We start from the raw sequence: 57,671 nt of genomic DNA, 5'->3' as shown, positions 1-57,671 counted from the left end.
GCCCAGGTACCCCCGGGCGTATCGACGCCGGAACCAGGTGCGTCACCAGAGACGCACCGGAGAGCACATCCCCTGCGCCAGCGGAGGACCAAGTGCCCTATGACGGCCGGTAGGACTTCCGCATCGGTCCTGACCTCGCCTGGGTAGAGGCCGGCGATTCGTTGCATCGTCGGGCCGGATGGGCGGCCGGGCGGCCCGTGCTCCTCGCGGCCGCCCGCGGCGGTGCCTCGACCCGGGGCGGCCGGCCGACGGCCGCCGGGACGATTCCTCGCTCGGCCTGGAGTCTTGCGATCCCTTGCCGACGCCCAGCCCGAGGAGAAGGCGATCCCGCCAGTGCCGACCACGTGCAGGCCCCTCCACGCGGTCCGTAGGAAGGAGAGCTCTTCCAGTTCGGTGAAGCCGGTACTCGAGTCCCGTCATCAACGGCCCGTCGATGCCGTGGACCCGGTGACGCTCCCCGGTCACCAGCAGCAGGAGGGGAAGCCGTGCCGGCCCCGAAGGCCGGAGGCCGTCCACCACAGAGCCACGAAGCGGTGATGGGGGACCAGTGGCGGTCGTCCCGGCGCTCCCGGGACGGCCGCCACCGTTCGTCTGCGCGGCACTACTTTTCGAGCACGGTGGTGCGTGTCAGCGGCAGGTGCCGCGTCTCCCGGAAGGAGAAGAGCACCACCAGCGCGGACACCAGCCCCAGCCCCATCAGGTAGAAGCCGGGCGCCAGGGGAGTGCCGCCGAGGGACACCAGACCGGTTGCGACGAAGGGCGCGGTGCCGCCGAAGAGGACGTACGCGGCTGTGTAGCCGATGGCCGAACCGCTCGCCCGGAGCTGGCCGGGGAACATCTCGACCATCGCGGGCACATTGGAGGTACCGATCACTGCGACCAGCGCGGCCAGCAGCGCCGTGCCGACGATCGCGCCCGCCAGCCCCTCACCGATCAGCCAGAATGCGGGCAAGGTGGCCACGGTGAAGCCGCCGCACGCGATGAGCAGCATCGGCTTGCGGCCGAACCGGTCGCTGGCAGCGGCCATCAGCGGGCATGCCACGCTGTACACGAGCATCGCCACCATGCTGGTCAGCATGGCCTGCGACTTGGTGTACCCGACCTCTTCGGACATGTAGGCGATCATGTAGCTGCTCATCAGGTAATACCCGACGGCGTTGGTGATGCTGTAGCCGAAGAGCGTCATCACCTGGCGTCGGCAGACCCGCCATGCCTCGCGCAGCGGCGCCTTCTGCACCACGTCGTCCTTCTCCAGCGCCCGAAAGACCGGAGTGTCCTGGATACGGCTGCGCAGATACAGGCCGATGAGGCCGAGCGGCCCGGCGAGCAGGAACGGAACGCGCCAGCCCCAGCTGTTCAGCGCCGCTTCGTCGAGCAAGGAGGTGATCAGCAGGCCGGTCGACGCACCGGCGACGGAGGCGAGTCCGACGGTGAGCGGCACCACGCTGGCATAGCGGGCCCTGCGCCCCTCGGGGGCGTACTCCATGATGAACGCCGAGGCCCCCGTGTACTCGCCACCCGTGGAGAAGCCCTGCATGGCCCTCAGCAGGAAGAGCAGGACCGGGGCTGCGATGCCGAGCGTCGCGTAGCTGGGCAGCAGACCGATCAGCAGGGTCGAACCGCTCATGCACAGCACGCTCAGAGCGAGCATGCGGTTGCGCCCGATGCGGTCGCCGTAGCGCCCGAAGAACGCGGCGCCGAGAGGGCGGGCGATGAAGCCGCCGGCGAAGACGGCCCAGGTGGCGAGGAGCGCCGCGGTCTTGTCGTACTGGGGGAAGAAGAGCCCGGCGATGGTCGCGGACATGATGGCGTACGCCCCCGAGTCGAACCACTCCACGAAGTTGCCGATGGCCGTCGCCGTGGCCACCTTGCGGCGTACGCCCGGGGTGACGGCGGTTTCGGGCTCCACGGGTCTCGCCGCCTGGGGTGCGGACACCGCAGCACTGGTGTCGGTCGTCATGTCCGTCCGTCCTTCCGGGATGGTGCCGCGACGTCGGGCCCGGCGGGGCTCAGGTCTCGGGCGCGAAGAGCAGCTCGCTGGATCTTTCCGGTGGCCGATCGAGGCAGTTCTTCGACGAACTCGATCAGGCGCGGATAGGCGAAACGGGAGTGGGCGGCGCGGGCGAAGCGGGTGATGGCCTGTGCCAGGGCCTCGTCCGGCTCGTAGCCGGGGTTGAGCTCGATCCAGGCCTTGACGGCCTGCCCACGAACCGGGTCGGGGACGCCGACCACTCCGGCGTCGGCGACCGCGGGGTGACCGCGCAGCACGGCCTCCACTTCGTACGGCCCCACACGGTAGCCGGACGTCTTGATGACGTCGTCGGTCCGGCCGAGGAACCAGAAGTACCCGTCCTCGTCCATGACGGCCTGGTCCTTCGTGCGGTACCACGTGCCCCCGAACGACTCGGCCGATGCCTCGGGGCGATTCCAGTAGCCCAGCGGGAACTGCGGGTTGGATCCGGCGCGCAAACAGATCTCGCCGGGCTGTCCGACCGGCACCTCGTGGTCGTCGGCGTCCAGCAGCGCCACGTCCCAGCCGGGAAGAGGGCGGCCCATCGAACCGGGCTTGACCGGCACACCGGGGAAATTGCCGAGCAGCGGATACGACTCCGTGGACCCGTAGTAGTCCAGCAGGGTGACGTCGAACTGAGCACGGAACCACTCGATGAGGTCCGGGGTGAGCGGCTCGTTCGAAGAGCACACCACCCGCAGCGACTGGGGATGACGACTGCCCGCATCCGGGACGTCCTGCATCATTTTACGGAGGAATGTTGGGTTGACCAGGGCCGTTGTCACCTTGTTACGGGACATGGCCGCCAGCAGCCCGGCGGGGTCGAAGCCGCCGGCCGGCCGGTACACGAGGTGCACGGCGCCCGCGCGGAGGGGGCCCATCAATTTGGCCATGGACCAGGCCCAGTCACCGGCTCCGTAGAACACGTCGCCCGGTCGCAGATCGTGGCAGTACCGGAATTCGTTGTGCCCGAGCAGGGTGCGGTGGGCATGCACAATGCCCTTGGCGGCACCTGTGGTGCCCGAGGTGTAGAAGATCAGCGCCGGGTCGTCCGGGGCGGTGTCGGCCGTGGTGTACACCGGGGGCATCGCGCTGACGGCCGGGTCGTCGACGTCCACGACTGTGCCACTGAAACCGGCGGCGCGGTCGACGGCGGAGGTCTCGGTGACCAGAACGGTGGCGCCGGAATCGGCCAGCCGGTAGCGAATGGGATCGTCGGCCCACAGCAACGACATCGTCACCAGGACGGCGCCGGTGCGCAGCACGCCGAGGTACGTCGCCGGGGTGTCGGGGCGCTGGGGGAGCAGCACTGCCACCCGGTCGCCCTTGCGTACCCCGAGTGCGTGCAGATGGGCGGCGATCTGCCGGGAGCGGTCCTGGATCTGCTGCCAGACGACCTCTTCGCGGTGACCGGTGTGGTCCTCGAAGACGAGCGCGAGCCGGTCGCCAGGATGGCGGTCGGCGACGTCGGCGGCCATGTTGTAGCGGTCGGGGACGGTCCACCGGTGCTCTTCGATGAGACGGCGGTAGGCACTCTCGCCGTCGAGGGCCGCGCCGGTGTGCGGCGTGACGCTGGTGGTCATTGAGGGTTTCTCTCCTGAGGACGAGGGGGCGGGGCGCGGATGCGGCGGACTCAGCGGCGGCGGCCGGCCAGGAAGCGGGCCATCTCGCGCTGGGGCTCGCCCGTGGCATACGCGGCGGTGTGCACCTTCTTGGCTGTCTCGATCGCGTCGTCGAGGTCCGCGTCGTCCAGTTCGCGCAGCCGCCCCTTCGTGAGCGCGACGGCGCCGGGCGGGAGTTCGGCCAGGCGGGCTGCCTCGGCCAGTGCTTCCGACTTGACCTCGTCCTGTGCGACGAGGCGTGTGAGGAGACCGAGCCGCTCGGCCTCGGTGCCGTCGACGAGGCGGCCACCGAGCGCGAACTCGGCGGTCTTCGCCCGGCCGAGGATGCCCCGCATCGCCCAGATGCCGGTGATGCTGGGGATGCCGGACAGCACTTCCGGCTGCCCCATCCGGACCGCGGCGTGGCCGATGCGGAAGTCGGCGAGCAGCGCGAACTGGAAGCCCGAGCCCGCCGCGACGCCGTTGACGGCGGCGACGACCGGCTTGTCCAGGCTGCGTACGACGCGGAAGAGTCGGCCGAAGTCGTCGATCCATGCCTCGGCGGCCGCGTGGTCGTCGGGATCGATCGCCGCGGTCTCGGCGAGGTCCTGACCGGCGCAGAACGCGCGGCCGGCGCCGGTGAGAACAACCGCGCGGCACCGCTCGTCCGCCCCCAGCGCGTCGAGTGCCGCGACCAGTTGGCTCCGCATCCCGCCGGTCCAGGCGTTGAGCTTGTCGGGGCGGTTGAGGGTGACCTCGGCGACGTAGACATCGGCGGTCGTGGCCGCCACCGGGTGCCGGGTGACGACGACGGTGCTCTTCTCGGTCATGAGGGCATGCCTTTCTCGGGATGGGCAGGGGGAAAGGAGGTGAGGGAGCCGAACGGAAGCGGAGTTACGGGCGGATGTCCGTGAGCGGGCGCTCCGTGAGCAGTCATGCAAACAGGCGGGGATGTGAGCTGGCCAACACCAATCGGGACTGGCCGTGATATCGGAGCGATATGGTCCGCTCATGGAGCTCCGCCACCTGCGCTACTTCGCCGTCCTTGCCGAGGAACTGCATTTCGGCCGTGCGGCGGAACGCCTGCACATGGCCCAGCCGCCTCTGTCGCAGCGCATCCGCGACCTGGAGCGCGAACTCGGGGTACGGCTCTTCGACCGGACGCGGCACCGCGTCCAGCTGACCGAGGCCGGGGCACTGCTCCTCGAGCATGTGCGGCCGGTACTCGCCGGGGTGGACACCGCGCGCGAGGCGATGCGCAGGATCCGGCCCGGCGAGGCAGGCGTGCTGCGGGTCGGCGTGCCGCCGGACACCGGCCCGACGGTGCTGCGGAATCTCACCGTCGGCTTCGCCGACCGGGTGCCCGATGTGCTGCTCGATCTCCACGAGCTCACCACGGACGAGCAGTTGGCCCGGCTGCGCGAGGGCGAACTGGACGCGGGGGTGGTCCGGCACCCGTCGGACACGGTGGGTCTGGAGTCGGGTCCCGTGGTGCGGCGCGAACTGGGCGTCGTGCTGCGGTCGGACCATGCCGCGGCGGCGGGCGGAGGTGCGGTCCGGCTGAGGGACCTCGACGGGACGCCACTGGTGATCTTCCCGCGTGCGATGGCGCCGCGCCTCTACGACCACATGCTCACCATCTGCCGGGACGAGGGATTCCTGCCCGGATCGATCAGACACGCGCGCAACCCTCACTTCGTCCACGGGCTGGTACTCGCGGGTCGTGGCGTCCACCTCAACGAGGCCCCGGTCACCCCGCTCATCGACGGTCTGGTGTGGCGCCCGCTGGAGGGGGCGCCGCTTGCGTGGCTGACCTCGGTGGTCTGGGTGCCGAGCCGGGACAACGAAGCGATCGCGTCGTTCGCCGAAGCGGTCTCGGAAAGCCTTTCCAGAGCCGACGGCTGAGCGGCCCGTCGCGCGGGGACGGGGGGCACCGGCCGCGTCGAGGAGGAAGCCGCCGAGCGTCGCTCCGAGGGAGGAAGCCGTCAGGAGCACGGCGCTGCGCGTCGGGCAGCGGCTTGCGGCCTGGGTGCCGCATCCGGCGTTCCGTGGTCGGCAGCAGCGGATCGATCCGCTCCCACAGGCCGTCCGACACGCACGGACAAGTCATCACGGCCTCGACAACGCCCAACTCGCCCCACTGCTATGGCGACCGGGGAGCGATCAACTCATGGTGCCGGCCGTCGCAAAGCCCGAGGCCGGCAAATTGAGGTTGCGCGGCTGGTGGCAGGGGTCTAGAACGGCCTGGTTGACCAAGACGAATCGTTGGGAGCTTCGCGGTCCGGTCACTCGGGCGACGAGGTGGCCCTCGGGGGAGATGCACCGGATCCATGACCACGCTCTCGCTGCCCTTCAGCACCGAACGGCTCCTTTTGCGCCCGTTCACGCCGGACGACCTCGATGACTTGTACGCGTACCAGGGCCTCCCCGAAGTCGCCCGCTACCTCTACCGGCAGCCGCTCACCCGCGAACAGTGCGCGCAGAGCCTGACGCGGCGCGCGGCCGGCACGGCGTGGGCCGAGGACGGCGACGACCTCGTGGTCGCGGTCTGCCCGGCCGACGAGGCAAAGGTCGTCGGCGAGGTTGTCCTGAAGCTCACGAGCGCTCGGGCGCGCCAGGTCGAGATCGGCTGGATCTTCAACCCGGCGTACGGCGGCCGGGGTTACGCAACTGAGGCGGCGCGTGCGACCGCCGCGCTGGCCTTCGCCGAGTTGGGCGTCCACCGGCTCTTCGCCCGCATCGACGTACTCAACACCGGGTCGGTGCGCGTGTGCGAGCGTCTCGGCATGCGCCAGGAGGCGCACCTCGTCGAGAACGACCTCGACAACGAACGCTGGGGCAGCGAGTACGTCTACGCGATGCTCGCCCGGGAGTGGGAGGCCGATCGGGCTCGATAGGAGGTCCGGGCGGTGCTGCTTCAGGGGCTTGGTCATGGGGCGGCCGTTCCACGCAGCTGGTTCTGGCGGACCACCCGACGGGAGAGCCGAGCCCCGGGCGCGCACATGGTGCAGAGACGAGATCCTTCACGCCCCCGGCCCGTGCGGAAGAGGTTTCACGCCGGGCTGCGGCAGCACGACGGACGCATCCGGCTCAGTGTCCCCGGGCGCCGGGCCCGGAGGTGATCCGGTCCCGGTCCGCGCGGTAGGGCGACCCGAGGGCGGCGCGGGCCGTCGTCGCGCTTCCGCCCAGCCAGGCAAGAAAGGCGACGATGAAGAGGCCCTCGACGGTCAAGGACAGAGCGCCGTACGGCGGCTCCCAGCCGGCCTCGTGGTAGCCGTCCGGCAAGCCGATGGTGCGTGACAGCAGAAAGCCGACGATCATGCCGAGACTCACCGCGGCTCCGGTCAGCCAGGCGAGCACGGGGCGCTTCGAGATCAGTAGTGCCGTCGCCACGACGAGCATGACCGCACTGCCGACGGCGAACAGGACTCCGATGTAGAACTTCTCCTCAAGATGATCAGCGACGAGGAGGCCGTGCAGCACCGTGTTGCCGACGGCGCAGCACGCTCCCAGCCCTCTCAGGGTGGCTTGGGCAGGATAAGCGGAGTTCATCACGACTCCAGCTGTTCACTTGCGCGGGCCGGATGGCCGGGCGCGCCGACAGTTGGGAATCGAACCGAGGCGGAGCGTCGACTCACCGCTCGCAGGCCGTACCTCTGTGTGGACTGTCTCCAGTCGTGTACTCGCCGCGCAGTTCGACGCAGCACGAGCCGGGCCGCGGAGCGAGCACGGCCGTGGTCCTGTCGCTTCCGAGGCCGTGCAGGTAACCGGCCAGGAAAGCCTGATTGACGGCGCAGACCAGGTCGGGAGCCTTGGCCGCCAAGGGGTGGAAGGGGCAGTTGCGCAGCCGTAGCAACGTGGGCGCGGCGCGCTCGGGCTCGAAACCGAAGTCTGCGAGTGTTTCGGCGGCGATACTCAGTCCCCGCTCCGCGCCGAGCCGTCCGGGACGTACCTGCTCGCGTTCGGCCTCGCCCAGGGCCTGTCCGCGCTGGTGCGCCACCCGAAGCGCGGCCTCACGGGCCGACTCGTCTTCTGCCTCGGTCAGGACGGCTTCGGTGAGGACGTCGGCCAGCATGCCGTAGCGCCGTTCGGGGATGGTCACCGCGATCGCCTCGGTCACCAGCTCGTACACCTTGGGCCGACGGCCGACCTTGCGGATCCCCGCGGAGGCTTCATAGCGGGTTTGGAGCAGACCTGCCGCCACCAGCTTGTCGAGGTGGAAGGCGGCCAGCTTGCGCGATATCCCGAGGCTGTTGGCCACCTCCTCGCGGGTGACCGGCAGCCGCGCCTGCCGTATGAGCTCGAACATACGGAGTCGGGTGGCGTCGCCGAGTGCTGCCAGGGCGGACAGCGAGGCGTGGTCGAGTCCCACATGCCGAGGATATCAACCGTCCAATTGGGTGAAAATATCCTTTTGCCTTCTTTTTTGTGATAGATGAGAAATAAAGGAAAGGGGCGTTTGCGGATCGCATGAAGGTGCGGGCCTGAGCCGTCGCGAGACCCGGTGGGCGTCGAGTCGGGCGGGTGTCCGGGCTTCGGTCACGGCTTTCCGCGCGACGCCATGAAGCGGTGGGCGAGGGGCTTGAGCGGCCGACCGCCTCCCGATGCCGGGAGGGTTCCACGGTCGCCCCACGGTCTTCGCGCAGTGCGTGAGGTGACGTCAAGGGCCTGGCCGGAGCACAGGGGGCTTCCTGCAAATGAAATTGCGATGTACGGTTCTGCAATCGCGCTTGCAGCGCGCTGCGTCTCGTACCGGGAGCAAGACCTGTGTCCGCATTGCAGAACCACGACCCCGCCGACCGCGACAGCCAGTGGCTGGGCGACGCCCTGCCCGATGTGCCGCTGTCCAAGGCTCAGGCCCGGGTCGTCGACGTCATCGTCCGCAATCCGCAACTGGCCTCGTACGCGGAGATCGCGGAGATCGCCGAGCGGGCGGACGTGAACAGTTCGACGGTGGTGCGGGCAGCCCAGACGCTGGGCTACCGGGGCTGGCCGGATCTGCAACGCGAGTTGCGGGCCCGCTACCTGGTGCACATCTCCACCGAGGAGACCCTGACCGAACACGGCGAGCACCGCAGCCCGCTGCACGACGCGCTCACGCACGACATCGAGAATCTGCGCCAGACCCTGGAGAGCAACTCCGCCGCCGACGCGGAGGCGGCCATCGCCACACTGGCCTCGGCCCGGTCGATCCTGGTGGTCGGGGTCGGCTCCTTCGCCGGTCCGGCCAGTGTCATGGCGCACCTCGGCTCCACCATGGGCTACCCCATCACGCTGGAGCACCGGGCCGGCGTCCATCTGGCGACCGCCGTCAACTGCCTCGGTCCGGGTGACGTGCTCGTGGTCGTCAACATGTGGCGGTCCACGAAGCAGATCATCGTCGCAGCCGACGCGGCCCGTGCGGCGGGCGCCACGGTGGTGGCGATCACCGACTTGCGGCGCGGCCGGCTCGCCACCTCCATCGCCCACCATCTGCTGATCGTGCCGTCGGAGGGCATCTCCTTCTTCCAGTCCGTCACGGCCGCCACCTCGGTTGTCTACGGGCTCCTCGCCGGCATGCAGACGGCTCACCCCGAGCGCAGCCGCGCCGCCATCCGCCGCACCCAGCAACTCTGGAAGGACCTGGACGTCTATCTCGACTGAACCGCTCGCCCCCGTCGCATCGCGTGGACGTCCGATCCGGTCCGCGCGGTCGGCGACGCCCCACAGCACGGCCCGTATCGGGCGGCGCGCCCCACCGGCTGTCGCCGCCGTACCGCACACGCTCCCTCGCCGCCCGACCGGTGCCGCCTTCGGAGCGCCGGTGGCCTGCGCGCTTGTCACCACACCTCTTCCACCGCCCGCGTGTGAGCGCCGACCGCGCCGACGGGCCAGCCCCGGCCGCCCCTTCCCAAGGCCCGCCGGGCCCACCTGAACACCGTCTTTCCCCCCGGGCCGGCGAGGCCCGTCCCACGGCCTCGCTCGTGTCCGTACGCACGTCCCCTCATGACAGGAGCACTGATGAGCAAGCACATCGCCGTCGTCGGCCTCGGCTCGATGGGCGGTGCCATGGCTACCGCCCTGCTGCGGGCGGGGTGGCGGGTACGCGGATTCGATCCGGCGCCCGCCGCCCGGTCCGCCGCCGCGAAGGCGGGTGTGGAGGCCGTCGAGGACCTCGACCAGTTGGCCGGCACGCCCTATGTGGTCCTGTCGCTGCCTTCGGCCCGCGTGGTCGAGGCGACCGTGCCCGCTCTGCTGGCGCGGCCGGGCACGCTGGCCATCGTCGACACCACGACGTCGGAGCCGGGCACGTCCGCCGAGTGCGCGGCCCTCGCGGCGGACCGGGGCGCGGCCTTCGTGGACGCACCCGTCTCGGGCGGCCGCGACGGCGCGGCCGATGGCCGGCTCTCCGCGTTCGTCGGTGCCGACCCCGACGCGCTCGAGGCGGCCCGGCCCGTCCTGGACGCACTCACCGGCGGCCAGTACCGCCACCTCGGCGCCCCCGGTTCCGGAAACGTGGTCAAGCTCCTCAACAACGCCCTTGCGGCGGTCAACCTGGTCGCGGTCGGCGAGGCCCTCGCCGTGGCGAAGGCGTACGGCGTCGATCCCTCCGCCGCCGCGGCGGGCATCAGCGGCGCGTCCGGCGCCAGCAAGGCGTCGGCGGCCATGTACCCGGACTGGGTGCTCACTGGCACCTTCGACTCCGGTTTCGCCCTGGGACTCATGGCCCGGGACGCCGCACTCGCCGTGGAGACCGCCGGACAGCGCGGTGAGAACCCGCAACTGCTGGCCGCCGCCGGCCGCGTCTGGCAGGAGGCCCTGGCCGCGCTCGGCCCCGGCGCCGACTTCACCGAGATCGCCCGCACCGTAGCCCCCTCCCTCACCTCCGAAGGAGCCACCGCAGCATGAGCACCACCACCTTCCCGACGGACCTGAGCGCGTCCGGCGCCGTCACTGCCCGCGCCGCTCTCGACGCCGCTTTCCCGCAGGGCCTGGGCTCGTTCGTCGACGGCCGGGTCGTCACTGGCCGCGGCGAGACCGTGCACCTCACCGCCGCCGCGACCGGAGAGGGCTTCGCCGACTACGCCGACGCCGGGGCCGAGGGGGCCGACTCCGTGCTGGCCTCCGCCGTCCGCGGGGCCGAGGTCTGGGCCGCGACCGACCCGTTCGAACGGGCCGCGATCCTGCGCGAAGTCGCCCGGACCATCGGCGAGCACACCGAGGAACTCGCCCTCCTCGAATCCGCCACCACCGGCAAGCCCGTCCGCGACACCCGCGTCGAGGCCGCCAAGGTCGCCGAGATGTTCGGCTACTACGCGGGATGGGCGGACAAGCTGCTGGGCCACACGATTCCCGTCCCGGGCAACTGGCACACCTACACCGAGCGGGTTCCCTGGGGCGTCGTGGTGGCCGTCACCCCGTGGAACGCGCCCCTGTTCACGGGCGGCTGGAACTCGGCCGCACCGCTCGCGGCCGGCAACGCCGTCGTCGTCAAGCCCAGCGAGTTCACCCCGGCCTCCACCCTGCGGCTGGCCCAGCTGGCCCACCGGGCGGGACTGCCGGACGGCGTGTTCAACGTCGCCACCGGCCTCGGCGCCACCGTCGGCGCCGCCCTCACCTCCGACTCCCGGGTCGGCAAGGTGTCCTTCATCGGCTCGGTCGCCACCGGCCGCCGGGTGGCGGTCGCCGCGGCGGGCGCCGGTATCCCGACCGTCCTCGAACTCGGCGGCAAGAGCGCCAACATCGTCTTCGCCGACGCCGACCTGGACCGGGCGGCCGACGGCGCCGTGTCGGCCGTCTTCTCCGGAGCGGGCCAGTCGTGCGTGGCCGGATCCAGGCTGCTGGTGGAGCGTTCCGTGCACGCGGAGTTCATCGCACGCGTGGCCGAGCGGGCGTCCCGACTGCGGCTGGGCGACCCCCTCGACCCCACCACCGAGGTCGGCCCCATCATCACCCGGCCCCAGTTCGGCACGGTCACCTCGCTGATCGAGGCCGGGCTCGCGTCCGGCGCCCGCCGGTTGACCGGCACACAGCTGCCCGACCGGCTCACCGACTCGGCGCTGGCGAGCGGACACTGGGTGCTGCCCACCCTGCTGGACGGGGTCACGCCCGCCAACCCGCTGGAGACCACCGAGGTCTTCGGACCTGTGGTCGGCGCCGACGCCTTCGACACCGAGGCGGAGGCCATCGCCCGCGCCAACGCCACGAACTTCGGCCTGGCCGGGGCGGTCTGGACCCAGGACGTCGCCCGCGCCCACCACGTGGCGCGCGCCGTGAAATCCGGCACCTTCTGGATCAACGCCTACAAGACCATCCACGTCGCGGTGCCCTTCGGCGGCTTCGGGGATTCCGGGCACGGCCGCTCCTCCGGCCCCGGAGTGCTGGACGAGTACACGCAGACCAAGGCCGTCTGGACGCCCACCCGGGCGGCCGGCGCCCCGTTCCCCTCACTGAGCTACTAGGAGGCACCCGTGGCCACGAAGAATCCCGCCGGCTCCGGCAGCCGGCTCAAGTCCGACACCTCCGCAGGAGTGTCGCGCTGGCAGGACCGCGTGCTCGAGCTGGCACGCGCCCTGCACGCGCGTCCCGAAATCGCCTTTCAGGAAACCGAGTCCGCCGCGGCGATCACGGAGCTGCTCACCGAGGGCGGGTTCACGGTCGAGCGCGGCACGGGCGGTCTGCCGACCGCGTTCACCGCCACCGCGGGCAGCGGCGAGCTGACGGTCGCGCTCTGTGTCGAGTACGACGCGCTGCCCGAGGTCGGTCATGCCTGCGGCCACAACCTCATCGCCGGCGCCTCGGTGGCCGCCGCGCTGGCCCTGGCCCCGTACGTCGACGAACTCGGCATCACGCTGAAGGCGATAGGCACCCCGGCCGAGGAGCACGGCGGCGGCAAGGCGCTGCTGCTGGAGGCCGGCGCGTTCGACGGGGTGGGCCTGGCCCTGATGGTCCACCCGGTGCAGGACGGGGTCGGCTACAACCCCGCAGGGAGCACCGCGCAGGCGGTCGGCCGGTACCGGGCCGTGTTCCGGGGACGTGCGGCGCACGCCGCGGCCGCACCCCACCAGGGTGTGAACGCCGCCGACGCCGCCACGCTCTCCCAGGTGGCCGTCGGTCTGCTGCGCCAGCAGCTGCCGGGCGACCAGCGGGTGGCGCTGTTCGTCTCCGAAGGCGGCGTCGCCACCAACATCATCCCCGAGCGGGCCGTCGTCGACTTCGAGTGCCGGGCGTTCACCCTGCCCGAGTACGAGGCGCTGCTGGAGCGTGTCCGGCGGTGTTTCGAGGGCGCGGCCCTGGCGACCGGCGCCGAGCTGACCGTCGAGGCCACCGAGCCGCTCTACGAACCCCTCGTGCAGGACGACGCGCTGGCGGGCTTCTGGACGTCGGCCATGGCAGCCTTCGGGCGGGACGTCACCTCCGGCGACCGGCTCGCCGGCGGTTCGACCGACATGGGCAACATCAGCCAGGTCATCCCCAGCCTGCATCCATGGCTGAGCATTCCGGGAGCCGACGCGCCCATCCACTCCCATGCCTTCGCGGCCGTCGCCGACACATCCCTGGCGTACGACATGATGTTCGAGGCGGCCCGTGCGCTCGCCTGGACCGTCGTCGACGCGGCGGGCCATGCCGAGCACCGGCCCCGTTTCGTCGCCGCGGCCTACCGCCGTGACGTCCGCAAGGAGGCGGTGGCGAGATGAATAACCTCACCGCCGCGGCCGAGGACCGCGTCGCCGGGTCGCGTCAGACCCTGCCGATCGCCGCCCTCGCCCTGGTCATCGCCCTGGTCGTGCAGGCCCTCGGGCAGCTCGACATCGACCTCGGCGTCGGCTCCGTCATCGTCTTCCCCATGGTGTGGGGCCTGATCCTGGGCCTGCTGGTGTCGGTCCAGAAGGTCCGCCCCCTCGGCATCCGCCTCCAGAAAGTGGCGTCCGCGCTCGTCGGCGTGGCCGTGATGCTCCTGGTCGCCCGGCTCGCCTTCAACATCGGCCCCAGCCTGCCGACGCTCGTCAAGGCCGGGCCCGCGCTGCTGCTCCAGGAGATCGGCCATCTGCTGGGCACGGTGGCCGTCGCCCTGCCGCTCGCCGTCGCACTGCGCCTGGGCAAGGCCACGGTCGGAGCCACCTTCTCGCTGGACCGCGAGCCGTCTTTCGCGATGGTCTCGGAGAAGTACGGACCGGACTCCGACCAGTACCGCGGTGTCCTCGCCATGTATGTGTTCGGCACGATGTTCGGAGCGGTGTTCATCACGCTCCTGACCTCGCTGGTGGCGAACTGGAACATCTTCGACCCGCTGGCCCTCGCCATGGGCGCCGGCGTCGGCTCGGGATCGATGATGGCCGCGTCCTCGGCCAGCATCGTGGCCGCGTACCCGGGGCACGAGGAGGCCATCCTCGGCATGGCGGCGGTGTCGAACCTCATCACCACCATCCTCGGGGTCTACGTGGGCATCTACGTGGCACTGCCGTTGGCGGACCGGTTCTACCGCTTCCTCACCCGCCGTCAGGACGCCCGCACGCCGGAGACGACGACGCCCGACGTCCTCTCGGCCCCGGACGGCCCGACGGACGAAGCCGCCGCGAACCGCGCCTTCCGGGAGGAAGTCGCCGCCGCCTCGGGCGAGATCAGGATCCCGCTCTGGCTGTCGCTCGGCGTCCTGACGGTGCTCGGCCTCGGTACCGCCTCCGTCGCGGCCGGCGCGATCGGCTGGAACATCGTCGGTGGCTACGCCGTGCTGCTGGGCCTGGTGCTGCTCGGTCTGTTCCTCGCCAAGGTCAGCCGGAAGATCTCCGCGATCGTGTGGATCACCACGGTGGGCGCGTACGTGTCCAGCCCGTGGTTCTTCGCCTCCGGCAGCCTCAACAGTCTGGTCGGCTCGGTGGACTTCCTGTCCATCGCCACGATCATGCTGACCCTCGCGGGCCTGTCGCTGGGCAAGGATCTGCCGTTGCTGCGCCGCATCGGCTGGAAGATCATCCCGGTCGGGCTCGTCGCGATCACCGCTTCGTTCCTGCTCTCGGCAGTGATCGCCGAGTTCACCCTCGGCGCGTGGGGCTGATTCCCCCACCACGCCGCAGGCATGACCGCGCGACGGCTCCTCCATCAGCGTCGGCCCGGCGGAAGAGGGCGGCGATGCCGCCCTCTTCCGCCCCGTCGCTCTTGAACGGTTCCTCGGCCTTCCGGCCGAACTCCTCGACGACAGCGCCGACCGCGCCCCCGTGAGGCCCTGCTGGACTTCTCTTCCGCCACCGGCCTCTGCACCGCATCCCCGGGCTTCATGAGGCCGCTGTCCCGCTTCTTTGGCCCGATACCCTTTCCGAGTGACGCAGCAACCCATGTCGGACGAGCGGCGCCGAGCGAATCAGGGGCCGAAGGCCGCCGCCTGCAACCGGGCCGCCTTGGCCGCCGCTGCCGGGGAGATCTACGCGGAGTTCGGCCTGGACGCCCCCCTGTCCGCGATCGCCCGCCGGGCCGGAGTGGGGCAGGGCGTCCTGTACCGGCACTTTCCCGACCGGGCTGCTGTGGCGTCCGAGGTGCTGGAGGAAAACGTTCGCCAGGTCGAGCAGGCGGTCGCCGCCGAGGAGGCTACTTTCGCCGGAGTCCTGGGGGTGCTGACATGGCACATGACGGAGTCGGCGGCTTTCATCAGTCTCCTGCACCACCAGGACGAGGAAGGTGGGCACTCCAGCCTTCGCGTGCTGTCCGAACGCGTCGAACGTGTCCTGCGGGTGCTCCTGCCGAAGGGCCATCGGCTGGGTGCCGCGAACGATCTCATGCTGGCTGTCGCCATGGTCTCCGGTGCGGCCACCGGCCCGTCTCGGGAGGAGCGGGAGCGCAGGGCGCTCGCTGCTTGGCGGCTGCTCGACATCGAGGTGGGGCCGGTGCGACCGTTCGGCGGGTGAGGGACGGGGGCGTCAGCCGCCGTTGGACTGCCGGATCCCCTTCGCCGGCGCGTCGAAGGTGAACAGATACCCTCCGGCGGGTCCGCTGACGGTCATGTACGCCGTGGTCGTGCCGGGCTTGATCGCCACGTTCGTCGCGGACTTGAGGCCTTTGACGCGGCCCGGAATCTCGACCGTCGCCAAGCGCTCACCGTACTGGTCGTACACAACCATCGCGGGCCGTCCGTGCAGCGCCTGGTAGATGTTGCCGTCGGCGTCCACGGCGATGGAGTCCGTCTGGGCGATCCCGCCGTCGACGCGGACAGCAGTGTGCGGGGAAACCACCGATCCGTGGTCGTCGAGGCTCAGGTAGGAGATGCGGTTCTGCGTGAGTTCGCTGATCCACAGCCCGCGATGGTCCACGTCGAACGAGATCCCGTGCAGCGAGGCCAGTCCGTCGGCCACTGAGGCCCCCGCATGGCACCCCCGCAAGAACCGACCCTCACCGAGCTGAGGCAGCGCTACCGCATCGAGCGTGAACGGCGCGTTCGTCCCGACGGCGCCCGTCAGTACCGCGGCACCGACGCCGAGTTCGGCCACTACGCCGTCGATCCGTACGTGGGAGAGGTGGTCGAGCGCCAACCGGTGCATGACACCGTCGATGTCGCCGTTGTCGGTGGCGGATTCGGTGGCCTCCTCGCCAGGGCGCGTACACGGCAACAGGGCGTGGAACGCGTTCGGATCATCGAGAAGGGCGGCGACTTCGGGGGCACCTGGTACTGGAACCGGTATTCGGCCGGCCGCCCCGTACGGTCACCGGTCTCGTCCCGCCGTCCGCCGACGCGGAGTTCGCGTCCGTGTCACGGCGACCGGAACGCAGGCATCCCGGCCGGCTGGACCGGGAGCACACCCTGCGGCGACATGCCGGCAGCGGGATAGGATGCGGCCGAGAAGTACCCATTCGGCCAGGAGAGGTGTGCCGGGGCCGGACCCGATGGCCGCCCGAGGAGGACCGGATGCTGCAGGCACTGGGACTGGGCCCCGCCGAAGAGGCCGTCTACACGACGCTGCTGGCCTGCCCGGCGGCCTCTGCGCAGGACCTCGCCCGGCAGAGCGGTCTCGACGAGGCCGAGACCGCACGCACCCTGCTCGACCTGACGGCACGCGGTCTGGTGGCGGTCGCCACCGAGTCCGGAGCGGCCGACACCGGCGGTTGCGGTGCCGGTCTCCAGCCCGCCCGTTACCGGCTCACACCGCCCTCGGTGGCCCTGGCCCCGCTCCTTGTCGCGCAGCGCAACGCCTTGTACCAGGCCGAGACCGCGTTCTCGATGCTGACCGAGCAGTACCGCACCACCAACGCCCAGACAGCGGGCGGTGTCATGGAAGTGGTCGTCGGCGTGGAACAGGTCGCCCGCCGATTCCATCAACTGCAGTGCGGCGCCCAGCGGGAACTGCTCGCCTTCCTGGTGGGCACGCCCATCGCGGTGCCGCGCGAGGAAGCCGACGTCTCCGAGAGCGCCGCGCTCGACCGCGGGGTCGACTTCCGGGTGGTGGCCGACAAGAACTATCTGGACGGTCACGACGTGGTGCGGGACGTGCGGGCGGCCATCACGACGGGCGTCGAGCTTCGGCTGGTCGACTCGCTGCCGCTGAAGATGCTCGTATCGGACCGGGAGCGTGCCATGGTGCCGCTGGACATGGCGGACTCCGACGGCGAGCCGAGCGCCATCGTGGTGCACCGCAGCGGTCTGCTGACGGCCCTGGTCCATCTCTTCGAGAAGGAATGGGCCCAAGCCCGGCCGATCTACACCACGGCCACGGGTGTGCGCGAGGAGCCGGCAGCGGATCAGCAGCCGACCGAGGAGGAACGGGAGGTTCTCGCCCTGCTGCTGGCAGGGATCTCCGACCGGCGCGCGGCCTCCCAGCTCGGGCTCTCCATACGGACGGTGGAGCGACGGATGCGCCGTCTGATGGATCTCGCCGGAGTGGATTCGCGCCTGCAGCTCGGGTGGCACGCTGCACGTGCGGGCTGGCTCTGACCTTTTCCCCGGACCGAAGGCCGAGGGCCGAGGTGTCCCTCCGTCCTTCGGCGGCGGCCGTACCGCGCGGACGCTCCGTCAACTACCCCCACACATCTCCCCTTTGCCGCCGCTGATCCCGTGGTCCGGAGAGTGCCGGCACGACCGGAGCAGCGGTACGTAACCCCGCGGTCCCGACCAGGTGCAGCCCCGCGAGGCGGAAGCCTGCACCGAGGTTTCAACGGGATCGATCCGTCCGCCGTCCGCTGCCTCGACGACCCCGATCCGGACGAGCAGCGGATGCGCGGCGAGCCGAGGAACCGGCCGGGGAACCGGTCGAGGTGACCGAGTGGCGGAGACCCGTCACGTGGGAAATCCGTCACGCACGGCACCCCTGAGTGATCCCCATGTCTGCCAGGATGCAGCCGCGGAATGGCATGTTCACGGAATCAAGTAGGGAGACTCATGCGCTCCACAACGCGTATAGCCCTGGGCGCGGCGACCGCCGCCGTCCTGGCAGTCACCGGGGTCACGCCCTCAGGGGCAGCGGACACGCCACCCGACGGCAGCTCGGGGAAACGCCCTGTCATCGGCAGCGGGGCCACGGCAGCGGGCGGAAAGCGGGCGACCGTCACGCTCGTCACCGGCGACAAGGTTCTGGTGACCACGGACCCGACGGGCCGCAGCTCGGCGGCCGTGCTGCCCCGCGAGGACGGCGAACAGCCGATTGTGCAGACCTATCAGATGGGCCGGGACCTCTACGTCTACCCGGAGGACGCCTTGCAGGCGATCTCCGAGGGCAAGGTCGACAAGCAACTGTTCAATGTCACCGGGCTCATCCGTCAGGGATACGACGACACGCGTACCGACACGCTGCCCCTCATCGCCACCTACCGGAACGGTGTGGACGCCGTCGGCGCGCAGCCGGTTCCTCGCGGGGCCGAGCGGGGCCTGAGCCTCCCGGCTGTGGGCGGCGTCGCGCTGAAGGCCGACAAGGACACTGCCGCCACGTTCTGGCAGGACGTCACCAACACCCGCTCGCGTTCCGCCTCCACGCTGAAGAAGCTGTGGCTGGACGGCAGAGTCGAGGCCGCGCTGGACCGGTCCACCGCGCAGGTGCACGCGCCGGAAGCCTGGGCCGCCGGCAAGGACGGGAAGGGCACCAAGGTCGCGGTGCTGGACACGGGCGTGGACGCCGCGCACCCGGACCTGGAGGGCCGGATCGCCACGTCCGAGAACTTCACGGACGCCACCAGTACCAACGACCTGCAGGGTCACGGCACCCACACCGCCTCCACGGTCGGCGGCTCCGGAGCGGCCAGTGACGGACTCAAGAAGGGCGTCGCTCCCGGAACCTCACTGCTCATCGGCAAGGTCCTCAACGACCGGGGCTACGGTCAGACATCCTGGATCATCGCGGGCATGCAGTGGGCCGTCGACCAGGAGGCCGATGTCGTCTCCATGAGCCTCGGCAACTCCGCGATCGACGACTGCACCGACCCGTTGGCCCAGGCCGCGCAGCAACTGTCGAGGAGCAGGCGCACCCTGTTCGTCGTCGCAGCCGGCAACCTGGGATCCGGCACGGAGACCGTCACCTCGCCCGGCTGTGTGCCCGGCGTGCTGACCGTCGGCGCCGTGGACCGCGACGACACCACCGCGTGGTTCTCCAGCCGCGGTCCCGTGGCCGTGACCCACACCCTCAAGCCCGAGATCGCCGCCCCCGGCGTCGGCATCTCGGCCGCGGCCGCGGGCGGCCGCGGCGTCTACGCCTATCAGACGATGTCGGGCACCTCCATGGCGACCCCGCACGTGGCGGGCGCCGCGGCCATTGTCCGCCAGGCGCACCCCGACTGGACAGCGCAGCAGATAAGGGCCGCCCTGGTCTCCTCCGCCCGCACCGCAGGCAAGGTCGCCGGCGCGGACCAGACGGGCGCCGGGGTCCTCGACGTGTTCGCCGCGGTGAACCAGAAGGTACTGTCCGCGCCCGCCGTCCAAGCCGGCACCTACAACTGGCCGCAGGACGCCTCGGACCGCACCACCGTGGAGGTGCCCTTCACCAACGTCGGCGACAGTGACATCACCCTGCGCCTGAAAGTCGGCGGGGTGCACGGCAACGACGGCAGCGATGTCCACTCCGGCATCATCGAGCTGGAGGAAAACCGGGTGACCGTCCCCGCAGGTGCCACCGCCCAGGTGCCGCTGCGGATCGATCCCACCGCCGGTCTCAAGGCCGCCCAGTACGGCGCGGTCACCGGCAGGATCCTGGCCACCGGCGACGACGTGAGCGTCTCCGTCCCGGTCACGCTCTACGTCCAGCCGGAAACGGTCACCGTCCGGGTCAAGGTCATCGACCGCCACGGCAAACCTGCGAGCGGCTCCTCCTCGCTGGACCTCGTCAGCCTCGACACCGACAAGGGCGAGCGCCGCAACAATCAGGGCGCGGCCGAGCAGGCGTACATCGTGCGCCCGGGCGACTACGCCCTCAGCAGCTTCGTGACGACGAACGACGCGGACAACGCGCCCGAATCGGTCAGCTACCTCGCGCACCCGCAGCTGCGGATCACCCATGACACCACCGTCGTCCTCGACGCCCGCAAGGCCCATCGACTGAGCCTGCACACCGATCGCCCCTCGACGGTGAAACACACCACGTTCAGCTACGTCCGTGCATGGGACGACACCTGGCAGCTGTCCGGATCGCTCGTGGCCGGCACCACCGTCCAGAAGTTCTACGCGTCCGTCGACGGGCGAGCCCGGAAGGGCAGCTTCGAGTTCCGGCCCACCTGGCGTGCGACCGGGTCCGAGGGCGGCTCGTCCTACGTCTACAACCTGTCGTTCCCGACCGACGGGCCGCTGAACTCCGATCAGGTCCACCGGCCGAAGGACTCCCGGCTGGCCCGGGTCACCGAGAAGTGGCATGCCATGGGCAAGGAGGCCGACTACCTCGACGCCATGTTCATCCGCCCCGCCGGCAGCGGCGACGCCTACCTCCCGGTGAGTCCGTACGGCACGGTCCACGTGCCCGGTACCCGCACCGCGTACTACACGACGGGCGACGACGCCTGGTACCACGGCGCGATGACCAGCTTCCCGTTCGCCGCGTTCATGGGCGACCGGGAGCGCATCTACCGGGCCGGACAGCAGAGCACCGAGGAGTGGTACCGCGGCCCCCTGCGGCCGGCCGCGCCGCGCGACTCCGACGGCAAGCTGATGCTGACCGCCGAGCGGCAGGGCAACCTGATCGGCTTCCAGAACGCGCTGTGGGTCGACGGCTCCGGCGACCACTGGTCCTACGGCGGGTCGTTCGGCGACATCGGCAACCTGAGGCTGAAGCGCAATGGTGAAGAGATCGCCCGGCGCATCGACCCGTACGGCGTGTTCGAGGTGCCGGACGAGGACTCCGCGTACGAACTCACCCAGCACCTGGAGAAGATCTACACCGGGGACCGCAACTGGCTGCGTTCCACCGCTGCCGACACCACTTGGAGCTTCCGCTCGCACCGGGAGCCGGACGTCTACTCGCGCGGCCTGCCGATCCTCCACCCGGCGTACGACGTGCCGGTGGACGGCATGAACACCCTGCCCGCGCGGAGCGGCATCAAGGTCGGACTGTCGGCCGAGGGCCATGCCGGGTACACCCCGGGCACGATCGAGTCGGCCTCGCTGTCGTACTCCTACGACGGCGGCGCCACCTGGACCCAGGCGCCGACCGAGCGGCAGGACGGCGCCTGGACGGCCGTCCTCGACCACACCGGCGCCTCCGGCAAGCAGGTCGCACTGAAGGCCACCCTCACCGATGCCAACGGCAACGCGGTCACCCAGACCATCACCCGCGCCTACGACGTCCGGTAACCACGCGGTCCGGCCGGTCTGGAACGCCCGGTGAAGTCGTGGCGGCGCCGCCGGCTGCCGTGGCGACGTGGCGAAAGACGTTGCACCCGGTCGCTGCCCCGGTTCTCTCGAACCGGGGCAGCGACCGGCGGTCGTTCCACGGGCGGGCGCGTCGGTGCTGTCGGGGCGCGATGCGTCTCCGCGGGTGGAGGGCCACGGTGGTACGACGGCCGGTGATCCGGCGCCGACGATCGCGCCGTCGGATTCCTGGACGCCGCGCGGTGTCCGGGACTGCCGGACAGCCGGCCGCGATCAGCCGGTGATCGCGTTCAGCAAGGGCAGGTACCCTTCGCCGTGTCCGGCCTTGTTGGGGTGGTAGGACTCGTTGATCTTGTCCCACTCCAGGCTTGTCACCCAGGCCTGACCCTTGGAGCAGATCGTGTGCGGGTCGAACGCGGTACGCGGGTCGAGGAAGGTGAACCCGGCCTTTCCGGCTTCGGACGCCAGAACCGAGTCGAGGGTGTCGGACCCCGAATTGAGTGCCGTCCGCTCGCGGTCGCTCAGCCCGAGAATGCCGCAAGTGCCGCCGATCGTGTAGAGCCGGGGGTAGCCCACGACCACGACCTTGGCGTTCGGTGCCTTTGCCCGAATCGCCGCGTACGTGCTCGCCAGAGCGCCTGGCAGGCTGCTGGTCGCGGCGGCCTTCGCGGCCTCCACTCCGGCAATGCAGTCCTTGTCGTCGATGGTGAGGATGCAGTTCTTCAGCACCTCGACGAAGCCGACGTCGTTGCCGCCCACGTGCACCGTCACCAGTGTGGTGTCCGCGGTGAGCTGCGGAACCTGTTGGCCTGTCAGGTCCGCGGTGGTCGCGCCGGAGCACGACGCCTCGACGAAAGAGTACGAGGGGTGCTGTTGGGCCCACAGCCGAGGGTACGTCGACGGGCCGCGACGACACGGGTCGTCAGGGTTGTCGTATTCGCGTGTGCCGGGCGCGACGGCGTACGAATCGCCGAGCGCGACATACTTGCCGGCGGCGGCCGGTTCCGCGTCGGCGGCGTACGCACCCGAGGCCGCGAGGCAAACGGCGGCCAGCGCGAGGGAGAGCGATGCGAGGCGGCTGCGAGCTCTTGACGAGCGCATGTTTCACTCCTGGAGTGTGTGTGGTTGCTGGAAGACCGGCCGGAGCGGGCGGAGCGCCGGTGCGGTGGTGAACGGGGGGAGCCCCGGCCGGCGCAGGACTCCGATCGGTTGGAGCACTTGGGGAGCGTCAGCCCTGGACTTCCGCGATCAGGGCGAGGGCTTTCGCCTCGCTCTCGTCGTACCGGTCCGGGAACGCCGATCGCTGCACGCTCTGTGCCAGTTCGCCCGCTGTGAAGCCGGGGTTGTCGGCGTCGTTCGGAATGGCCTGATCCAGGAACGCGTTGGTGGCGTGCACCGGGTCCATGCACTCTTCCGGGGTGCCCCAGCCCTGACTCGGGCGCTGCTGGAAGACGCCGAGCGAGTCGCGGTCGCCACAGTCCAGGTTGTTCATGTGGGACTCCACCCAGCCCGTCTCGAACGCGGCGAGCATCACCTTGTCGGTGACGCCGCGCTCGACCGCTGTCCGGTACACGGTCCGGGTGATGTCCGGGTCATGGTCTGCCGGAACGGCACAGCGGGAGTCGAGGAGTTCGGCGTTCGCGTGGTGACGGGGGGTGTCGGCGGCATCTGCGGAAGCGACCCCCGCGGTCACGTTCCCCGCGAGCAGAACCCCCGCTGCCAGGCCGATCGCCGCGCGCGTGAATGACTTGGGTAACCTTGAGCTCGACTTTTTGGGCAGGCTGGACATTAAAATGTCTCCTTCTGGCTCCCGCCTCAAAGCAGCCGAAGTGGAAGCCATTTTCGTGGGGGGTGCGCCAATTCGGCGGAGGGACCGTATCTCGGCTGGCGTGTACGCGTCAATGCGAAATGTTGCCGAGGCGTTCGATCGGTCAGCGGTGGCGAATTTCCTACCCTCGGCTTCCGTTGGGCCGGATCCGTTGATCTACGAATGAAATAGTCGCGCAGCCTCCGCCTTCATCGATATGGGTGCGTCGGGCGGGCTGGCGGATTCCTGTGTCGCAGGCGCCCGTGGCGCGTCGGGTGCCAGGCGTCGACCCCCCGTCTGTGGGGTGCTGTTGGCATATGCGATGAGTTCGCATTCGCGCGGACCAAGCATGTGCATTCGTAAGGGTATGTTCAGGCGATTTCGGAAATTTTGTTGCTTAATTCGTTTCGGGATCGGGTCGACTCGTGTCAATGGGTGTTGTTTGCTCGGTGGGCCCTGATAATTCGATCCGTCGATGTCAAGCTGTAACCGAAGAGGCGGAGTGGATTCTCGTACTCCGTAGTACGATCGCGTCTGCCCGCTCTCGAACGCCTTACCCCCCACCCTCCCCGAGGCGCTTGATTCGTCGGCAGTTCGCTCTTCTTTCGAGGTCGAGTCAGGCCTGCGCGTATTTATGCGTCTCGCAAAGAGAGTGGCTGGCGTCGTTCCTGGACATTCGATCTCGCGCGCCTCCTCGTCCCCTGGAGTTTTTCATGTGCACGCCTGGTGCCGGCACTGATGGTGGCATGTCCACAACGGCGGACGTCGTCCTCGCAGTGCATCCGTTCGGTGTCGCGTCGGCACGGTTCACCGCGGCCGCCGCGCGCGCCGGCGGACTGGGAGTACTCGACCTGACGGGCGATGCCCGGTCCGCTCGTGAGCAGTTGGGCCTGGCCACCGAGTGGGCGCGCCGCGGGTTCGGCGTACGACTCGGAGAAGGGGGCTGCATCCCCGCGTCGGACCTTCCCGCGTGTGTCCACACCGTGGTCCTCGGCGTCGGGGCGACAGTGAACGCCGCCGACTTCCCCGGGCGACGTGTGCTGGCCGAAGTGACCTCCGGCGCTCAGGCGCGCGCCGCCGTGGCGGCCGGGGCACACGGACTGATCGCCCGCGGCCATGAAGCCGGCGGCCGGGTGGGCGAGCTGAGCACGTTCGTGCTGCTGCAGCAACTGCTCGCGGACGCGTCCCATCGGCTGCCGGTGTGGGCCTGCGGCGGAATCGGCGCGCACACCGCGGCGGCAGCGGTCGCCGGTGGCGCCTGCGGTGTGGTCCTCGACACCCAGACCGCGCTGCTCGCAGAGGCGGAACTCCCTGCGGAGATCACCAGCGCGCTCGTCGGACTCGACGGCTCGGAGACCGTGGTGGAGGACGGTCTGCGCGTGCTGCGACGACGTACCCCCGGCCCGGACGGCATCGCAGCCCCTTTGGAGATCGGCCAGGACGCGTTCCTGGCGGTCCGTTTCCAACGGGCCTGGGGCACGCTGGGCGCGGCGATACGCGGCATACGGGGGGCGGTGAGCGACACGCTCGCCGAGAACGTGCCCGTGCTCGGGCCGGACAGCACGGGCAGCCGTGCTTTCGGTACTGGGGTCCCGGTTGTCCAGGGGCCGATGACACGGGTGAGCGACCAAGCCGCGTTCGCCGCCTCCGTGGCCGCCGAGGGCGCCCTGCCGTTCATCGCGCTCGCCGTGTCCGACGGGCGGCGGACGCGCGCGCTGCTGGCGGAGACCCGCAGCACCCTGGGCGAGGAACCTTGGGGCGTCGGGGTCCTCGGCTTCGCCGACGAGGCCATCAAGGACGCGCAATTGGAGGTCATCCGGGAGATCCGCCCCTCGCACGCCATCATCGCCGGTGGACGTCCCGCGCAGGCCGTGGCCCTTGAAGAAGTCGGCATCTCGACCTTTCTGCACGTGCCTTCGCCCGGCCTGCTGGGCCAGTTCCTCGAATCCGGTGCACGCAAGTTCGTCTTCGAAGGCTCCGAGTGCGGTGGCCACGTCGGACCCCGGGCCAGTTTTCCGCTGTGGCAGGCGCAGCTCGACGTGGTGGACGACTTCCTCGCGGCTGCCGGGAAGGACGCCGCCGCCGAACTCCAACTGCTGTTCGCCGGCGGCGTGCACGACGAGCGGTCCGCCGCCATGGTCGCCGCCATGACCGCCCCCTTGGCCGCGCGGGGTGCCGCGATCGGAGTCCTCATGGGTACCGCCTACCTCTTCACGGAGGAGGCCGTGGCGGCGGGCGCGGTACAGCCGCTCTTCCAGCAGCAGATGGTCGACGCCGAGCGCACCGAACTGCTGGAAACCGCACCCGGTCATGCCACTCGCTGTGTCCGCAGCCCCTTCACGGACGAGTTCGCGGCCCGCAAGGAACAGCTGCGGGCCAGAGACGTACCCAGTCGCGAGGCATGGGAGCAGCTGGAACAACTCAACGTCGGACGACTGAGGTTGGCGAGCAAGGGCATCGAACGCGTCGGTGACGAACTGCGCGAGGTCGACGAGGACCGGCAGCGCTGCGAGGGCATGTTCATGGCCGGGCAGGTCGCCGTCCTCCGGTCGGAGGTCACCACCGTCGCCGCGCTGCACACCGCGGTGACCACCGGCGCGCAGACCTTTCTCGACCGACGCAGGGCTGAACTCGACACCGGGTCGGACGAGCCGGACGCCGCACCCGAACCCCTGGACATCGCCATCGTGGGGATGGCCTGCGTGTTCCCCGAGGCGCCCGACCTGGAGTCCTTCTGGGGGAACGTGCTGTCGGGCACCGATGCCGTCACCGAGGTGCCCACCTCGCGCTGGGACCCCTCCCTCTACTACGCCGAGGACGGGGCGGGAGAACACACCCCCTCGCGCTGGGGCGGCTTCCTGCCCGAGATCCCCTTCGAACCCCTGGACTACGGCATCCCGCCCGCCTCCTTGTCGAGCATCGAACCGGTCCAACTGCTGGCCCTCGACGTGGCGCGACGCGCGCTCGCCGACGCCGGTTACGCCGACCGCCCGTTTCGGCGGGACCGTGCCTCCGTGGTGTTCGGGGCCGAGGCGGGAAGCGACCTGTCGAACACCATGACGCTCCGAACGGTCCTGCCTGCCTACGTCGGACAGCTTCCCCCCGGGCTGGATGCCCAGCTGCCGCGCCTGACCGAGGACTCCTTCCCCGGTGTCCTCGCCAACGTCATCGCCGGGCGGATCGCCAATCGCCTCGATCTCGGAGGGGCCAACTACACGGTCGACGCCGCCTGTGCCTCCTCCCTCGCCGCGGTCGACATGGCCTGCAAGGAACTGACGGTCGGCACCAGCGACATGGTGCTGTGCGGCGGCGCCGACCTGCACAACGGCATCAACGACTACCTGCTCTTCGCCTCCGCGCACGCACTGTCCCCCTCCGGCCGTTCCGCGCCCTTCGACCGTTCCGGCGACGGCATCGCACTCGGCGAGGGCGTGGCCTGCGTGGTCCTCAAGCGACTTGCCGACGCCGAACGGGACGGCGACCGGATCTACGCCGTCGTCAAGGGCGTCGGCAGCTCCAGCGACGGCCGGGCCCTCGGCCTCACCGCGCCGCACGCGGACGGTCAGCGCAGGGCACTCACACGGGCCTACCGGAACGCCGGGATCTCACCGGCCGAGGTCGGCGTGGTCGAGGCTCACGGCACCGGCACCGTCGTCGGCGACCGCACCGAGCTGAGCGCCCTGACCGCGGTCTTCACCGAGGCCGGAGCAGACCCCGGCGGCTGTGCCCTCGGCTCGGTGAAGTCCCAGATCGGTCACACCAAGTGTGCGGCGGGCCTCGCCGGACTGGTCAAGACCACGCTCGCCCTGCATCACGGTGTCAAGCCCCCGACGCTGCACCTGCGACGGCCGAACCCGGCCTGGGACGAACGCACCAGCCCCTTCGCCTTCCACACCCGGGCCAGGCCCTGGCCCGCGCCGCCCACCGAACGTGTCGCCGGTGTCAGCGCCTTCGGCTTCGGCGGAACCAACTTCCACGTCGTTCTGCGCGCCCACGGCGACGGCGCCCCGCCCACCCACGCCCGCGACGAGTGGCCCGCCGAACTGTTCACCTTCCGCGGCGCCGACCGGGAAGCCGCCGCCAAGGCCGCCCGCGAACTTCTCGCTCTCGCCGAGTCCGACCACACCGCGCACCGGCCGCCGCGCCTGCGGGACCTCGCCCTGGCCGCCTCCCGGCGCGCCGACCTCGCGGCCGTGCGCGGCTTGCCCACCCACATCGCCGTACTGGCCTCCTCCGTGCCGGAGCTGACGGCAGCGCTTCGCCGGGCCGTCGACGGCGAACACGCTCCCGACGACGGCATCCATCTCGCGGACGGCACCGAACCGGGCGAGATCGCCTTCCTCTTCCCCGGGCAGGGCAGCCAGCGACCCGGCATGCTCGCCGACCTGTTCGTCTCCTTCCCCGAACTCCAGCGCTTCCTTCGCCTCGACGAGTCCGTCGCAGCGGCCCTCTTCCCACCCGCCTGCTTCGACGAGGCCGGACGCCAGGCCCTGGCCGAGCGGGTCACCGACACCCGTGTCGCCCAGCCGGCCCTCGGCATCACGGGGCTCGCCGCCCACCATCTGCTCGGCCGTGTCGGTGTCCGCCCGGCGATGGCGGCCGGACACAGTTACGGCGAACTCGCGGCCCTCGCCGCGGCCGGCGTCCTCGGCCCCGAGGAACTGCTGCGGTGCAGCAGGGCGCGTGCCGAATCCGTCCTCGCCGCCTGCGGCGACGACCCCGGCACCATGGCCGCGGTCACCGCCTCGGCGCCGGAGACTGACGCCGCCCTGGAGAAGGCGGGCGTAGCCGGTTCCGTCGTCGTCGCCAACCACAACTCACCCCGGCAGACGGTGATATCAGGCCCCACCGACGACGTGGAGACAGCGGTGGAGCGGCTGCGCGCGCAGGGGCTGAAGGCGAAACGGATCGCCGTGGCCTGCGCCTTCCACAGCACCCTGGTCGCGACCGCCGGCGGCACCTTCGCGGCGACGCTGGCCTCGGTACCGCTGGAGACACCGTCTATCCGGGTGTGGTCCAACCGCACTGCCGCGGTCTATCCCACCACCCCCGAGGCGATACGCGCCGAACTCGCCACCCAGATCGGATCGCCGGTCCGCTTCGTCGAGCAGATCGAGGGCATGTACGAGGCAGGTGCCCGAATCTTCGTCGAAGCGGGACCTGGGGCGGTGCTGACCAGGCAGGTCACCGAAATCCTCGGCGACCGCCCGCACCGCACCGTCACCCTGGAGGCCCGGCGCGGCACGGGCCTGACCGGATTCCTTGCCGCGCTCGCCGAACTCGCCGTCGCCGGGGCCGACGTACGCACGGGTTGGCTGTTCGAGGGCCGCGACGCCGTCGACGCGGTCCAGGCCCCCCGTCGCAGGCGCGCGGGCTGGACCATCGACGGCCACCTCGTCCGCACCTCCGACGGCGCCATCCCCGCCGCAGCCCTGCATCCCGCCCAGCGCATCCCGGAGGCACTTGTGACCACTCGTTCCGGCAGAGACGCAGAGCATGGAGACGTGCTCCGCACCGAACCCGCCCCTGGCGCGTCGGGGACCGGCGGCGATGCCCTCATCAGTGAATTCCTGCGTACCAGCCGGGAGATGATCGCCGCTCAGCGCGACGTATTGCTGAGCTACCTCGGCGCCGCCCCCGGTGGCCGGACCGGACCGGAGCTCGTGGAGTACACGCCCCATGAGCTGAACGGTGCGACTCTCCCCGCGACCGCGGCACCCGCCGACGAGGCGGTCCCGGAGCCCACCGCCCCGGACGCGGCGCCGACCGAGCTGACCACGGATGCGGTCCTCGCGGCCGTCCTGGACGTGATAGGCGAACGAACCGGCTATCCGGCCGACATGATCGAACCCGATCTGGATCTGGAGGCCGACCTGAGTGTCGACTCCATCAAGCGCGCCGAGATCGTCGGCCGGCTCGCTCGACGGCTCCGGTTGCCCGCCACCGACGACGCCGCCACGGAGGAGCTGACCAGGGCGCGCACCGCGGCGGGCATCGCCGAACTGATCGTCGCCGCGCGGCAGGACGACACTCCACCGCCCGAGCCCTCCGCCTCCGAGCCCGCCGCGGCGGAACCGGCCGCACCACCCGCTGACGCCGAAGCAGTCGTCACGGCCCCCAAACGGCTGGTGATGTCGGAATACGACCTCGCGCCCGCCCCCCTGGAACCCTCCGAACTCGCCGGACGGACATTCCTGGTCATCGGCGAAGGCCCGCTCGCGGGGGCCGTCGCCGAGCGGCTCGACTCCTGCGGTGCCCGGACCGTCACCGCCACCGGAATCCCTGAGGGCGGCCGCTTCGACGGCCTGATCCACCTCGCCTCCCCGGACGGCGGTCCGGCCCACGAGCCGGTGCTGCCCGGCGCCGTCCCCCTCTACCAGTCCGCCCTGGCCGCCGGGCCGCGCCGGCTGCTGGTCGTCGGTGCGTCCGAGGGCCTGCGCGGACTGTTCCGCTCACTGGCCAGGGAGTACCCGCAGACCATCGCCCGCGTCATCGAACAGCCTGCCGGAGCAGACCCGTCCGTCGCGGCCGAAGCGATCGTCGCGGAGCTGACCTCCACCGACCGCGAGCCGGTCGTGCTGCGCGCCGGGAACACCCGGCGCGGGCTGCGGATGACCGAGACCGACCGCGGCGTCCTGGACAGCGCCGGCGCGGGACCCTCCGACGACGGCGCCGCCGAGGCCGCGGCTCTCGGACTCGACAACGAGTCGGTGGTACTCCTCGTCGGCGGGGCGCGTGGCATCACAGCCAGGTTCGCCACCGTCCTCGCCACCGCTGCCCGCTGCCGCCTGGAACTCTTCGGCCGCACGCCCCTGCCCGTCCTGGACGAAACCCCGGCGACGGCCGCCACCACTGAAGCCGAGCTGCGAGCCGAGCTGATCGCGGACGGCATGAGATCCCCGGCTCAGGTCGAACGGGAGATCGGAAGGATCCAGGCCGAGCAAGAGGTCCGCGACACCGTCCACCGACTCACCCGGCTGGGCAGCCGTGTGCGCTACCACTGCGTGGACGTGCTCGACACCGAGGCCGTGTACCGCGCGGTGAAGGACGTGCACGCCGAACACGGCAGACTCGACGCGGTCGTCTACGCGGCCGGTGTGATCGAGGACAAGCTGTTCGCCGAGAAGTCCCCGGAGGCCTTCGACCGGGTCTTCGGCACCAAGACCGACGGCGCCAGGACTCTGCTCGACGCCGTCGACGGACTCCCGCACGGCCCCCGCCTCGCAGTGCTGTTCGGCAGCATCGCGGCCACCCTGGGCAACCGCGGCCAGACCGACTACGCCGCCGCCAACGACGCCCTCGAAGCCATCGGACGCGCCTGGGGCGACCGGAACGACCGCCGCGGGCTGACCGTCCACTGGGGCCCGTGGGCGCCCACCGGCACCAACAACGGCATGGTCACACCGGAACTGATGCGCACCTACGCGGCACGCGGCATCCGCCTCATCGATCCCGACGAGGGCGCCATGAGCCTGCTGCGCGAACTGGCGTGGGGCCCGCAGGAGAGCGCTGCCGTCGTCTACACCGCCTCGGGGTGGTGACCGCCGCGATGGCCAGAGCCTGCCCGATCGCCATCGTCGGTATGGCCGCGCTCTTCCCAGGAGCGCCCGACCTCGACACGTACTGGCACAACCTCGTCCACGGCGTCGACGCGATCAGCGACGTCCCCGCGGCCCGCTGGGACGCCGTGTACTACGCCCCGGACGCCGAACGCCGTGCCGACCGCGTCTACTGCCGGCGCGGAGGCTTCATCGACGACCTCGCCCATGTCGACGTCACCGCGTTCGGGATCATGCCCGCCTCCGTGCGGGCCACCGAGCCCGACCAACTGATCGCACTGCGGGTGGCGTCCCAGGCGGTCCGCGACGCGGGCGGCGCCGACCGGCTCTTCGCCGACCGGCGCCGCACCGGAGTCGTCCTGGGCCGCGGCGGATATCTCACCCCCGGCCTGGTCCGCCTCGACCAGCGGGTGCGCACCGCCGGCCAGCTCGTGCGTACGCTGCGGGAACTCCTGCCGGACCTCGGAGAACAGCGCCTCGACGAGGTGCGCCGCGCCTTCACCGACCAACTGGGCCCCGAGGCACCGGAGTCGGCCATCGGGCTCGTGCCCAACCTGGCCGCCTCCCGGCTGGCCAACCGACTGGACCTGCGGGGCCCGGCCTATACGGTGGACGCCGCGTGCGCCTCCTCGCTCATCGCGGTCGACCACGCGACCCGCGAGCTGGAGAGCGGCCGGTGCGACGTCGTCCTGGCCGGGGGAGTCCACCACTGCCACGACATCACGCTGTGGAGCGTGTTCTCACAACTCGGTGCCCTGTCCCGGAGCGAGCGGATCCGGCCGTTCCACCGGGACGCCGACGGGGTGCTCATCGGCGAGGGCACCGGCGTCGTGGTGCTCAAACGGCTCGCCGACGCCGACCGCGACGGAGACCGGATCTACGCCGTGATCACCGGCACCGGCGTCGCGGGCGACGGCCGCACCGGCAGTCTGTTCAGCCCGGACTCCGCGGGCCAGGCCGAGGCGATCCGCCAGGCATGGCGCAGTGCCGGCCGGGACCCCTCGGAGCCCGGTTCCGTCGGGCTGCTCGAAGCCCACGGCACCGCCACCCCGGCGGGCGACACCGCCGAGCTGGAGACGGTCGCCGCGGTCTTCGGCCCGCCGGGCGATGCGCCCCGCGGTGTGATCGGTTCGGTGAAGTCCATGATCGGTCACACCATGCCCGCCGCGGGGATCGCCGGGCTCATCAAGGCCGCACTCGCCGTGCACCATGGCGTCCTCCCGCCGACCCTGCACTGCGACGACCCGCACCCGGCACTCGCCCGCACCCGCTTCACCACCGTGGACGCCGCGGTGCCGTGGGTGACCGACACCCACGGCACCGTGCGCCGTGCCGCGGTCAACGCCTTCGGCTTCGGCGGCATCAACGCCCATGTCGTCCTGGAGCAGCCCGCCTCCGTCGCCGCTCCGTCCGTCACCGGCGGGCCCGCGGCGGTGGTGCGCGAGCCCGAACGGGTGCTGCGGCTGGCAGCCGCAGCACCCGCCGAACTGGCCCGCCTGCTCGACCGCGATGACGCGACCCTCCTCGCCACCGCCTCGGACGAGACCGGACCCGACCCCGCCGGCCCGGTCCGGCTCGGCGTGGTGGACCCGACGGCCAAACGGCTGGCGCTGGCCCGCAAGGCGGTCGACCGGGGCCGGCCATGGCGAGGCAAGAACGACCTGTGGTTCGTTCCCGAGCCGCTGCTGGGTGACACCGGCGGCCGTCTCGCCTTCGTCTTTCCCGGCCTCGAAGCCGACTTCGACACCAACTGCGACGACGTGGCGCGCCACTTCGGCCTCCCGTGGTCGCTTTCCGGTACCGACGTCACGGTCGGCGACATCGGCCGTCAGGGCACCGGTGTATTCCAACTCGGCCGCCTCCTGCACGCCGCACTGGAGCGGATGGACATCGTGCCCGACGCGCTCGCCGGACACAGCCTCGGCGAATGGACCGCCATGGCCGCCGCCGGGATCCACGCTCAAGAGGAGGTCGACGCGTTCCTGGCCACGTTCGATCCGGACGCCCTGCGTGTGCCGGGCCTGGCCTTCGCGGTGATCGGTGCGCCCGCGGATCGCGTGATGGAAGCCCTCGACGGCCAGACGCAGGTCGTGCTCTCGCACGACAACGCACCCCACCAGTCCATGATCTGCGGCCCGTCGGCCGCGGTCGACGAATTCGTCGCCCTGTTCCGCCAAAAGGGCGCGATCTCGCAGGTCCTGCCGTTCCGGTCAGGCTTCCACACCCCCATGCTGCGGCCGTATCTGGACCCGATACGGAAGGCGGCGGACACCTACACGCTGCACCCCGCGCGGTTGCCCGTCTGGTCCGCCACCACGGCGGGGGAGTACCCCGCGCGACCACGAGAAATACGGGAGCTGTTCGTACGACACCTCCTGGAGCCGGTCCGCTTCCGACAGATGATCGAGGCCATGCACGCGGCCGGCTTCCGCGCCTTCGTCCAACTCGGAGCCGGCCAGGTCGGCTCACTGATCGCGGACACGCTGCGAGGCTCCGAACACCTCGTGGTCGCCGCCCACTCCCCGCACCGTTCCGGCCTCCCCCAACTGCGCCGCGTAGCCACGGCGTTGTGGGCCGACGGGGCCAGGCCGAACACGGCCGCGCTCCGCCCCACGCCCGCGCGCGAGGTCGCGCACCGCTCGGTCCGGCTCGACCTCGGCGGCGCGCTGATCTCCCTCGGCGAACCCACGCGCACGGAGATCGGCGCCGCGCTGGCGCGGCCACGCCGGGTGGCCGAAGGCACGCTGCCGTCCGGCCTCGACGCCCTCGCCGCCGAGGACCCGCTGGCCGCCGAGTTCTCCGCGCTGCTCGACGACACCGCGGCGCTCGCGGCGGACGTCCTCACCGCGCGCCGGCACGGCGGCCCGCGATCCACCGCGCCTCGGGCTTCCGCGTACGCTCCCCGGCCGAACGGGCCCTTGGCCGGCCCGCCACCGTCCACCCCGCGCGAGCTGCGGACCTCGCTGCGGGTCTCGATCGACACCATGCCGTACCTGCTCGACCACTGCTTCTTCAAACAACCGCCGCAGGCCGCTCCCGCGGAGCGCTGGCCCGTCGTGCCCGGCACCACCATCATCGGGCACATGATGGATTTCGCCGAGCAGGCGGCTTCCGGTCTGCGCGCGGTCGCTGTCCACGACGTCCGGCTCAACCAGTGGATCAACGCCATCCCCGCGGTGGACGTTCCCGTCCACATCACCCCCGAGCCCCCGCACCCCTCCGGTGCCGTCCGGGTGACGGCCACCCTCGGTCCCTACGCCCGAGCCACGGTCGAACTCGCCCGGGAACACGGTCCGCGACCGGCCACCGCCTGGACCTTCCCTAAGGAGAAGGAACGCGCCTGCGAGCTGACGGCCCGTGAGCTGTACACCCGTCGTTGGATGTTCCATGGCCCACGCTTCCAGGGCGTCACCGAACTGACCGCGATCGGCGACGCCCACGTCCGAGGAGTCATCACCACCCCACCCGCTCCGGGAGCCCTGCTGGACAACGTCGGCCAACTGCTCGGCTACTGGATAATGGCCCAACTCCCCACCCGCACCACCGTCTTCCCCGTCGGCATGCGCGAGATCCGCTTCCACGGCGCGCCCCCCGAGCCGGGCGAACGGCTCGACTGCCTGATCCGTGTCGCCTCCGTCACCGACACCACGCTCGAAGCCGACATGCAACTGGTCCGACAGGGCCGGGTCTGGGCCGAACTCGCAGGCTGGCGCGACCGCCGCTTCGACAGCGACCCGCACATCCGCCGGGTGGACCGCGAACCGGAACACCACACCCTCTCCGAGCCGCAACCCGGAGGCTGGGTCCTGCTCCACGAACGCTGGCCCGACCTGGCCACCCGCGAGCTGATCATGCGGAACATGCTGGCGGGCGAGGAACGGACGGCCTACGAAGCGCACGCGCCCCGCGGCCGCCGCCAGTGGCTGCTCGGCCGGATCGCGGTCAAGGACGCCGTGCGCCGACGATTGTGGGACGCCGGGAACGGCGGGATCTTCCCCTCCGAACTACGGGTCGTCAACGACCCGTCCGGCCACCCGCACGTCACCGGCGCCTACGGCCGTACCCTCCCCGACCTCCACGTCTCCCTCGCGCACCGGGCGGAGGCCGCGGTCGCGATCGCCGGAAACGGCCCCTGCGGAATCGACATCGAAGAGGTGATCGACCGTCCGGGCGGAACCCTTGAGGTGGCGCTCGGCGCCCAGGAGCGGGACCTCATCGCTTCACTGGTCCGCGACACCGGCGAACCCGAGGCCCTGTGGTTCACCCGCTTCTGGACCGCCAAGGAGGCTGTCGGCAAGGCACTCGGCACGGGCCTGGCCGGAGCCCCGAAGAGCTTCGAGATCAAGGCCGCCACCGGTACGGCGCTGACCGTCCTCACCGGCGGCGACACCTACCACGTCCATCACCGGACGGTCGGCAGTCCACCCGGCCTGCCCCCCAGGAACTACGTCGTCGGTTGGACGACCGCCCACGATGAGGAGAGCGACGATGACTGCTGAAGACCACCGCGCCGTACCGCCCACTCCGCTCGAACCGGCCGTGCTGGAGGAGGTGACGGGCATGCTGCGGGAGGTGCTCGGCGAGTACGAGCTCGCGGACACCGCGATCACCATGGACACCCGATTCCACGACGACCTCGAAATGGAGAGCATCGACCTCGTCACGCTCTCCGCGGCGCTGCGCGAACACTACGGCGACACTGTCAACTTCGCCGCATTCATCGCGGACCGCGGACTTGAAGAGATCATCGCTCTGACCGTGGGCGACCTGGTGCTCCATGTCGTGGCCTCCCTCCCGGCCGCGGCCGAGGCGGTCTGAGCATGGCGAGGATCCGCGTCGGCGAACTCGACGTCCACGTACAGCGCATGTCCGCGGCCGGTGCCCCGGCCGAGAGCCCGCCGCCCCTCGTGGTGCTGATCCACGGTCTGCTCATCGACAGCCTGGCCAGTTACTACTTCTCGCTCGGCCCCGCCTTCGCCGAGAGCGGCATGGACGTCCTCATGTACGACCTGCGTGGGCACGGACGGACCAGCCGGCCCGCTGCGGGCTACCGCCTGGAGGACTTCGTCTCGGACCTGGACGAACTCCTCGACGCACTCGGGGAGGACCGCCCGGCGCACGTCGTGGGCAACTCCTTCGGCGGCGTCATCGCCTACGGGCTCGCCGCTGCTCGGCCCGACCGCGTCCGGTCCGTCATCGCGATCGAGTCCGAGCCGCCGATGAAGCCGTGGGCCGAGAAGATGGCCGCGGGCCTCACCGGTGAGGAAGGCGGCCTGTTGGTCAAGGACGTGCGTACCTGGCTCGCCGCGGACCCCCAGCGCAACCCGCGCCCCTTCCAGCTCGCCGGACGGATCCTGGAGAGCACCACGCTGAGGGAGGACCTCCCGCGCAGCCGTCTCCTGGGCGACGGACTCGCCGACATCCACTGCCCCGTCTTCGCCCTGTACGGCGCCGACTCCGAACTCTCGGGCCAGGCCGGCCGAATGGCCGCCACCCTCGCGCACTGCCGCACCGTCGTCCTGCCCGATCAGGGACACTCGGTGCTCGTGGAGCGTACGAAGGAGACGGCCGACCTGATATCGGGCTGGCTCGCGGACGACATCCACACACCCCTGAAGGCGGGCTAGCCATGAGCCGGTTTCTGTTCGTCGTCCCGCCCCTCGTCGGCCACGTCAACCCCGCGGTCGGCACCGCAGCCGTGCTCGCCGCGCGCGGCCACGAAATCGCCTGGGCCGGACCTGCCGACCTGGTGCGCCGCCTGGCCGGACCCGACGCACGCGTGTTCCCTTGTGTGCCGTCCGACCCGAAACCGGGCAACGCCGGGGAGATCGTGGGCCGGACGGGTCACCTGAAGGGCCCCGCGGCCTTTCAGTTCCTGTGGGAGAGCTTCCTGATCCCGCTCGCCGACCACATGGCCCCCCGCATACGCACGGCCATCGAGGAGTTCCGCCCGGACGTCGTGATCGCCGACCAGCAGACCATCGCGGGCGGCATCGTCGCCGAGTCGCTCGGCCTGACCTGGGTCACCTCCGCCACCACCTCGGCCGAACTGGTCGACCCGCTCGCGGGCATGCCCAAGGTGGCGGCCTGGCTGGACGGCCTCATCGAGGCGCTGCGTGGCCGGATCGCGGACGGCAAGGGCGCTGCCGACCCGAGGATGTCCCCGTACGGCGTCCTCGCCTACACCACCAAAGCCCTGCTCGGCCCGGTCGCACTCCCCGAACAGGTATGGCTGGTGGGCCCGTCCCTCACCGACCGCCCGGCGCCGGCCGACTTCCCCTGGGAATGGCTGGAAGGGGCCGAGCGTACCGTCCTCGTCAGCCTGGGCACCGCCAACGCGGAAGCGAGCGGGCCGTTCCTGAACGCCGCGGTCCAGGCGCTGTCCGGCCTGCCCGGAGTACGCGCCGTCGTCGTCGACCCGGCCCACAGCGTCGCCGCAGTCGGTGAGAACATCCTGCTGCGCCCGCACGTGCCGCAACTGCCGTTGCTCGCCCACGTGGACGCCGTCGTCTGCCACGCCGGGCACAACACCGTCTGCGAGGCGTTGTGGAACGGCGTCCCCCTGGTGGTCGCCCCCATCAGGGACGACCAGCCCATTGTCGCGGGCCAGGTCACGGCCGCGGGCGCGGGCGTCCGGTTGCGCTTCGGCCGTGCCGACGCGGGGCGGATCGCCGACGCCGTCGGCACCGTCCTGGACGAGGCCGCCGGATATCGCGACGCTGCGCGTGCGATCGGCCACTCGTTCAGGGCGGCGGGCGGCAGCGTGGCCGCGGCCGACCGTCTCGAAGGCCTCCTGCCGCGTGCCACATCGCCATCCGGAGGCCACGGGGGCGGACGGCAGCAGAGGAGAGCGGGCGCCCGATGACGACCGGTACCCCATCCGACGACAGGCCTTCGGGCACCTTCTGCCCTGCCCCACGGCAACCGAGGGGCCGCTCATGCGAGAAGTACGAGAATCGAGTCCCTTCGGTCCCTGCCCGTGCCGGTTGGCCTCTGCCCCGCGGAGAACACCACAAGGCGCAGTGCGGCGCCGCCGGGTGGCGCGGCTCACCGTGGCGCGCGCGGAGAGCACGCCGACTTCCGCCGCGCGGCTCCCGTGGATGTGGCTCGTCTCCGTTCTCGGGGAACGCTCCTCCGCGCGTTGAGAGCGTGATCGCGTCCGCCGGCACCGTGGGCCCGCCGGGCACCGTCGGCTCGACGTCGGAGCTCCGGAAGGTGGTGCCGGTCGATGGTCAGCGGTGCGGGCCGGTTGAACCGCCGGGCGAGGACGGCGTTCACGCGGTCGGCCAGGCCGAGCTCATGGCGGAGGTGACGGCGCTCGAGGTCCGGCGACGGGATTCGGCTCGGATCCGCTGTTCAGGCAGCAGCGGATGAAGTCCTGGACGACCGGGTTGCCATCGTCGGCGGGGGACCACGCCACCGCGAGTCGGCTGGGGCTGACGCTGCCCCGGGATCTTGAGATTCGTCGGTGCGATGGGCTGATCAAGCGGCAGGTGCGGGACGGTTCGAGGTTCGGACTCAGCTGTCGGCGGCTGCCGGGCGGAGCACGTCGCGGTAGAGCCGGAAGAGGCTGACTCGCTCGCTCTCCTTCGTGTGCTCCTCCAGGAGGGACCAGCATTGTGCGACGAGTTCGCGGGCCTGGGTCCCGGGCCAGGGCTGGGGCAGCAGCTCCGGGGGCAGGAGGGGGTCGGGCTCCATGGCGCGGGTGAACTCGGCGGCCAGTTCGACCGCGATGGTCAGCCGCTCGGGACCGGGGAGGTCGGCGTCTTCCTGCAGTCGGCGCAGCCGCGGTCGGGCGACGGAGGCGAGTCGCTGGTAGCGGTCGGCGATCTCTTCCAACGGCCACAGGCTGCGGGCGAGTGCGGCGGGGGCGTGTTCGTTGCCTTGGCGCAGGTCGTCCGTCGTCAGCAGCGTGAGGTGGTCGAGGACGCCGAGCTGACGGGCTTGGTCTTCGGCGTAGGGCTCCCAGGCGTTGGCGCTGATGTACAACCCGCCCTGCACGGCGGCGCCGCCGAGCCGGGTGAGTGCGGCCCGCAGGGCATCGCGTGCGGTGCGTGCCGTCTCGGGGACCGCGAAGGCGACCAGGTGCCAGATGCCGTCCCAGGGTGCGAGGCCCGCGTCCTGCCGGAAGGCGTGTGTGACGAATTCGACGTCGGGCCCGAGAGTCTGCTCGGTGGCGCCGGTGGCCCGCAGTACTGCTTTGCGGCCCCTGCCTTCCTGGGTGAAGCGCCCCTCGGTGACCAGTCGCTTGACGCACAGCCGCACCTGTTGGTCGGTCATGCCGAGTAGTGGGGCGATGGCGTAGAGCTCGCCGGTGTCGACGGTGTGATCGGTGCGGATCAGCGCCTCGACGAGCGTTCGGGTGGGGACCTGGACGGCCGGTTCCGGCGTGCGGGGTGAATCCGTTCCGGTCATGGGGTGGGGGCCTTTCGAGCGTCGTTGAGATGGTTGACCAAGGCACTGCGTCAGAATGCTCAATCGATGAGCGATCGGAATACGTTCGATCGTTTACAAAGTAAAGTACCGTTGGCCATCGGATGCTGCGCACTTCCGCGCGCGACGCACCCCTGCACGTCTACGGCGAGGGCACGGGGGGAGGCCCAGCGCGCCGCCACGTCGAGGAACGCGGTGGGGGCGTGGCTGCTTCTCGTGATGGCACGGCGTATCTCCTGTTTCGCTTCACTCGTTCGTGGTCACGTCGACGACCACGCCGTCGCGAGGGCCGTCGTCACCGGGAAGGTCGGGCACGTGGCGTGCCAGGTCGAGGAAGAAGCGGTCGGCGTCGATGGCCGTCTCCGGTGGGTGGACGCCGAGTTGGCCGCCGGTGCCGTCCAGCAGTTGCGCGAGCCCCAGCGCCAGGGGCAGACCGGTCGCCTCCGCCATGTCGTCGAGCAGCGCCGAGGCGCCGGGTGTATCTGCGAGCCGGGCCAGCGCGGTGACCCGGCGGCCGTCGCGGGTGCCCGTGGCGGCGGCGAAGAACGGGGGCAGTGACCCGGGCCCCTTCCGGATCACGGCACCCGCGACGGCCCGCAGCGCGCGGGACGCCGAAGGCTTGGCCAGGTCGGCGGCCGCCGTCTCGTTGGTGAGCTTCCCGGCGTCGATGTCGCGGCGCAGGACGTCGAGGTACGCCACCGTGCCCGGGGTGACGACCATGAGGTTGGCCGCCTCGCCGGCCGGTCCGAAGCTGCGGTGCAGGGTGACCGGCTCGGGGTGGCCGACGGTGTAGGCCGTGCCGGAGCATCCGGCGGACACGGAGAGCGTGACCGGCCGGAGTGGCCGCCGGTGGACCAGCCGGCCGTCGCTGACCACCGCCACCTTTCCGCTGATCTGCTCCATCCAGTGCACGGCGGCCGCGCTGGGGCGCCCGTCGGGGTCGCTCAGCTGCTCGTCGTCCCCGCCACTGCCGGAGACGTCGACGGGCCATGCGGTGTACAGGTCCTGGACATGGTCCAGCTGCCGGACGGCGCGTGTGGCCAGCAGATTGCTGACGCCGGGACTGGCTCCCATTCCCACCACGGCACGGACGCCGGCGCGCCGGGCCTCCTCGTTCAGACCGAGCATCTGCACCGTCGGCTCCCAGTCGTCGCAGATGTCCAGGTAGTGGGTACCGGTCGCGATCGCGGCCCGCAGCACGGTGAGGCCGAAGCGGTAATACGGGCCGACGGTGTTGAGGACGACGTCCGTGCCCTCCAGGGCGGCGAGCAGGGCGATGCTGTCGGTCACGTCGACCCTGAGCGCACGCATCGGCACGCCACCCATGCCTTCCTCGGCGATCCGGCGCACCAGCGCCCGGGCTGCCTCCAGATGCCGGTCGGCCACCAGGATCTCGGTGACACCGGGAAGTCCGACTGCCGCACGTACCGCTACGGCCCCCATCGCGCCGGGGCCACCAAGAGCCAGAACCCTCATCGCGCACTCCTTTCACTGATTGCAATACGATCGTAGGGTATACGATCGTATTGAAACTGAACGATTGCTGGAGGAGGGTCATCATGTCGACTCGCACCACACGGATCCGCCCCCCCCGCGGGCCACTCCTGGCACGGCAGCGGCGTACCGGGCCGGGCAGCGCCTCTCCCGGACGTCACGCATCCGTCGTCATCGTCGGCGCGGGATTCGCGGGGCTCGGCACAGCCATCCGGCTGCTGCAGGAGGGCCACCGCGACCTGCTGATACTGGAGCGGGCCGATGAGGTCGGCGGCACGTGGCGGGACAACGCCTATCCGGGGTGCGCCTGCGACGTGCCCTCGCGTCTGTACTCGTTCTCGTTCGCGCCCGACCCCACCTGGAGCATGCGGTTCGCTCCTCAGGAAGAGATCGAGCGGTACCTGAAGCGCTGCGTCGCCCGATACGACCTGACGCCCCGCCTTCGGCTCGGCTGCGAGTTGCAGCGCGCCACCTGGGACCCCGAGCGGCTGCGCTGGGATCTGGACATCAGCACGGGACCACTGAGCGCCGGGCTGCTGGTGATGGCCCAAGGGCCCCTTTCGGAGTCGGCCATCCCCTCGCTGCCCGGCCTGGAGGACTTCACCGGAGCGGCGTTCCACTCCGCCGGGTGGAGGCACGACCTGGACCTTTCCGAAATGCGGGTGGGTGTGATCGGGACCGGCGCGAGCGCCGTCCAGTTCATCCCGCACCTGCAGCGCACGGCCCGGCAGGTGACGATCTTTCAGCGCACCCCGTCATGGGTCGCCCCGCGCCGGGATCGGCCGGTCCCGGCATGGCAGCGTCGCCTGTTCCGGCTGGCTCCGCCGGTGCAGCGACTGGCGCGAGGCCGGGAGTACCTGGTTCGGGAGGCGACATTGCCGGCACTGCTCGGCAACCGCACCATGGCCGCTCCGGGGCGTAGGGGGGCGCTGGCCCATCTGCACCGCCAGGTCGAGGATCCTGAGCTGCGGTCCAAGCTCACCCCGGACTACGCGTTGGGTTGCAAGCGGGTCCTGCTGTCCGACGACTACTATCCGGCGCTCGTTCAACCCAATGTCCACGTCGTCACCGACCCGATCGCGAGCATCGGGGCGGACGTGGTCCTCACCACGCCGGGCGGCGCCGCGCGAGCCGCATCCGGTGGCGCCGCGCCCGCCGACACCGCGCATCCGGTGGACGTACTGCTCTTCGGAACCGGATTCCGTGTCACCGGCGCCTCCTACGCGCAGCGCGTCATAGGCGTTGACGGGTGTTCCCTGCACGAGGTCTGGCAGGGCAGCCCACAGGCGTACCTCGGTACGACCGTCGCGGGATTCCCCAACGTGTTCCTGATGGCAGGCCCCAACACGGGCGTGGGGCACACGAGCCTCATTTACATGATCGAGTCACAGATCAACTACCTCATCAGCGCCCTGCGGCTGATACGCAGCCGCAGCCTGGGCGCCGTGGAGGTGCGCGCGGAGACGACAACAGGCGTACAACGTCGAACCGCAGAACAGGATGGCTCCCACCGTCTGGGCCGCGGGGGGCTGTTCCGGCTGGTACCAGGACCGCACGGGCCGTGTTGTTCCGGTCGGAAGCCGCGGATGGGCCTTCTCGGTGTGGTCGGTCAAGGCAGGATCTCGACGAACCCGTCGGTTCCGTGTACGCGGATCCGCTGCCCGTCCCGGATGAGCCGGGTGGCCTGCTCCACGCCCACGACGGCCGGCAAGCCGTACTCCCGGGCGATCACTGCGCCATGGGTCATCAGGCCGCCCACCTCCGTCACCAGGCCCGTGATTCCGACGAACAGGGGCGACCAGCCGGGGTCCGTGCAGGTTGTGACCAGGATGTCGCCCGCCTCGAGATCGGCCTGGGCCATGTCCAGGACGACGCGGGCCCTTCCCTCGATGGTCCCGGCGGAGACCGGCAGGCCGACCAGGGCACCGGCCGGCACGTCGTCGCGCCGGTACGCCCCGGTGACGGCCTCGCCATCCGATGTGAGCACCCGGGGCGGTGTGAGCGCGTGGTACGAGCGGAACGCGTCCTTGCGCTGCTGGATGAGCTGTTCATCCACCTGGTTCGAGCGCACGACGTCGTGGCACTCCTGGAACGTGAGGTAGAAGATGTCCTCCTTCTCAGGAAGCACACCGGCCTGCACGAGGCGCTCGGCCTCCGCCAGCAAGGCCTGCTTGTAGACGAAGTAGCGGCTGACGATGCCGTACTTCGGGTACTCCCGGTACCCGATGAAGGTTCGGACCCGGTCGATCATCCGCTTGGTCTCGTCGGCCTTCCGGTCCCCGTCCGGCAGGTCCCGCAGGCGTGCCAGCACGTCCTGTTCCTTCTTCCGCGCTTTCTGCCGCCCTTGCTCGAAGCGCCGTTCGGCGGCGCCCGGTTCGAAGTTCCTGACGTTGTCGAGGATCACGGGCACGAGCGTGGTGGGGCGCTCGCGCCAACGCGGCCTCGTGATGTCGATCTCACCGACGCAGCGCATGCCGTACCGGTCGAGGTAGGCCTCCATGGCGTCGCGCGCTTCGGTCCCGCCCGCGAGCTTCCCCAGCTCGTCCAGGAAGCCCTCGTCCTCGACGTCCTGCAGGAACGCCACCACCTCCGGCCGCGGCCGGATCACGTCCGCGACGTCGAGCAGCGCGAGTCCCATCTCCGAGGTGACGTTGCCGGGGGCGGACAGCGTGAGCGTGTCAGCCGCGTTCTTCTCGCCCAGCCACTCCCGCAACTTGTCGTCGAGCCACCACGTGGCCTCCATCCCTGCCATGATCGCCTGAAGGTTCAGCGGATCACCGAGGACTCGCTTGTGCTCCTCGAAGGCCTCCAACAGGAAGTCGAACAGCGCCGGTCCGGTCTTCGTGCGGATGTCGCGCTCCAGGGCGTCGATGGACGCCCGGCTGCGCTCGATCAGCTCGGTGACGATGGCCGGATCGGTTTCGATCGGGGCGGACGCGCCGCCGACCGGCGGCCCGCCGGGACCCGCGTCCGGGAGCGACGGGACGAAATCGTCGCAGTCGAGGACGGTCTCCAGAGCGTCCCTGGTCAGCGGATCGCCTCTCCCCATGAGGTCCAGGAGACCGGCGCGGCTCGCGGGCGAGGCCAGGCGTCGGGTGACGTCGACGAACAGCCTCCCGCCGGCCTCGTGCATCGGTGCCATGGCCGTCAGCCGCCACACGGAGAGCCCCAGGGGCTTCATGGGATCGGTCATCATCTGCCCATGGCCGACGGAGACGTAGACGTGATTCTCCCGGTCGCCGGTCTCGGGGATGGGGAACAGCGTTGTGATCGGTCGGCTCTGAACGATCTGGAAGCCGTCATCGGCCAGGCACCATTCGATGTCCTGCGGGCGGCCGAAGTGCGCCTCGATCCGCCGCCCGAGCTGCACGAGCCGCACGGCCTGCGCATCCGTCAGCGCCGGCTGCTCCTGCAGCTGCGAGTCGATCGCCGCTTCCTGCGTACCGCCGGCCGGCGGGGCGTGGACGGCACGCTGTTTGGCGGCGATCGTTCTGGCGACGACTTCGCCGTGTCGCACCTTGAAGACGTCCGGGTTCACCAGACCGGAGACCAGGGCTTCGCCGAGGCCGAAGCCGGCGTCCACAGTGGCGACCTTCCGGTTGCCCGTGACGGGGTCGGCCGTGAACAGGATGCCGGCCGCACGCGGGAAGACCATCCGCTGCACGACCACGGCCATGTGGACCGTACGGTGGTCGATGCCGTTCCACTGGCGGTAGGTCACGGCCCGCTCGGTGAACAGCGAGGCCCAGCACCGGCTGACGTGCTGAAGGATCGCCGCCGGCCCCACGACGTTCAGGTACGTGTCCTGCTGGCCGGCGAAGGAGGCTGTCGGCAGGTCCTCTGCCGTCGCGCTGGATCGGACGGCGTAGGCGTCTTGCTCGCCGAGCCGGGCGAGCGCGCGGGTGATCGCCGTCGAGAGATCGCCCGGGATGGCAATCCCTTCGATGGTCCGGCGAATCCGCGCGCTGAGCGTGCGGATCTCCTCCCGGTCGTCCGGGTTCAGGCGCGACAGCTGGTCGAGCCGATCGCCGATCGACGGTGCTTCCGCCATGATCCGCCGGAAGGCGTCCGTCGTCACGCAAAAGCCCCCCGGCACGCGGATGCCTTCGATCCCCGACAGCCCGCCCAGATGCGCGCCCTTGCCGCCGACGACCGCGACCTGCGTCTCGTCGATCTCCTGAAGACCCAACACGTACTGCTCAATCACGCGGAACCTCCGAGGCAGTCGTGCTCCGGTGCACTGCACTGGCAGATCGAATCGCCGGCACCTCCAGCTCTTTCGAACCCCTTGTCGGGTATGTCCTCATCCCTGGTCGCCTTCCCTCCGACGAGTCAGCCGATCTCGTCGCTCCGTCCGGCGGAGCGCACCCCCGAACCTCCGCCCCGAGGCCCGCAACCGCGCTGCCGGTTCCACCACCGGTTCGACGTCACCGCGTCCCCCGTGCATCGACGAGCGACGTATGTGCCCCCATTTCCGCAGGTTGTGACCTCGGCCGATGATTCTGCGCCACGACCCGGGTCTTGCCGCAAGCCCCCCGGCGCGCTATACGTTGAGAGTGGCAAGGAGAGATCTCCTTGCCTTTGCCTTTTGCCGTCCGCCGGGGATTACGGGAGAGCCCTTACGCGCCGTTGGGCCCGGGCCGATGGGGCATCCGCCTCCGGACGCAGCCGCGGAACCAGAAGTTCTCTCCCGTCGGCAAGGCCCGAACGTCGAGCGCGTCGCCGTCTCCCGGAGGTCGTCGCGCCGCCCGAGTGCTGGGCCGAGCCCGCCGAACGGACGCTCGCGCGGTGATGTCGGCGGCGTCCGGCCTTCTCAGCGGCACCGGGCCGGGGAGTGTGCCGGGACGACACCGACGGTGCGGGCGGCTTGGAACACAGCAGGCCCGGGAAACACCAGGGGCGGACCCGCGTGTGGTCCGGGGCGGTGGGGATGTCAGCCTGGTGTGCTGTCATACAGAGCGGGAGGGCGAGGTGTCGATGAGTACGTTCCGATTCTCCACGGTTGCCGGGGCCGTGTGCATTGCTGTCATCTGCGCGGGGTGCAGCTCGCAGCCGACGGAGCAGCCGGCGGCCGAGACGCCGCCGGCGGCGGCGAGTACCGCCGCCGACCCGTCGCCGGTGATGCCTGCGACGCCGACCGTGGACCCGAACGTGGTGCCGGGGTCGGTCCTGAAGACCTACCTGCCGACCAACCGCACCCTGCCCAAGGGCTGGAAGCTGTCCTCCGTCTTCAAGGAGGCGGACAGCGGCCCGACGCAGCTGCCGCGATCTGCCGCTCCCAGCCCGGCGGTGCTTCCCGACTGCGACCAACTGGCCGGGCAGGGAACGGGGGCCGCCGTCGGCAGCCCGGCCGCGTACGCCAGTGTGGGGGTCGTCGACTCGTCGGCCCACGAGGTCGGGGTCGCGGTGAACTCCTACCCCGTGAGTGAGGCCGCGGAGGTGCTCAGCAGGCTGAAGGCGCTGGAGGGCGTCTGCGGAACGACCTATGAGCCGAACTCCTCCGGGCTGCTGATCAACCCGGTGACGGTGACGGTCAGCGCGGTGGACGGCCCGGGGGAGGGGGGCGTGCTCGTCAAGGTCGACCGGAAGGTCTACGTCGGTCAGGAGTTCGTCGTGATGCAGATCGGCGACCGAGTGCTGTCCGTGACCTCCGACAACAAGTACGGGGGCTTCGCCGATGTCGTGGCACTGGCGAAGGCCATAGCCCCGCGGGTGAAGTGAGGCCGGGGGCGGTGGCCCGCTCTCCTGCGCTCCTTCGCTCGGTAACCAGGCGTGGACCGGTTCCGTGCCCGTACCGACGAGCGGCCACCCACCGGGCTCCTCCGAGGCCGGCCCCGTCCGTCCTCGGTGGCGGCTCCGGCACCGCCGTGGGTCGAGTTCGCGACGACGACGGTGCAAGGCGAGGGCCTGGCGGGAGCGGAAAGAAACGTTCGGGACACGTCACAGTGACCGTGTCCCGAACGTTTTGATTGCCCGTTTCGTTTCATGGGTCGGTCATGTGCGATCGTTCGTCGTGATCTTCGCATTCTCGGTCTGACCTTCGGTCAGGAAGAACTGGGTCGCCGCCAGCTCGCCGTACAGCGCGTCGGCCGCCACCAGTTCCGCATGGGTGCCTACCGCCCGTACCCGGCCCCCGTCCATCACCACGATCCGGTCCGCCATGGTCACCGTCGACAGCCTGTGCGCCACGACCAGGACCGTCGTCTCGCGGGCCACCTCCGCCACCACGTCCCGCAGCGCCAGTTCGTTGACCGCGTCCAGTTGCGAGGTGGCCTCGTCCAGGAGCAGCAGCCGGGGGCGGCGGAGCAGTGCCCGGGCGATGGCGACACGCTGCCGCTCGCCGCCGGACAGCTTGGAGCCGCGGTGTCCGACGACGGTCTCCAGACCCTCGGGCAGCCGCTCGACGAGCGTGTCGAGCCTGGCCCGTACGAGCACACCGCGCAACTCCTCCTCGGTCGCGTCGGGCGCGGCGAAGGTCAGGTTCTCGCGCAGGGTGCCCGAGAGCACCGGGGCGTCCTGCTCCACGTAGCCGATGGCGGCGCGCAACTCGGCGAGCGGCCAGTCCCGGACGTCCCGGCCGTCGACCAGGACCCGGCCGCCGTCCGCCTCGTAGAAGCGCTCGATCAGCCCGAAGACGGTGGTCTTGCCCGCCCCCGAGGGGCCGACGAAGGCCGTCATGCCCCGGCCGGGAACCTCGAAGGAGACACCCCGGTGCACGGGCGGCAGGTCCTCGCGGTAGCGGAAGGAGACCTCGTCGAAGACGACGGACACGGGCCCGTGGCCGGGAGCCGCGGCGCCACCCGCCTCCTCGACCTCAAGGGCCTCCGCCTCCAGGATCCGCGACACCGCCGCCGACCCCATCTGGAACTGCGTAGCCGCCTCCACCAGCTTCGACACCGGCTCGATCAGATAGAAGAGGAACAGCAGAAAGGCGATCAGCGAGGACACCGTCGTCGCTCCGGACGCCACCCGCGCGCCGCCGATGCCGAGCACCGCGAGGAAGGACACCTGCACCGCGAGGCCGATCGAGGAGCCCGCGAGCGACTGCCACTTCGCGGACTTCACGCCGTGCCGCCAGGCCCGCTGCGCCGCCGCGTCCACCACGGCCGTCTCCCGCGCCTCCGCGCCGGACGCCTTGATCGTGCGGAAGGCGCCGAAGGCCCGCTCCAGGACCGTGGAGATCTCCCCGACCGCCTCCTGCGAGCGCCGGGTGGCGGCCGCGATCCGCGGCATGAGCAGCGCCACGGCCCCGCCGATCAGCACGATCACCCCGACCGTGACGCCGAGCAGCACCAGGTCCATGAAGCCCATCAGGACCAGCGTGGCGACGAAGGAAAGACCGCCGGTCACCGCCGACACCACGGACTGGGTGGTCACCGACCGCAGCAGCGTGGTGTCCGAGGTGATCCGGGACATCAGGTCGCCCGGCTGGGTCTTCTCGACTTCATTCAGCCGCAGCCGCAGCAGCCGCCCGATCAGCGAGCGCCGGGCGGCGAGCACCACCGACTCGGCGGTGCGTTCCAGCACGTACGAGCCGAGCGCCTCGACCGCCGTGCCGAACACGACCAGGGCGGTCAGGGCGAGCAGCACGGGGGCGATCGGCTCGTCCTGGCCGAGCCGGTCCACCAGGGCCTTCGCGGCCAGTGGCTGGGCCAGCCCGCTCGCCGCGCCGACCAGCGCGAGCAGCGCGCCGAGCGCGACAGCCGCCCGATGCGGCCGGACGTGCCCGTACAGGGCGCGCCGGACGAGACGAGCGGGTATGGCAGGCGTGGGGCCGGGGGCCGTTTCGGTTGCGGTCACATCCAGGGGGACGCGCCCGCGCCCCGGCCACCTGACCGGTGAAGCGATCAGCTCCGTACGCCGCAGAGGCGCACCGGGCCCACGAGCCGACGGTCGGGATCGGTGCGGCCGGCCCGGTCCTCGGCGGCGAGCAGGGCCCGAGCTCGTCGGCGGACGGCAGACCCGTGCCCGCGGGATGCCGTCGGTGATGACCCGCACCCCGTACCGGGCGTGCGGCGGGGCGGCGATCCGGGCCAGGGCGGTGGTGAGGGCGTCGAGGCGGTCGGCCAGGGCACCTGTGCGCTCCCGGCCGTTCACGTCCGTCGCCCGGCTCGTGCCGCAGACGCTGCGGCCCGCGCCCGCACGCCGTCGAGCAGGGCGCGGCCCGCAGTGCCATGCGACGCTGCTCGCGGGGACGGTGACGCGCGGTCCGGACACACGGGAGGCGACATGGGCCCCGACAGGCAGGAGACACCGCGGCACGGGACGGAACACGGCTCGGTGCTGCGCCGCAGGACCTTCTTGAGGGCGGGCGTCGGACTCGGCTCGGCGACGGTCGGCGCCTGCGCCCCTTCCCCTCCCGGCCGCGGCGGTCACGCGGCGGCTTCGCACCGGCCCGAGACGGAACGGGAACGTCCAGGGACACCCGACTGGCGTATCCGGTCGCAGGGGCCCGCGACGGCCGTCGTCGGGTACACCGACCGGGTGAGTGTGACACCGGGCGAGGTGTGCGGTCTGTACGTCTCGACGAGCGCCTCGTCCTTCCGCGTCTCGGCCTTTCGCATCGGCTGGTACGGCGGGGCCGAGGCCCGGCTCGTCTGGTCGTCCGAGCGCATACCGGGCCGCGTCCAGGCGGAGCCGCGCTTCCTGACCGACACCCGCACGGTCCGCGCGGGCTGGCGGCGCACACTGAGCTTCGGCACGGCAGGCTGGCCGGAGGGCGCGTATCTGCTGCGGCTCGACACGGAGGACGGTCACCAGCGCTACGTCCCGTTGATCGTGCGCTCCGCGCATGGCACGGGCCGGACGGTGCTGATGCACGCGCCCGCCACCTGGCAGGCCTACAACCGGTGGGGCGGCTACAGCCTCTACGAGGGCCCCTCCGGGGCGTACGCCGCACGGTCCCTCGCCGTGAGCTTCGACCGGCCCTACGACTCCGACGGCGCGGAGAAGTTCATGGTGTACGAGCGGGCGGCGGTGGTGCTCGCCGAACGGCTCGGCATCCCCCTTGCGTACACCACCGGGGTCGACGTGCACCGCGACCCGGAGATACTGCACGGGGCGGCCGCCGTCATCTGCCTCGGCCACGACGAGTACTGGACCCCGCAACAGCGTCAGCACGTCGCCGGAGCCCGCGACGCCGGCACCAACGTGGCCTTCCTGGGTGCCAACACCTGCTTTCGCCGGGTCCGCCTGGAACAGGACGGGACGGGGCCCGAGCGCACGGTCGTCTGCTACAAGTCCTCCTACCCGGCCGATCCCTACTACACCACCCACCCCTCCTTGGTGACCACGGACTTCCGTCAATCCCCGGCGTCCGACCCGGAGTCCTCGCTGACGGGCGTGCTCTACGAGGGCTATCCGACGGATGCGCCCTATGTCGTCCACGCGGCGGATCACTGGCTGTACGAGGGAACGGGGGTACGCCCCGGCGACGGCTTCGACCATCTGGTCGGGGTGGAGTACGACCGGGTCACCCCGGGCGCACCCGTCCCCGAACCCCTGGAGATCACGGCCCACTCTCCCCTGGTGTGCAAGGGCCGCCGCAGCAACAGCGACTCGGCGTACTACACCGCGCGAAGCGGAGCAGGCGTCTTCGCGACCGGCACCATGCGGTGGGTGGAGGCCCTGATGGCCGGAACCCCCGAGGGTGGGCGTGACCACCGTATGGACGCCCGTACCCGCGTCTTCGTCACCCGCACGACGGAGAACCTCCTGCGGGCGTTCGCCCAAGGCCCCGCCGCCCACCACCGGCCCGCACCGCGTCCGAACGTGGCGAAGGTGTACAAGGACGGGTAAGGAAGCAACTCCCCGCCCGTCCCTCCCGGCCTGCTCCGGGCGGCCGTCCGCTGACCGATCGGCCCATACGCCCGCGACAGCTCCAGGAATCGCGGTGCTTTTCGGTGAGCGCCTCCGGACCGCACATGACCGCCCGCTCGCCCTCGCGGACGGCACCGAGGGTCACGCACCGCATTGCCGCTGGTCACCGTCGCGGGCCGGGCACCAGGAGCCGTCACACCAGAAGGGACGGCGACCGGCAGCGCGTACCGGGCCCGCCAGTGCCGGGCCCGGTACGCGCTCTGGCCGCTGTGCCGTGTCAGCGAGGCTCGGTCGTCCGCCACCGGAGGCAGACGGCTCACACCTTTCAGGTACGACCGGGCGAAACAGGTACCCCGCTCGGTTCCCCGGTCGTCCTCATACACGTACCAGCGCGGCTCAGGGCCGGCTCAGTCTCTTGAACAGTGCCTCGATCTCGTCCTCGTCGGCTATCAGCGGCAGCGTGTCGAAATACAGCTCCCACTCTCCTCCGGCGCCGAACCGCTCGACGATCCCGAAGGGCACGTTCTCTCCCTTGACGCTGCTCACCGTGCCGTGCCACTCCAGATAGGTCGTGGTCCGGCCGAACGCGACCTGGCCAGCCCTCAGCCTGACGTCGGCCCGGTCGAAGAGGCGCTTGAGGTAGGCGGCCTTGCCCGCGGTGGTGGCCAGCGGCCCGGACAGCCCGGGGCCGGTCAGCCGCGCGTTCCCCATCCGCCCGGTCAGCGCGGCGATGTCCTCACCGTTCCACGCCGTCAGCCGGTCCGCGATCTCGTCGGCGCGGAAGCGCGCCGGCGCCGCGCCGGCCACCGGCCCCTCGTCGACGACCCCTTCGAACAGGTTCCGCAGCTCGGGAGCGGCCGACCGGTACACCGTGTAACGGTCGTAGTACCGCCGGGCCTGGATGGTCTTCCCGTCGTCGGACAGCAGATTTCGGGCGATCTGGGGGTAGGCGACCCTGTGCCCCTTGACCGTGACCTCGTTCCACTGACCGAACACCATCACCGCCCCGTCGGCCACCACATCGGTGCCCCGGTACCTCAGGTCGGGAACGAGCCGCAGCGACCCGTTGATCGAGGTCCCGATCGAGGTGTGGCCGCGTTGCGGTGAGGCGCCCGCCTCCCACAAGGTCGCCTCCGGGTCGAAGATGTCCAGGTACGCGGCGATCCTCGGGTGGCCGAGGTCGCCGGGACTCGGCGGCGTACCGGTCGGCATCTCCCCGAAGGCGATCTGCCGCTTGAGGAATGCGCAGCCGTTCGGGGTGAGTCGGCCTTCCAGCCGGTCGATCTTGTCGCGGACCTCGGCGCACTCGATGCCCTGCGACGTCAGGCCGGCCGGCGGCGACGGACGGGCGGCCGCCGCACCGAGGGACGACACGGTGACGAGTGCCGTCGTGAATGCCACGATCCGTGCCTTCGCCGTTCCCGGACGTCGTGCCGGCCGACTCGCGATCATGGTGATCCCCTTTCGTTCGTTCCGCTGTACTACGAGCCGGGCCCGGTCTCTTGATCACGACGGTATGCGGGCCCGGAGACCGGGGAATCGGTCAAGACTTAGGTAATTGCTCCTGACGGTCACCGCGGCCGGAAGGCGCGATAGGGTCCGCGCATGCTGTATGGGCGGAAGAACGAGCAGGTCAGGCTAGAAGGATTGCTCGCTGCCGCCGCCCGGGGCGCCAGCGCGGCCCTGGTCGTGCGCGGCGAACCCGGCATCGGCAAGACGGCGCTGCTGGACCACGCGGTCACGCTGGCCGCCGGCGCGCGGGTGCTTCGCGGTCAGGGGATCGAGGCCGAGGGCGAATTGCCGTTCGCGGGCCTGCACCTGCTGCTCCACCCCGTTCTGGGAAAGGCGGAGGAACTGCCCGGTCCGCAACGCCGGGCGTTGACGGGGGCCTTCGGACTGACTGCGTCCGAGCAGCGGGCGGAGCCGTTGTTCGTGGGCCTGGCCGTACTGTCCCTGCTGTCCGAACTGGCCGAGCGGGGCCCACTGCTGTGCGTGGTGGACGACGCCCAGTGGCTGGACCGCGGCTCCGCCGAGGCGCTGTTGTTCGCCGCGCGGCGCATGCGTGCCGAGGGGATCGTGATGCTCTTCGCCGCGCGCGGTCCCCGGGACGCGTTTCCAGGTCAGGGACTTGAGGAGCTCCACCTCGATGCCCTGCCACCCCAGGACGCGGCCCGGCTGCTGGACCGGAGTGGGCAGGAGCTGCCCGCAGCGCTGCGCGACCACGTCCTGGCCGTCGCGCGCGGCAATCCGCTGGCGCTGCTCGAACTCCCCACTGCCATGGCCCAGGGGGCGGCAGACGGGCAGCAGCTCGCCGGACCGCCCGAGGGCACGCCGCCGCTCACCGATCGGCTGCGGCACGCCTTCGGCGGCCGGTTGGACGCGCTGCCCGCCCCCACCCGGACGCTGCTGCTGCTCGCCGCGGCCGAACACCACGGAGACCTGGACCTCGTGGTGCGCGCCGCCGCACTGCTGGGCGCCGGCCCCGCCGACTTCGCGCCCGCCGAACGGGCCGAGCTCGTCCGGGTGGCCGGACAGAGCGTCGTGTTCCGGCACCCCCTGGTACGGGCCGCCGCATACCGGCAGGCGTCGTACGGCGACCGGCTCACCGCGCACCGCGCACTCGCCGACGCGCTGGCCGGCCCCGAAGCGACTGAAGCCGGAGCCACTGGTTCCGTCGTGAGCGGCTCCGACGTGGCGGACCGCCGCGCCTGGCACCTGGCCGCCGCGACGCACGGTCAGGACGAAACGGCCGCCGCCGCCCTGCAGACCGCCGCCGAGCGGGCACGGGCCCGGGGCGGCTACGCCGCCGCGGCAGCGGCACAGGCGTATGCCGCCCGGCTCACCCCGGACTCGGGCAGACGTACCCACCGGCTTGCCGTCGCGGCCGCGACGGCCGCGGAGGCTGGCGCCTTCGACCAGGCACGCGACCTGGCGGAACAGGCACTGGCGCATGCCGACGACCCCGCTCTCAGAGCCCGGTTGCTCCAGGTACGGGCGACCGCGGACTTCGGCGGGGGCGCCCTTCGCGACGCGAACGTCCACATGGTCGAAGGAGCGGCGCTCGCCGCCGACCACGATCCGAGCCAGGCACTCACGATGACCCTCGAGGCAGTGCACATCGCCTGGTTCATCGAGGACGGCGGCGTACGCCCCAGGACCGCCCGCCAGGTGGCCGCCTGCCCGATCCCGTCCGGGCACCCGCTGGTACCGGTCGCGGCACTGCTGCAACGGCTGGTGTCGGTCTGGGAGGGCCGGAGCGAGACCGTGCCGCCCTTCGCCGAGGTCGTCCGGGACGCTCAGGAGGCCCTGGCCGACGAACCACGCGGCCTCGTCCTGGTCAGCGCCGCCATGCTGGCCGGAGCACAGGACGAGGAGCTGTACGAACTCGCCTCCACGCTCGTGTCCCTGGGACGAGCACACGGCAGAATCGGCTGGCTCCCGCCCGCACTGAGCTATCTCACCGCGGCGCAGTTCGCGCTGGGCCGGCCCCGCGCGGCGCTCGACAGCGCCAGTGAGGCACTGCGCCTGAGCCACGACACCGGACAGACCCAGTGGACCGGGCAGCTGAACGCCGTCCTCGCCGTGATGGCCGCCGCCGCGGGCGACGGGGAACGCTGCCGTGCTCTCGCCGCGCAAGCACTCGACGGCACTCCGGCGCCCAACATCGGCGGCGCCCACTGGGCCCTGGGCCTGCTCGCGCTCGGCGAGGGGCGGGCTGCGGAGGCGCTGCCCCACCTCGAGGCGCTCGCCGAAGGCCCGGAGCGGTATCTGGCCCACTCCACGCGCAGTATCCCCGACCTGGTCGAAGCCGCGGTACGGGTAGGCGAGACGTACTCCGCGAAGCGCGCCTTCACCCGTCTGCGCGACTGGGCCCGCTGGGCGCAACAGCCGGCGGCCGACGCCCTGGTGATGCGCTGCCGGGCGCTGCTGTCGACCGGCGAGGAAGCCGAGAAGTACTACTCGGAGGCCCTGGAACTGCACGAGCGGGCGCCCCGGCCGTACGAGGAAGCACGCACTCGGCTGGTGTACGGGGAATGGCTACGGCGCGACCGGCGCAAAGCAGAGGCCGGTGTACAACTGCGTGCCGCCCAGCGTGCCTTCGACCGGCTCGATGCCGAGCCCTGGTCCCGCCGGGCCCGTACCGAGCTGGGCGCCACCGGCATCTCGGCCCCGGACCAGCCGCCCGTCGGCGTCCTGTCCAGCCTGACCCCACAGGAGTCGCAGATCGTACGAATGGCCGCGCGCGGGCTGTCCAACAAGGAGATCGCGGCCCGGCTCTTCCTCAGTCCTCGGACCGTCGGACACCACCTCTACAAGGCTTACCCCAAGCTGAACGTCAGCTCCCGGACGCAGCTCCCGGCGGTCGTCCCCGCCGATGACCGCCGCGGTACGTGACCGCCGAGGCTCCCACCTGATCGAGGGAGAAGAACAGCAGCGCCTCCAGGAGGATCGAGGCTGTGACCGACCCGCGAAGAGGTGACACTTCGGGTCCCGCCGTGCGAGCGAGCCCTGCGAGCCCGCGGGGCTCGCTCGCACGCCCGGGGCAGCGGCCGGCCGTGTCCGGGGATGCACGGCCTGCCACGAGTCGGCGGATGCGTGCAGCAGACCGGCGGCCGTGGCGGAACGAGGCCGCCGGCGCCCATCACTTCGGCGCGGCCCGCAGCAGCGGTCTGTGCGCGACCGGCCCGCGCCGGACGAGGGGGTCGGCTCACCGCGGGTCCGGGGCGACGGCTGGGCGACGAAGGCCCGGCCGGAGCACCCCCATGACGCTGCGACAGCCCGCACCGCACGAGTTCTCGTACGCGGCCACAGCGGGGAGACCGGCTGCCGGAAAAAGGCGCTCCGGCACACCGAACCTCCGCCGGGGATCGCACGTCTTCAGGTGCGTGGGCGCGCACTGACCTCGCGCGCCGATTCGTATTCGAGGGGAACCAGGAACTTCATGAAGAGCAAGCTGACCGCCGTGGCCCTTGCCGCCGTCGTCGTCGCCGGCACTGCCGCTACCGCCATCCCGGCCTCGGCCGCCCCCGCCAAGGCCGAGCCGACCCGCTGCCACACCGCCGACCTGAAGGCCGGCTTCGCCATGGGGGATGACGCGAAGCCGGAGATGGAACAGACCACGAAGCAGACCCAGGCGTACATCTGGTTCACCAACCAGAGCAAGCGCACCTGCACCCTGTCCGGCTTCGCCGGCGTCGACATGATCGGTGCTCAGGGCACTGACGGCACCTGGTCGCTGGCGCGCTCCTCCAAGAAGCCCGAAAAGATGACCCTGGAGCAGGGGGACACGGTGGACTTCAGCATCACGCTGCTCCCGGTGGCCAGGTCCACGCCGCAGAAGGAGAAGTTCGTTCCGGCGAAGTTCCTGGTCACCCCGCCGAACGAGACGGAGCACTTCACCCTGAAGTGGCCGTTCGGCGGCCAGATCCTCAAGCAGGACGGCGCCACCCACCCGGCCACCTACCTCAACCCGGTCGGGCTGTAACGACCTCGTCCACGATGGGCGGTGGGAGAAGGAGCGGTGTCTGGGGCCTTCGAATCCAAGGCGGAGGAGGGAGTCGGATGGGGTCTCCCCTGCTCGAACGCAGCTGAGAGCTTGGGGAAGGAGCGTCGGCGACTGACGAGAACGCCGGAGGCGGAGGTCCCGGACGCTGCGATGCCGCTGACAATCGTGGGAGAGGTCGTAAGCAACCGGACAGCCTCTGAGCTTCCCTTCAGCGTCGCCGGTGGCCACCGCAGGATCCGGGAATGAGCCGAAGCCTCCGGGCGGTGCGGTGGCCACCTCTACGCGCGGCTCCATCGGCGTGAAGCAGCTTGACGCCGTTGACGTGGAGGGCGCCGGGGCCCTGCCACCACTGGTCGCCGAAGGGCGACGCGGCGACGGATTCCGCCGCGCCGAGCGGAGAGGGGGTGGTGTTCACGGGAGTCCTCCGGTCGGATCAGGCGGTGAAAGCGGTGCCGTCCAAGGTCCAGTGGGGGTCGGGAGTGATCCCGAGGGCGGTGTAGACATGGGCGGCGACGTCGGCGTGGTGGAGGGCCGACGGAGCCGTACCGGCGGGCAGACCGGGACCGCACGCGGCGATCCAGGCCGTGCGCTCCTGCGGACTGCGTCCGCCGTGGCCCCCTTCGTCGCGGTGGCCGTGGTCCGTCACCACGATGACCGTCCAGTCCTCCGCCGCATGGCCGGGACGCCGTCGTACGGCGGTGAGCAGCCGGCCGAGCCGACGGTCGGCGGCCTCGATCGAACGGCGGTACTCCTGGCCGCAGCCGAGGAAGTGGGCGGTCTCGTCGACGGCGCCGAGGTAGACGAAGCCGGCGTGGAGGTCGTCGTCCACGCCGAGGAGATGTTCCGCCTCGGCGGTCACCTTCTCGTCCACCTCCTCCCACGCTTCGGGGGTGTCCTCGCGGGGAGCGACGTAGGCGAGCCGGGCCGGGGCGACGAAGAGCGGACCGCCCTGCTGTGCGAGGAAGAGCGGAGCCCAGCCTCCGACGGCGAAGGTCCGCCGTCCGCAGTCGGCGGCGAGGCGGGTCGTGAAGTCGGGGAAGACGTCGAGGCGGTTGCCGTCGAAGCGGTTGGCCCACACGCCGTGCTTGGCGACACCGACGCCGGTGACGATGGTGGTCCAGCACGGGCCCGACATCGTGGGGGTCACGGAGTCCACCTCGACGGGCGCCAGGAAGCCCGCGCGGGCGATCCCGTCGAGGTGGGGGGTGGCGAGTTCGGGGAGCAGGTCGAGGCGTACGCCGTCGATGCCGACCACCAGTACGCGGGCGGTGTTCCGGGAGGTGTCCTGCGCGGTGTCCATGGGCGGATCCAGACGTGTCGTGGGCGGGCGAGGAAGGCGGGGCGTGGGCGTGGAGGGGGCGTGATGCTCAGGGGCCGACGCGACGGAGCCGGATCAGGCTGCTGGCGTGGTCGCCGGCGGGAAGCCGCGGGTCGATGCCCCGGTGCACCAGGACGGCGCCGCTGTACACCCGGTCGAGGTCCGGGTCCAGGTAGTGGGCCCCGGCGTCGAGTGCGGGCAGCCGCACGGGGGCGGAGCGGTGACCGAACCGCGTCGTGGGGCGCCAGACGAGGAGCACGTGCTCGCTGTCGTCGGGCGCCGCGTAGTGCACGGCGGTCACCGGGCCGGCCGGGGTGAGGCGGTGCTGGTGCCCCCGCTGCACGAGCGGGCGGATCCGCTTGTACTGGGCGACGAGC

General features: G+C 71.1%; 33 protein-coding genes and 3 pseudogenes (1 of these 36 only partly in view). 21 read left to right on the top strand and 15 right to left on the bottom strand.

Annotation, left to right across the window (positions count from 1 at the left end; genetic code table 11):
• Positions 1-601 precede the first annotated feature (601 nt).
• From ACFYY6_RS18965 to ACFYY6_RS18955, 3 genes are read right to left on the bottom strand one after another with little or no spacing between them, the layout of a single operon-like run.
• Positions 602-1,960 carry an MFS transporter gene (locus tag ACFYY6_RS18965; protein ID WP_389194258.1) on the bottom strand — a complete coding sequence of 453 codons (1,359 nt, stop codon included), beginning with the start codon at positions 1,958-1,960 and terminating at the stop codon, positions 602-604.
• The gene (locus tag ACFYY6_RS18960) at positions 1,957-3,594 is read right to left on the bottom strand and encodes an AMP-binding protein (RefSeq protein ID WP_351521863.1); all 1,638 of its coding nucleotides are present in this window, start codon (positions 3,592-3,594) and stop codon (positions 1,957-1,959) included. The genes ACFYY6_RS18965 and ACFYY6_RS18960 overlap by 4 nt, the downstream gene beginning before the upstream one ends.
• A 50-nt stretch (positions 3,595-3,644) precedes the next feature.
• The gene (locus tag ACFYY6_RS18955; RefSeq protein WP_386607797.1) at positions 3,645-4,442 is read right to left on the bottom strand and encodes an enoyl-CoA hydratase/isomerase family protein; all 798 of its coding nucleotides are present in this window, start codon (positions 4,440-4,442) and stop codon (positions 3,645-3,647) included.
• A 181-nt stretch (positions 4,443-4,623) separates the two neighbouring features.
• On the opposite strand from ACFYY6_RS18955, the gene ACFYY6_RS18950 reads away from it, so the two are divergent.
• Positions 4,624-5,517, top strand: a complete 894-nt coding sequence (locus ACFYY6_RS18950) for a LysR family transcriptional regulator (RefSeq protein ID WP_389194255.1) — start codon at positions 4,624-4,626, stop codon at positions 5,515-5,517.
• A gap of 425 nt (positions 5,518-5,942) precedes the next feature.
• Positions 5,943-6,509 carry a GNAT family N-acetyltransferase gene (locus ACFYY6_RS18945; protein ID WP_351521869.1) on the top strand — a complete coding sequence of 189 codons (567 nt, stop codon included), beginning with the start codon at positions 5,943-5,945 and terminating at the stop codon, positions 6,507-6,509.
• Positions 6,510-6,702: 193 nt separating this feature from the next.
• On the opposite strand, the gene ACFYY6_RS18940 is transcribed toward ACFYY6_RS18945, so the two are convergent.
• The gene (locus ACFYY6_RS18940) at positions 6,703-7,164 is read right to left on the bottom strand and encodes a hypothetical protein (RefSeq protein ID WP_351521870.1); all 462 of its coding nucleotides are present in this window, start codon (positions 7,162-7,164) and stop codon (positions 6,703-6,705) included.
• 82 nt (positions 7,165-7,246) lie between these two features.
• A complete protein-coding gene (locus ACFYY6_RS18935; RefSeq protein ID WP_389194251.1) occupies positions 7,247-7,984 on the bottom strand; it encodes a helix-turn-helix transcriptional regulator in 738 nt (245 codons plus the stop codon).
• Positions 7,985-8,379: 395 nt separating this feature from the next.
• Between ACFYY6_RS18935 and ACFYY6_RS18930 the strand changes: the two genes are divergently transcribed.
• The 6 genes from ACFYY6_RS18930 (at position 8,380) to ACFYY6_RS18905 (ending at position 15,491) form a co-directional block, all read left to right on the top strand.
• A complete protein-coding gene (locus tag ACFYY6_RS18930) occupies positions 8,380-9,255 on the top strand; it encodes a MurR/RpiR family transcriptional regulator (RefSeq protein ID WP_351521873.1) in 876 nt (291 codons plus the stop codon).
• Between the two features lie 357 nt (positions 9,256-9,612).
• Entirely contained in the window at positions 9,613-10,500 is an 888-nt protein-coding gene (locus ACFYY6_RS18925) for an NAD(P)-dependent oxidoreductase (RefSeq protein WP_351521874.1), read from the top strand.
• Positions 10,497-12,053 (top strand): aldehyde dehydrogenase family protein, encoded by a 1,557-nt coding sequence (locus ACFYY6_RS18920; RefSeq protein WP_389194247.1) that lies wholly within the window; start codon positions 10,497-10,499, stop codon positions 12,051-12,053. Before ACFYY6_RS18925 ends, ACFYY6_RS18920 begins: the two co-directional genes overlap by 4 nt.
• Before the next feature lie 9 nt (positions 12,054-12,062).
• Positions 12,063-13,289, top strand: coding sequence for a M20 family metallopeptidase (locus tag ACFYY6_RS18915; protein ID WP_386607793.1), 1,227 nt, complete (start codon positions 12,063-12,065; stop codon positions 13,287-13,289).
• Positions 13,286-14,647, top strand: coding sequence for a DUF3100 domain-containing protein (locus ACFYY6_RS18910; RefSeq protein ID WP_351624393.1), 1,362 nt, complete (start codon positions 13,286-13,288; stop codon positions 14,645-14,647). Before ACFYY6_RS18915 ends, ACFYY6_RS18910 begins: the two co-directional genes overlap by 4 nt.
• Positions 14,648-14,909: 262 nt before the next feature.
• Positions 14,910-15,491, top strand: a complete 582-nt coding sequence (locus ACFYY6_RS18905) for a TetR family transcriptional regulator (protein WP_388969215.1) — start codon at positions 14,910-14,912, stop codon at positions 15,489-15,491.
• Positions 15,492-15,503: 12 nt separating this feature from the next.
• Here the strand turns inward: ACFYY6_RS18905 and ACFYY6_RS18900 are convergent.
• Positions 15,504-15,935: pseudogene (locus ACFYY6_RS18900) on the bottom strand (SMP-30/gluconolactonase/LRE family protein); the annotation flags it as partial.
• Between the two features lie 12 nt (positions 15,936-15,947).
• Here ACFYY6_RS18900 and ACFYY6_RS18895 point away from each other — a divergent pair.
• From ACFYY6_RS18895 to ACFYY6_RS18885, 3 genes and pseudogenes are all read left to right on the top strand, one after another.
• Positions 15,948-16,262 (top strand): annotated as a pseudogene (locus tag ACFYY6_RS18895) (NAD(P)-binding protein); the annotation flags it as partial.
• A 224-nt stretch (positions 16,263-16,486) separates the two neighbouring features.
• Positions 16,487-17,509, top strand: coding sequence for a helix-turn-helix domain-containing protein (locus tag ACFYY6_RS18890; RefSeq protein WP_351525698.1), 1,023 nt, complete (start codon positions 16,487-16,489; stop codon positions 17,507-17,509).
• 444 nt (positions 17,510-17,953) lie between these two features.
• The gene (locus tag ACFYY6_RS18885) at positions 17,954-21,340 is read left to right on the top strand and encodes a S8 family serine peptidase (protein ID WP_389194242.1); all 3,387 of its coding nucleotides are present in this window, start codon (positions 17,954-17,956) and stop codon (positions 21,338-21,340) included.
• Between the two features lie 291 nt (positions 21,341-21,631).
• Here the strand turns inward: ACFYY6_RS18885 and ACFYY6_RS18880 are convergent, their stop codons facing one another.
• Positions 21,632-22,459 carry an SGNH/GDSL hydrolase family protein gene (locus tag ACFYY6_RS18880; protein ID WP_351519119.1) on the bottom strand — a complete coding sequence of 276 codons (828 nt, stop codon included), beginning with the start codon at positions 22,457-22,459 and terminating at the stop codon, positions 21,632-21,634.
• 127 nt (positions 22,460-22,586) lie between these two features.
• On the bottom strand, positions 22,587-23,147 hold the full coding sequence (locus ACFYY6_RS18875) for a hypothetical protein (RefSeq protein WP_389194239.1): 561 nt from the start codon (positions 23,145-23,147) through the stop codon (positions 22,587-22,589).
• A gap of 764 nt (positions 23,148-23,911) precedes the next feature.
• Here ACFYY6_RS18875 and ACFYY6_RS18870 point away from each other — a divergent pair.
• From ACFYY6_RS18870 to ACFYY6_RS18850, 5 genes are read left to right on the top strand one after another with little or no spacing between them, the layout of a single operon-like run.
• Positions 23,912-30,706, top strand: coding sequence for an SDR family oxidoreductase (locus tag ACFYY6_RS18870; RefSeq protein WP_389194236.1), 6,795 nt, complete (start codon positions 23,912-23,914; stop codon positions 30,704-30,706).
• A gap of 8 nt (positions 30,707-30,714) precedes the next feature.
• Positions 30,715-35,223 carry a beta-ketoacyl synthase N-terminal-like domain-containing protein gene (locus ACFYY6_RS18865; RefSeq protein WP_389194234.1) on the top strand — a complete coding sequence of 1,503 codons (4,509 nt, stop codon included), beginning with the start codon at positions 30,715-30,717 and terminating at the stop codon, positions 35,221-35,223.
• A complete protein-coding gene (locus ACFYY6_RS18860; protein ID WP_351519126.1) occupies positions 35,213-35,542 on the top strand; it encodes a phosphopantetheine-binding protein in 330 nt (109 codons plus the stop codon). The genes ACFYY6_RS18865 and ACFYY6_RS18860 overlap by 11 nt, the downstream gene beginning before the upstream one ends.
• A gap of 2 nt (positions 35,543-35,544) precedes the next feature.
• Positions 35,545-36,351: an alpha/beta fold hydrolase gene (locus ACFYY6_RS18855; RefSeq protein WP_389194231.1), complete on the top strand. Its 807-nt coding sequence runs from the start codon at positions 35,545-35,547 to the stop codon at positions 36,349-36,351.
• Between the two features lie 2 nt (positions 36,352-36,353).
• The gene (locus ACFYY6_RS18850) at positions 36,354-37,589 is read left to right on the top strand and encodes a glycosyltransferase (protein WP_351519128.1); all 1,236 of its coding nucleotides are present in this window, start codon (positions 36,354-36,356) and stop codon (positions 37,587-37,589) included.
• Between the two features lie 653 nt (positions 37,590-38,242).
• Here ACFYY6_RS18850 and ACFYY6_RS18845 read toward each other — a convergent pair.
• Together ACFYY6_RS18845 and ACFYY6_RS18840 are read right to left on the bottom strand one after the other, a co-directional pair.
• Positions 38,243-39,139, bottom strand: coding sequence for a PaaX family transcriptional regulator C-terminal domain-containing protein (locus ACFYY6_RS18845; protein WP_389194228.1), 897 nt, complete (start codon positions 39,137-39,139; stop codon positions 38,243-38,245).
• A 264-nt stretch (positions 39,140-39,403) separates the two neighbouring features.
• Entirely contained in the window at positions 39,404-40,633 is a 1,230-nt protein-coding gene (locus ACFYY6_RS18840; protein ID WP_389194226.1) for a saccharopine dehydrogenase family protein, read from the bottom strand.
• A gap of 83 nt (positions 40,634-40,716) precedes the next feature.
• Between ACFYY6_RS18840 and ACFYY6_RS18835 the strand changes: the two are divergent.
• Positions 40,717-41,388 (top strand): annotated as a pseudogene (locus tag ACFYY6_RS18835) (flavin-containing monooxygenase); the annotation flags it as partial.
• A gap of 872 nt (positions 41,389-42,260) precedes the next feature.
• Here the strand turns inward: ACFYY6_RS18835 and rph are convergent.
• Entirely contained in the window at positions 42,261-44,858 is a 2,598-nt protein-coding gene (gene rph, locus ACFYY6_RS18830) for a rifamycin-inactivating phosphotransferase (protein ID WP_389194223.1), read from the bottom strand.
• Between the two features lie 770 nt (positions 44,859-45,628).
• Between rph and ACFYY6_RS18825 the strand changes: the two genes are divergently transcribed.
• On the top strand, positions 45,629-46,372 hold the full coding sequence (locus ACFYY6_RS18825) for a hypothetical protein (protein WP_351519134.1): 744 nt from the start codon (positions 45,629-45,631) through the stop codon (positions 46,370-46,372).
• A 273-nt stretch (positions 46,373-46,645) separates the two neighbouring features.
• Here ACFYY6_RS18825 and ACFYY6_RS18820 read toward each other — a convergent pair whose 3' ends face one another.
• A complete protein-coding gene (locus ACFYY6_RS18820) occupies positions 46,646-48,451 on the bottom strand; it encodes an ABC transporter ATP-binding protein (RefSeq protein ID WP_351624376.1) in 1,806 nt (601 codons plus the stop codon).
• 684 nt (positions 48,452-49,135) lie between these two features.
• Here ACFYY6_RS18820 and ACFYY6_RS18815 point away from each other — a divergent pair.
• Positions 49,136-50,449: a N,N-dimethylformamidase beta subunit family domain-containing protein gene (locus ACFYY6_RS18815; RefSeq protein WP_389194219.1), complete on the top strand. Its 1,314-nt coding sequence runs from the start codon at positions 49,136-49,138 to the stop codon at positions 50,447-50,449.
• 417 nt (positions 50,450-50,866) lie between these two features.
• Here ACFYY6_RS18815 and ACFYY6_RS18810 read toward each other — a convergent pair whose 3' ends face one another.
• Complete coding sequence (locus ACFYY6_RS18810) at positions 50,867-51,871, bottom strand: hypothetical protein (RefSeq protein WP_389194216.1); 1,005 nt, start codon at positions 51,869-51,871, stop codon at positions 50,867-50,869.
• Positions 51,872-52,075: 204 nt separating this feature from the next.
• Here ACFYY6_RS18810 and ACFYY6_RS18805 point away from each other — a divergent pair, with 204 nt between their 5' ends.
• Together ACFYY6_RS18805 and ACFYY6_RS18800 are read left to right on the top strand one after the other, a co-directional pair.
• Complete coding sequence (locus ACFYY6_RS18805; protein WP_389194213.1) at positions 52,076-54,865, top strand: AAA family ATPase; 2,790 nt, start codon at positions 52,076-52,078, stop codon at positions 54,863-54,865.
• Between the two features lie 547 nt (positions 54,866-55,412).
• On the top strand, positions 55,413-55,955 hold the full coding sequence (locus ACFYY6_RS18800; protein ID WP_351519142.1) for a DUF4232 domain-containing protein: 543 nt from the start codon (positions 55,413-55,415) through the stop codon (positions 55,953-55,955).
• Positions 55,956-56,409: 454 nt separating this feature from the next.
• Here ACFYY6_RS18800 and ACFYY6_RS18795 read toward each other — a convergent pair whose 3' ends face one another.
• Positions 56,410-57,276 (bottom strand): alkaline phosphatase family protein, encoded by an 867-nt coding sequence (locus ACFYY6_RS18795; protein WP_351519144.1) that lies wholly within the window; start codon positions 57,274-57,276, stop codon positions 56,410-56,412.
• A 67-nt stretch (positions 57,277-57,343) separates the two neighbouring features.
• On the bottom strand, positions 57,344-57,671 hold the 3' end of the coding sequence (locus ACFYY6_RS18790; protein ID WP_389194209.1) for an alpha-galactosidase. Its footprint extends 1,799 nt past the window's final position; the window shows 328 of its 2,127 coding nt (coding positions 1,800-2,127); its start codon lies off the right edge, out of view; it ends in the stop codon at positions 57,344-57,346.

Origin of the sequence: Streptomyces sp. NPDC001750 (assembly GCF_042892615.1) — a bacterium.
GTDB lineage: Bacteria > Actinomycetota > Actinomycetes > Streptomycetales > Streptomycetaceae > Streptomyces.
This window is presented reverse-complemented; position numbering and strand designations above follow the sequence as displayed.

Excerpts from the sequence above, each read along its gene's own strand:
- ACFYY6_RS18885 (WP_389194242.1), top strand. The coding sequence starts at position 17,954 with ATGCGCTCCACAACGCGTATAGCCCTGGGCGCGGCGACCGCCGCCGTC.
- ACFYY6_RS18955 (WP_386607797.1), bottom strand. The coding sequence starts at position 4,442 with ATGACCGAGAAGAGCACCGTCGTCGTCACCCGGCACCCGGTGGCGGCC.
- ACFYY6_RS18920 (WP_389194247.1), top strand. The coding sequence starts at position 10,497 with ATGAGCACCACCACCTTCCCGACGGACCTGAGCGCGTCCGGCGCCGTC.
- ACFYY6_RS18950 (WP_389194255.1), top strand. The coding sequence starts at position 4,624 with ATGGAGCTCCGCCACCTGCGCTACTTCGCCGTCCTTGCCGAGGAACTG.
- ACFYY6_RS18805 (WP_389194213.1), top strand. The coding sequence starts at position 52,076 with ATGCTGTATGGGCGGAAGAACGAGCAGGTCAGGCTAGAAGGATTGCTC.
- ACFYY6_RS18875 (WP_389194239.1), bottom strand. The coding sequence starts at position 23,147 with ATGTCCAGCCTGCCCAAAAAGTCGAGCTCAAGGTTACCCAAGTCATTC.
- ACFYY6_RS18840 (WP_389194226.1), bottom strand. The coding sequence starts at position 40,633 with ATGAGGGTTCTGGCTCTTGGTGGCCCCGGCGCGATGGGGGCCGTAGCG.
- ACFYY6_RS18845 (WP_389194228.1), bottom strand. The coding sequence starts at position 39,139 with ATGACCGGAACGGATTCACCCCGCACGCCGGAACCGGCCGTCCAGGTC.
- ACFYY6_RS18870 (WP_389194236.1), top strand. The coding sequence starts at position 23,912 with ATGTCCACAACGGCGGACGTCGTCCTCGCAGTGCATCCGTTCGGTGTC.
- ACFYY6_RS18945 (WP_351521869.1), top strand. The coding sequence starts at position 5,943 with ATGACCACGCTCTCGCTGCCCTTCAGCACCGAACGGCTCCTTTTGCGC.
- ACFYY6_RS18795 (WP_351519144.1), bottom strand. The coding sequence starts at position 57,276 with ATGGACACCGCGCAGGACACCTCCCGGAACACCGCCCGCGTACTGGTG.
- ACFYY6_RS18860 (WP_351519126.1), top strand. The coding sequence starts at position 35,213 with ATGACTGCTGAAGACCACCGCGCCGTACCGCCCACTCCGCTCGAACCG.
- ACFYY6_RS18890 (WP_351525698.1), top strand. The coding sequence starts at position 16,487 with ATGCTGCAGGCACTGGGACTGGGCCCCGCCGAAGAGGCCGTCTACACG.
- ACFYY6_RS18855 (WP_389194231.1), top strand. The coding sequence starts at position 35,545 with ATGGCGAGGATCCGCGTCGGCGAACTCGACGTCCACGTACAGCGCATG.
- ACFYY6_RS18865 (WP_389194234.1), top strand. The coding sequence starts at position 30,715 with ATGGCCAGAGCCTGCCCGATCGCCATCGTCGGTATGGCCGCGCTCTTC.
- ACFYY6_RS18850 (WP_351519128.1), top strand. The coding sequence starts at position 36,354 with ATGAGCCGGTTTCTGTTCGTCGTCCCGCCCCTCGTCGGCCACGTCAAC.
- ACFYY6_RS18825 (WP_351519134.1), top strand. The coding sequence starts at position 45,629 with ATGAGTACGTTCCGATTCTCCACGGTTGCCGGGGCCGTGTGCATTGCT.
- ACFYY6_RS18965 (WP_389194258.1), bottom strand. The coding sequence starts at position 1,960 with ATGACGACCGACACCAGTGCTGCGGTGTCCGCACCCCAGGCGGCGAGA.
- ACFYY6_RS18880 (WP_351519119.1), bottom strand. The coding sequence starts at position 22,459 with ATGCGCTCGTCAAGAGCTCGCAGCCGCCTCGCATCGCTCTCCCTCGCG.
- ACFYY6_RS18940 (WP_351521870.1), bottom strand. The coding sequence starts at position 7,164 with ATGAACTCCGCTTATCCTGCCCAAGCCACCCTGAGAGGGCTGGGAGCG.
- ACFYY6_RS18800 (WP_351519142.1), top strand. The coding sequence starts at position 55,413 with ATGAAGAGCAAGCTGACCGCCGTGGCCCTTGCCGCCGTCGTCGTCGCC.
- ACFYY6_RS18910 (WP_351624393.1), top strand. The coding sequence starts at position 13,286 with ATGAATAACCTCACCGCCGCGGCCGAGGACCGCGTCGCCGGGTCGCGT.
- ACFYY6_RS18925 (WP_351521874.1), top strand. The coding sequence starts at position 9,613 with ATGAGCAAGCACATCGCCGTCGTCGGCCTCGGCTCGATGGGCGGTGCC.
- ACFYY6_RS18960 (WP_351521863.1), bottom strand. The coding sequence starts at position 3,594 with ATGACCACCAGCGTCACGCCGCACACCGGCGCGGCCCTCGACGGCGAG.